Origin of the sequence: Sorangium sp. So ce448 (assembly GCF_051520915.1) — a bacterium.
Taxonomy (GTDB): Bacteria; Myxococcota_A; Polyangia; order Polyangiales; family Polyangiaceae; genus Sorangium; species Sorangium cellulosum_B.
Map to the genome: position 1 here is coordinate 12,059,425 of NZ_CP150343.1, position 57,671 is coordinate 12,117,095.

Annotated in this window: 31 protein-coding genes and 1 pseudogene (1 of these 32 running past the window's edge); 12 read left to right on the plus strand and 20 right to left on the minus strand. The window is 72.7% G+C overall.

The genetic code is table 11. The annotated features are described in order from the left end of the window. Nucleotides 1-238 precede the first annotated feature (238 nt). Nucleotides 239-2,071, plus strand: coding sequence for a PEGA domain-containing protein (locus WMF45_RS45410; protein ID WP_437713041.1), 1,833 nt, complete (start codon nucleotides 239-241; stop codon nucleotides 2,069-2,071). Nucleotides 2,072-2,201: 130 nt separating this feature from the next. Here WMF45_RS45410 and WMF45_RS45415 read toward each other — a convergent pair whose 3' ends face one another. Both WMF45_RS45415 and WMF45_RS45420 read right to left on the minus strand, forming a co-directional pair. Continuing rightward, nucleotides 2,202-4,055: an OmpA family protein gene (locus WMF45_RS45415; RefSeq protein WP_437713042.1), complete on the minus strand. Its 1,854-nt coding sequence runs from the start codon at nucleotides 4,053-4,055 to the stop codon at nucleotides 2,202-2,204. Between the two features lie 96 nt (nucleotides 4,056-4,151). Beyond that, nucleotides 4,152-7,640 (minus strand): Kelch repeat-containing protein, encoded by a 3,489-nt coding sequence (locus WMF45_RS45420; RefSeq protein WP_437713043.1) that lies wholly within the window; start codon nucleotides 7,638-7,640, stop codon nucleotides 4,152-4,154. A gap of 281 nt (nucleotides 7,641-7,921) precedes the next feature. On the opposite strand from WMF45_RS45420, the gene WMF45_RS45425 reads away from it, so the two are divergent. Then, nucleotides 7,922-8,659, plus strand: coding sequence for a hypothetical protein (locus WMF45_RS45425; protein ID WP_437713044.1), 738 nt, complete (start codon nucleotides 7,922-7,924; stop codon nucleotides 8,657-8,659). Between the two features lie 375 nt (nucleotides 8,660-9,034). Next, nucleotides 9,035-12,406, plus strand: a complete 3,372-nt coding sequence (locus tag WMF45_RS45430; RefSeq protein ID WP_437713045.1) for a thrombospondin type 3 repeat-containing protein — start codon at nucleotides 9,035-9,037, stop codon at nucleotides 12,404-12,406. 25 nt (nucleotides 12,407-12,431) lie between these two features. Here the strand turns inward: WMF45_RS45430 and WMF45_RS45435 are convergent, their stop codons facing one another. Further along, nucleotides 12,432-12,701 (minus strand): hypothetical protein, encoded by a 270-nt coding sequence (locus tag WMF45_RS45435; protein WP_437713046.1) that lies wholly within the window; start codon nucleotides 12,699-12,701, stop codon nucleotides 12,432-12,434. Between the two features lie 145 nt (nucleotides 12,702-12,846). Between WMF45_RS45435 and rpmG the strand changes: the two genes are divergently transcribed. Beyond that, the gene (rpmG, locus tag WMF45_RS45440; RefSeq protein ID WP_437713047.1) at nucleotides 12,847-13,017 is read left to right on the plus strand and encodes a 50S ribosomal protein L33; all 171 of its coding nucleotides are present in this window, start codon (nucleotides 12,847-12,849) and stop codon (nucleotides 13,015-13,017) included. Nucleotides 13,018-13,115: 98 nt separating this feature from the next. On the opposite strand, the gene zigA is transcribed toward rpmG, so the two are convergent. Then, nucleotides 13,116-14,360 (minus strand): zinc metallochaperone GTPase ZigA, encoded by a 1,245-nt coding sequence (gene zigA, locus WMF45_RS45445; RefSeq protein ID WP_437713048.1) that lies wholly within the window; start codon nucleotides 14,358-14,360, stop codon nucleotides 13,116-13,118. Nucleotides 14,361-14,688: 328 nt separating this feature from the next. Between zigA and WMF45_RS45450 the strand changes: the two genes are divergently transcribed. Continuing rightward, nucleotides 14,689-15,351, plus strand: a complete 663-nt coding sequence (locus WMF45_RS45450; RefSeq protein ID WP_437713049.1) for an MATE family efflux transporter — start codon at nucleotides 14,689-14,691, stop codon at nucleotides 15,349-15,351. Nucleotides 15,352-16,026: 675 nt separating this feature from the next. Here WMF45_RS45450 and WMF45_RS45455 read toward each other — a convergent pair. The 6 genes and pseudogenes from WMF45_RS45455 to WMF45_RS45480 form a co-directional block, all read right to left on the minus strand. Then, entirely contained in the window at nucleotides 16,027-17,571 is a 1,545-nt protein-coding gene (locus WMF45_RS45455; RefSeq protein ID WP_437713050.1) for a PGRS family protein, read from the minus strand. 53 nt (nucleotides 17,572-17,624) lie between these two features. Further along, nucleotides 17,625-18,755 carry a hypothetical protein gene (locus tag WMF45_RS45460; RefSeq protein ID WP_437713051.1) on the minus strand — a complete coding sequence of 377 codons (1,131 nt, stop codon included), beginning with the start codon at nucleotides 18,753-18,755 and terminating at the stop codon, nucleotides 17,625-17,627. Between the two features lie 5 nt (nucleotides 18,756-18,760). Continuing rightward, the gene (locus WMF45_RS45465) at nucleotides 18,761-19,498 is read right to left on the minus strand and encodes a hypothetical protein (protein WP_437713052.1); all 738 of its coding nucleotides are present in this window, start codon (nucleotides 19,496-19,498) and stop codon (nucleotides 18,761-18,763) included. 12 nt (nucleotides 19,499-19,510) lie between these two features. Next, the gene (locus tag WMF45_RS45470) at nucleotides 19,511-22,039 is read right to left on the minus strand and encodes a protein kinase domain-containing protein (protein WP_437713053.1); all 2,529 of its coding nucleotides are present in this window, start codon (nucleotides 22,037-22,039) and stop codon (nucleotides 19,511-19,513) included. Nucleotides 22,040-22,348: 309 nt separating this feature from the next. Continuing rightward, nucleotides 22,349-22,876 carry a hypothetical protein gene (locus WMF45_RS45475; RefSeq protein WP_437713054.1) on the minus strand — a complete coding sequence of 176 codons (528 nt, stop codon included), beginning with the start codon at nucleotides 22,874-22,876 and terminating at the stop codon, nucleotides 22,349-22,351. Between the two features lie 272 nt (nucleotides 22,877-23,148). Continuing rightward, nucleotides 23,149-23,614: pseudogene (locus tag WMF45_RS45480) on the minus strand (hypothetical protein); the annotation flags it as partial. Nucleotides 23,615-23,945: 331 nt separating this feature from the next. Here WMF45_RS45480 and WMF45_RS45485 point away from each other — a divergent pair. Further along, on the plus strand, nucleotides 23,946-24,557 hold the full coding sequence (locus tag WMF45_RS45485) for a hypothetical protein (protein ID WP_437713055.1): 612 nt from the start codon (nucleotides 23,946-23,948) through the stop codon (nucleotides 24,555-24,557). An 88-nt stretch (nucleotides 24,558-24,645) separates the two neighbouring features. Here the strand turns inward: WMF45_RS45485 and WMF45_RS45490 are convergent, their stop codons facing one another. After that, on the minus strand, nucleotides 24,646-25,341 hold the full coding sequence (locus WMF45_RS45490; protein ID WP_437713056.1) for a hypothetical protein: 696 nt from the start codon (nucleotides 25,339-25,341) through the stop codon (nucleotides 24,646-24,648). Between WMF45_RS45490 and WMF45_RS45495 the strand changes: the two genes are divergently transcribed. After that, nucleotides 25,340-25,513 (plus strand): hypothetical protein, encoded by a 174-nt coding sequence (locus WMF45_RS45495; RefSeq protein WP_437713057.1) that lies wholly within the window; start codon nucleotides 25,340-25,342, stop codon nucleotides 25,511-25,513. The two genes, WMF45_RS45490 and WMF45_RS45495, sit on opposite strands and share 2 nt — an antisense overlap. A gap of 67 nt (nucleotides 25,514-25,580) precedes the next feature. On the opposite strand, the gene WMF45_RS45500 is transcribed toward WMF45_RS45495, so the two are convergent. From WMF45_RS45500 to WMF45_RS45515, 4 genes are all read right to left on the minus strand, one after another. Next, nucleotides 25,581-25,835 carry a hypothetical protein gene (locus WMF45_RS45500; protein ID WP_437713058.1) on the minus strand — a complete coding sequence of 85 codons (255 nt, stop codon included), beginning with the start codon at nucleotides 25,833-25,835 and terminating at the stop codon, nucleotides 25,581-25,583. A 106-nt stretch (nucleotides 25,836-25,941) separates the two neighbouring features. After that, a complete protein-coding gene (locus WMF45_RS45505) occupies nucleotides 25,942-26,490 on the minus strand; it encodes an RNA polymerase sigma factor (protein WP_437713059.1) in 549 nt (182 codons plus the stop codon). Continuing rightward, the gene (locus WMF45_RS45510; protein WP_437713060.1) at nucleotides 26,487-26,828 is read right to left on the minus strand and encodes a transcriptional regulator; all 342 of its coding nucleotides are present in this window, start codon (nucleotides 26,826-26,828) and stop codon (nucleotides 26,487-26,489) included. The genes WMF45_RS45505 and WMF45_RS45510 overlap by 4 nt, the downstream gene beginning before the upstream one ends. 294 nt (nucleotides 26,829-27,122) lie before the next feature. Continuing rightward, nucleotides 27,123-27,755: a TetR/AcrR family transcriptional regulator gene (locus tag WMF45_RS45515; protein ID WP_437713061.1), complete on the minus strand. Its 633-nt coding sequence runs from the start codon at nucleotides 27,753-27,755 to the stop codon at nucleotides 27,123-27,125. A gap of 320 nt (nucleotides 27,756-28,075) precedes the next feature. Between WMF45_RS45515 and WMF45_RS45520 the strand changes: the two genes are divergently transcribed. Continuing rightward, nucleotides 28,076-29,002 (plus strand): efflux RND transporter periplasmic adaptor subunit, encoded by a 927-nt coding sequence (locus WMF45_RS45520; protein WP_437713062.1) that lies wholly within the window; start codon nucleotides 28,076-28,078, stop codon nucleotides 29,000-29,002. Between the two features lie 7 nt (nucleotides 29,003-29,009). After that, a complete protein-coding gene (locus tag WMF45_RS45525) occupies nucleotides 29,010-32,177 on the plus strand; it encodes an efflux RND transporter permease subunit (protein ID WP_437713063.1) in 3,168 nt (1,055 codons plus the stop codon). A gap of 171 nt (nucleotides 32,178-32,348) precedes the next feature. On the opposite strand, the gene WMF45_RS45530 is transcribed toward WMF45_RS45525, so the two are convergent. Beyond that, nucleotides 32,349-33,518, minus strand: a complete 1,170-nt coding sequence (locus WMF45_RS45530; protein ID WP_437713064.1) for a hypothetical protein — start codon at nucleotides 33,516-33,518, stop codon at nucleotides 32,349-32,351. 112 nt (nucleotides 33,519-33,630) lie between these two features. Between WMF45_RS45530 and WMF45_RS45535 the strand changes: the two genes are divergently transcribed. The 3 genes from WMF45_RS45535 (at nucleotide 33,631) to WMF45_RS45545 (ending at nucleotide 35,472) form a co-directional block, all read left to right on the plus strand. Further along, complete coding sequence (locus tag WMF45_RS45535; protein WP_437713065.1) at nucleotides 33,631-34,311, plus strand: RNA polymerase sigma factor; 681 nt, start codon at nucleotides 33,631-33,633, stop codon at nucleotides 34,309-34,311. Nucleotides 34,312-34,401: 90 nt separating this feature from the next. Next, nucleotides 34,402-34,878, plus strand: coding sequence for a nucleoside 2-deoxyribosyltransferase domain-containing protein (locus tag WMF45_RS45540; protein ID WP_437713066.1), 477 nt, complete (start codon nucleotides 34,402-34,404; stop codon nucleotides 34,876-34,878). Nucleotides 34,879-35,040: 162 nt separating this feature from the next. Further along, complete coding sequence (locus WMF45_RS45545) at nucleotides 35,041-35,472, plus strand: hypothetical protein (RefSeq protein WP_437713067.1); 432 nt, start codon at nucleotides 35,041-35,043, stop codon at nucleotides 35,470-35,472. Between the two features lie 45 nt (nucleotides 35,473-35,517). On the opposite strand, the gene WMF45_RS45550 is transcribed toward WMF45_RS45545, so the two are convergent. The 4 genes in view from WMF45_RS45550 to WMF45_RS45565 are tightly spaced (at most 10 nt apart) and all read right to left on the minus strand, a layout consistent with a single transcriptional unit that may run on beyond the window. Continuing rightward, nucleotides 35,518-36,972 (minus strand): diaminobutyrate--2-oxoglutarate transaminase, encoded by a 1,455-nt coding sequence (locus tag WMF45_RS45550; protein WP_437713068.1) that lies wholly within the window; start codon nucleotides 36,970-36,972, stop codon nucleotides 35,518-35,520. A gap of 10 nt (nucleotides 36,973-36,982) precedes the next feature. Next, nucleotides 36,983-40,969, minus strand: a complete 3,987-nt coding sequence (locus WMF45_RS45555; protein WP_437713069.1) for a non-ribosomal peptide synthetase — start codon at nucleotides 40,967-40,969, stop codon at nucleotides 36,983-36,985. After that, complete coding sequence (locus tag WMF45_RS45560) at nucleotides 40,966-50,031, minus strand: amino acid adenylation domain-containing protein (RefSeq protein WP_437713070.1); 9,066 nt, start codon at nucleotides 50,029-50,031, stop codon at nucleotides 40,966-40,968. Before WMF45_RS45560 ends, WMF45_RS45555 begins: the two co-directional genes overlap by 4 nt. Before the next feature lie 4 nt (nucleotides 50,032-50,035). Beyond that, a protein-coding gene (locus tag WMF45_RS45565; protein WP_437713071.1) for a non-ribosomal peptide synthase/polyketide synthase crosses the window boundary here: on the minus strand, nucleotides 50,036-57,671 show its 3' portion. 6,500 nt of this gene lie beyond the right edge of the window; the window shows 7,636 of its 14,136 coding nt (coding positions 6,501-14,136); its start codon lies beyond the right edge, outside the window; its stop codon occupies nucleotides 50,036-50,038.

A 57,671-nucleotide genomic window follows, 5' to 3' on the forward strand; every position in this document is an offset into this window, starting at 1 on the left:
ACGCCGCGGCGGGCCGGCGCGGCGCCATCAGGGCGATCGGCTCGCTCGACCCGACCCGCGATCCCGCGCCGCGCGGCGCCTCCGGGGCTCACACGCGACACCGGCGAATTCAAGCAGTAAGCCTCTTTGGAACAGAGCGGGACAAACGAACGTGGTAGGCGAGCTTGAGCGGCCGTCGGCCGGGCGCAGCGGGTCGAAGCAGGGTTTCGAGACACCCGATCTTCCGGCGTCGAGGGGCATGCGCCGCCGTCGCCTGTTCTCCCTGATCGCGATGGCAGCGGGGCCGTCGATCGCGCTGGCGTCGCTGCCCGCGCACGCGCAGCCCGGCGCTCCGCCCGCGCCCCCGCCGCGCGAGGCGAACCCGGCTCCGGCGGCCCCCGACGAGGCAGCGCCAGCGCAGGACCCCGCGTCGCCCCGCGCGCTCGGGCTGGGAGAAGAGGTCCCGGTGTCCGAGGCCGTCCGCCAGGAGGCGCTGCAGCACTTCAAGAAGGGGCTCGATCTCCTCCAGCAGGGAGCGCTCGCGCCTTCGCTCGCGGAGTTCATGGTCTCGCGCAAGATGTTCCCCACGCGCGCCGCGACGAGGAACACGGCGATCGTGCTGCGAGAGCTGCGGCGTTACGACGAGGCGCTCGACATGTTCGAGGCGTTCCTCCGAGACTTCAACGCGTCGGCCGCCGAGCGCACGGCCGTGCAGCGCGACATCGCCGAGCTCAGGGCGCGCGTCGGGACGATCGACGTCACCGGCGCCGAGCCCGGCGCGTCCATCGTCGTGAGCGGCGAGGACCGCGGCCAGTATCCGCCCTTCAAGCCGATCCGTGTGCCCGCAGGCGCGCACGTGATCCGCGTCTTCAAGGAGGGGTTCGAGCCGTTCGAGCGGCGCGTCGACGTCGCCGGCGGCCAGACGGTCCCGGTGCAGGCCACCCTCCGCAGGCTCCTGCGATCCGGCAGGCTGCGCGTCGTCGAGGGCACCGGCAGGACCGCCGACGTGCTGGTCGACAACGTCGTCGTCGGGCGCACGCCCTGGATCGGCACGCTGTCGGTCGGCAATCACATGGTCACGCTGCGCGGGGAGGGGAAGCTCGGCTCCCAGCCGACCGCCGCGCCGGTGCGGCCGCAGGAGCTCACCACGCTGTCGCTGCTCGCCGAGGAGCTCGACGCCTCGCTGCGCGTCAACCCCACGCCGCCAGGCGCGAGCGTGTGGATCAACTCGGTCAACGTCGGCAACGGCGTGTGGCTCGGCCGGCTGAAGAAGGGCCAGCACCACGTCGAGGTGAAGGCCGACGGGTTCGTCACCGGGGCGCGGGACGTGACGCTCGACAGCGGGGAGCGCGAGGTGGTCACGCTGCAGCTCGAGCGCGACGAGGACGCGCCGATCTGGCGCATCCCGCCGAAGATCGCGCTCGACGTGAGCGCGTCGTTCTTGCTCGCGCCGACGCTCGGGGGCGACGTCGCCGGCTGCTCCGGGGGCTGCGCGCGCTCGATCGCGCTCGGCAGCGCCGCCTTCCTCCATGGCGCCTACGAGCTCGGCTCCGGGCTCGGCTTCGGCGTCGAGGTCGGAGGCCTCATGGCGTTCCAGGGCGTCGAGGGCCGCGACGCCGAGCTCTATCCGGTGGGCGTGTCCGACCCGGACCGAGGCAGCGCGGACGACGATCTGCGGCTGAGCGGCGCGCTCTTCGGCGCGACGGTCGGGTACCACGTGGGGCAGCGCTTCCCGTTCCAGTTCCTCCTGGGCGCCGGGGTGCTGGTGGGCCAGGTCCGCGACGAGCGCAGCGGCAAGTTCACGGCGAGGGACGGCAGCACCCTCTACGCCGAGCCCGCCGCGGCCTTCTCGTCGGCCACGTACCTCTTCCTGGATCCCGAGGTGCGGATCGGGGCCCGCTTCGCCGAGCATTTCGAGATCTCGGCCGGGGCCAAGCTGCTGGTGCTCATCGCGCCCGAGCCGCCCAAGTGGGATTCGACGATCGAGATCCCCGCGTCGACCGACGGGATCGGCACCTACCGGTCCGACCCCGTGATGGGCGATCTCGTGTTCATGATCGCCCCCGGCGTGAACCTCCGTTACGACTTCTGATCTGGAGCGCGGGCGCATCCTCGTGCGCTACGGGCTCATCCGCGTCGTCCGGCTCGCTGCTGCGCGCGTTCGGGCGCCTCACGCGCTTGCCTAGCGGCTGAGCCCCTACCGCACGAGCCTGCACGCCCCTCTACGGCTTCTGCCCTTTGCGCTTGATGATCATGAACTGGACGCGCCGGTTCTTCTGGCGGCCCGTCTTGATGCGGTTGTCCGCGAGCGGCTGCTCGAAGCCGTACCCCTTGGCCACGAGCTTCTCCCGCGGCACCCCGGCGGACACGAGCCACGAGAGGACAGCGTCCGCGCGCGCCTGGGACAGGGCCAGGTTGAACTGCTCGGTCCCGTTGTCGTCCGTGTGCCCTTGCACCTCGACGAGCTCGATGTCCGGGTTCTGCTGGATGGCGTCGCGCACCTCGTAGAGGATCTCGTCGGAGATGGGGTCGACCGTCTCCGCGCGCGACTTCCCGTAAGGGATGAACCGCACCGGCTTCGAGGCGGTGATCTCCTCGGTGTTCACCCGCACGAACCGCGGGCAGCCGTTCTGCTTCGGATCCGGATCGGCGACCCCGCGCTCCCTCGGGCAGGCGTCCGCGGCGCCGCGGATGCCGTCGCCGTCCGGATCCTCGGGGCAGCCGTTCTGCTTTGGATCGCTGTTGGCAGGTCCCTTGGCCTTCGGGCAGGCGTCCGAGCCGTCGACGATGCCGTCGCCGTCCGCGTCGCCCGGACACCCCACCTTCTTGGGATCGCTGCTCGCGGCGCCGGCCACGGTCGGACAGGCGTCGATCCCGTCGGGGAAGCCGTCCTCGTCCGAGTCGTCCGGGCACCCGCTCTTCGTCGCGTCGGCGCGCCGTACGCCCGGCGTGGTCGGGCACGCGTCGTCGACGTCGAGCACCGAGTCGCCGTCGCGATCCGCCGGAGGGCAGCCGTCTTTCGCGGGATCGGGCGACGGTTCGCCCTTCACGTCGGGACAAGCGTCGAGCTTGTCGTTGATGCCGTCGTCGTCCTTGTCACCCACGGCGGCCGCGGCGGGCGCGCGCTCGGGGGGCGGCGGCTGCGGGAGCGGCGTCCAGCCGATCATGCCGACGGCGCGGACCGTCGGCCAGCCGACCGCCGTGGTCAAGCTCGGCCCGAGCCCGGCGCCGAAGGTGAGGCCGCCGAGGACGCGCAGCTTCGCGCCGAAGAGCAGCTCGGCGTTGGCGTCGGCGTCCACTCGAGTCGCCGGCGTGCTCGAGAGCAGGAGATCGTCTCCGAGCGGCGCTGCTCCGTACAGCTCGGCGCCGAGCTGAAGGAGATCGCCGCCGAGCACGAGCCCCGCCGCGCCACCGAACGTGAGCAGGGAGGGGCTGCTCGAGCCGCCGCCGACCTCCACGCCGCCGCTCGCATTCCAGAGGAATGCGAGATCGGGCGAGCCGACGCGGCCGCCGAGGCTCCCGTGCACGTTGGCGCGGGCGGCGGGATTGCCAGTGTACTGCTCCGGCGAGCCGGTGGGCACGAACACGTAGGTGCCGATCCCGAGCTGGATCGGGCCCCCGTCCTCCCCGAGCGCCCGGAGCCGCGCGCCGAGGCGGAGATCGCCGAACACGGGCGCGGTCAGCTCGGGGAACTGCGTGCCGGGGAGGCCCGGATCGTCGCCGCCCTGCGCGGCGGCGAGCGGCACGTCCACGGAGAGCAGCAGGCGATCCCAGAGCGCGAGCGAGCCGTCGAGGCGCAAGAACGACTGCGAGGAGATGATGGCGATCTCGTTCGCGGCGGCGCCCTCGCTGCTGCCGAAGCGGATCGGCCGGTGCGAGTAATCGAACATCACGTAGGCGGCCGGCGCGAGGTGGCCGGGCGCAGCGGGGGAGGGGACGCCGAAGAACACGTCCCCGGCGGGCGCCGGCTCGAACCGGTTGACGGCGAAGCCGCCGGTGGTTTGACCCCGTGAAGCGCCGGCGAGCGTCAACAGGACGGCCGCGGACGCGGCCGCTGCGACGGAGGATGACCTCATGGGGCGGCCACGATAGCGGGGGTGGGAGGTGGAGGGCAACATGCCCGTTGGGCGTTGCATGTCCGCTCGCGTCATGAAGCGAGCGCCGGGCGCATTTCAGCGACTCGCTGTGGTGCGGCGAGATCGCCGGCGCGCCGCGCCGCCGGCCACGCCGAGGCCGAGGAGCAGAGCCGCGAGCGGGGCGTCGCCTTGGCCCGGTTCGCGCGGTTGGCCGACGATGCGGCAGGAGCAGGACACCGGCTCGGGGAGCTCGAACGGCTGTACGCATTCGCCAGCGGTGTTGCACACCGAGGGAGACACGCAGTCGCTGACCGAGGCGCACCGCTTCAGGCAAGCGCTGCCATCACACGCGTAGGGGGTGCAGTCGATGTCGTCGGCGTTGCGGACGCGCACGGTGTGTTTGCCGTCGCAGCGAGGCTCCTTGAGCTCGACGCACGTGCCCGCTTCGCAGATGAAGTCGAGGATGCAGTCGGCGTCGCCGACCGCCGGATCGCAGCTCGTCTTGCACGTGTTGCCGTCGGCGCACCTGAAGCCGCCGCACGAGCGCGGATCGTCGGTCGAGCCGCCGTTGCTGTCGCACAGCTGGTGGAGCTCCACGGCCGGTCCAATCGCGCAGCCCTCGTCCGGGCAGCTGCACGTCGGGGCATTCAGCTCGGAGGTGGGACCGGGAAAGGTGCATCCGAGAGGGTTCGTGCCGTCGCAGAAGCCGGAGCAAGCCGTGCCATCGCCCTCGCACGGTGAACGTTCGAAGGTGCCGTCCTTATTGAGGTGCGGCTGTTGGGGGCTCGCCACCGAGCCGAGGGTCAAGCAGAAACCGACGTTGCCCGGTGTATCACAGGCCTGACACTGGCCCCGGCACGCCTGGTTGCAGCAGGTGCCGTCGACGCAGTGCCCGGAGAGGCATTGCTCATCGCGCTCGCACGCCGCGGTGATGTCCCGCTTCGGCTTGCACCGGCCCGCTCCCTCCGGGATCGTCGGGGTGCTGCCGCCCGAGCTGCTCGACGTGCTGGTCGCGCCACCAGCGCCGCCGGCACCAGCGACGCCGCCAGCGCCGCCCGCGCCGCTCGAAGCGCCGCCGGCACCGCCTGCGCCAGCGACGCCGCCAGCACCGCCGGCACCGCCCGCGCCCCCCACGCCGCCAGCGCCAGCTGCGCCGCCGGCACCACCGACGCTCCCCGCGCCAGCTGCACCGCCGACGCCGCCAGCACCACCTGCGCCGCCGGCACCGCCTGCGCCACCCGAGCCGCTGGCCTCATCGCCCGCGGTGTAGTCGCACCAGCCCGTCTCGGAGCACGGTTGCTCCTCATCGCAGTACGGCGAGCACGCGATCTGGTCCTTGTCACATGTCCCCGGGTTGCAGTCGTCCGTCATCTCGTCCGGCTCGGCGTGGCCGTTGCCGTCGCAGCGGTTGTGCACCTCGATCTCGTCTCCGGGGATGCACCGCTGCGGCAGCGGCGTGCCGTGTTTGGCGAAGCCGCACTCTCCATCCTCGCCGCTCCCTTTCCCCACGGCGGTGCACGAGTAGCACTGCTCGGTGCAGGCGACGTTGCAACAGACGCCCTCGGTGCAGTGGCCCGAGACGCACTCGCTGTCCAGGGTGCACGCCTCGCTGTTGCGCTTCAGGAGGATCTGCGCGGTGGCGAGCGCCTGATCGGTGGCGAGCGGGCCGGACAGCCCCCTGCCGCCGACGACGAGGACGGCCCTGCCGGCGTCGACGGAGCGGCCCGCGTTGACGAGCAGGGCGGTGTGATCACGCCGCCCTGCCATCGGCTGGGGAAGATCGAGCAAGGTGAACTGCCTCGACCCCGGGTTGAACGTCTCGGCGGCCTCGAGCGTCGCCGTCCCGTTGTACCCGCCGGCGACCACCACCTCTCCCGTCGGCAGCAGCGTCGCGGTGTGGTTCGCGCGCGCCTGCTTCATCGAGGTGCCCCTCGGCAACGCGGCGAAGCCCCGGCGCGAAGCGTCGCTCGAGCCGTCGACGTAGATGTCGATCGTGTTCGAGTAGAGGCCCCCGCGCAGCTGGTTCGTGCCACCCGTGATCAGCACGTCGCCCGAGTCCAGCGTGGTCGCTGTGTGGAACCCGCGGAGCGCGGACATCTGGCCGCTCCACCGAGGGCTCGGGACGACGGGGCCGAACGAGCGCGTCGCCACGTCGTAGATCTCGGCCGACGTGAGGGCCGCGCCGGTGAGCACGAAGCCGCCGCACAGGAGGACATCGCCGGACTTGAGCCGCGCGGCGGCGTGGGCGTGCCGCGACGAGCTGAGCTGGTTCTCGGTCGGCACCAGCGTGCTGTCGCCGAAGTCCGCGAAGGTGTAGAGGAGCGCGCTGCTCGTGGGCTGGTTGAGCGGCGGCGCGATGCCGCCGGCGAGGAGGACCGTGCGATCGGCGACGAGCGTCGCCGTGTGGTTGAACCGGGGCTGGCTCATCGACGCCGGATCGGTGGAGAACGCCCCGGTGGCTGGGTTGTAGACCTCGAGGCTGCCGAGCGGCGTCCCGCCGTCGCTGCTCGCGCCGCCCGCGATCAGCACCGGGACATCGTTGCCCGACGGCGTGATCGCGCCGAGGGCCGTGGCCGTGTGGGCGCCGCGGGCCGTCTGGAGGGAGCCCGTCCTGGCGAAGGTGCGGCTCAGGGGCTCGTAGATCTCGGCCGAGCGCAGCGCCGTCCCGTCCGTCGCGAAGCCCCCCGCGATGAGCACCCGGCTCGCCGGCGCGCCGGGCGCGATATCGATCGCGGTGTGCCGCGAGCGCGCGTCGGTCATGGCGTTGCTCGTCGACATCCAGAGGGGATCGACGAGCGCCGGATACCGCACCACGGCGGCCTGCCAGCCCACCGTCACCGTGCAGGTGGAGGCGCCGGGCGCCGTGGGCGCGCGGCCCCAGGGCGCGCGCGGGCTCGTGTCGACCGCGCACCCTTCCACCGAGAGCGTCGCCTCGTGCCGCGCGCCCTCCGCGTCGACGAGGTACGGCGGCGCGACGCGCAGGCGGGGCGCGCCGCCCCCGTCGAGGAACTCGAGCGTGTCCTCGACCAGCCGCAGCCCCGCCACCGCCGCGACATCGACGCGGTAATGGATCTCCCTGCGCGGCGGCTCGCGCTCGAAGTAGACGAAGTCCTCGGTCCCGGCCGGATTCACGCGGTGCAGGACATCGGCGGAGACGCCGCCGGCGAGGAGCGCCTGGCGATACAGCGTGATGCCATCGACCGCGGCGGCCGCGACCTCGCGCGCCCCTTCGATCGAGAAGGTCACGGCCACGCCGGAGGCCTCGTCGCGCAGGCGCACCCCCGCGGCGGCGTGGCTCGGCAGCGTGACCTGGGCTGTCCTGGAGGAGGCGCTCGTCTTGCCGAGGGCGACCCCGGCCGGCGCCTCGCCGAGCGCCCGCGGGAACATGGCGCGGAGGGCCTGGACGCGCGCGCGCGTCGGCGCGGCGGCGCGTGCGGAGGCCGCGCGCGTCGGGGCGGCGCCGTCCTCGGAGCAGGCCGGTAAGACCGCCGCGGCGAGCGGGAGGAGCGCGAGGGTCAGCGCCGGACCGCGGCGGAAGAGACGAGCGCAGCGGCTCATCCGGGGGACGAAGGATCGTTCAGGCACGCTGTTCTCTCTCCGCATCTCGAGGGCGGCGCGCCTGCGCGCCGCCGAGCCCCATGTCGGACGGCGCCCGATCGACGGTTGGCCTCGTTCACGCCGCTCGCCGCGAGGCACGATAACAGAAACGGCGCGCCCGGCGGTACCTGGCAGCGCGGGGAGCGCGCTGGGCGGGCCCGCGCAAGCGCGATTCCTGCTCAGCACCACACAATCCTTGCGGCGCGCAGCTGCGGCGGTGTACGTAGAATCATGCCGGAGCGGGCAGCCGCCCCGAGGAGCCGATCGCGATGAAGAGCGTGGGTTTTGCGCTGGCTTGCGTTGTCCTCTCGGCGGGCCTGCTAGGCCCGGCCTGCAGCAGCGAGGCACCCGGCGAGGGGCCGACGAGCTCGTCCACCGGCACGCACACGGGAGGCGCCGGCGGCACGGGCGGGCAAGGTGGCGCGGGCGCCACGGGCGGGAGCAGCAGCGCGGGCGATGCCTCCGGCGGCGGTGGCGGCACGGGGGGCACGGGCGCTGCGGGCGGGAGCAGCGTCACCAGCGGAGGCGACGCGACCGGCGGAGGTGGCGGCACGGGGGGCCAGGGCGGTACGGGGGGCCATGAGCCGCGGAAGCGCTATTGCGCGAAGGGCTGCGAGACGGCTGCGGATTGCTGTCCGGCCGGAACGCCGAACTGCCCGGGCGGCGCGTACCCCGACAACTGGACGTGCGAGGCAGGGATCTGCGTTTCCCCGCAGTGCAGCAGCGCGGCGGACTGCGCGCTCACGGGGGCGCCGGCAGACTACGAGTGCCTCCCGGTCGGCGGGCAGAGGGCGTGCGTCAAACCCTGCAAGGTCGGCAACGACTGCGGCGCTGCGGACGCGGAATGCACCGGGAGGACCACGAACGGGCGCAACTTCTGCCAGTTCCCGTTCAGCTGTAGCGGCGATGCGGAGTGCAACGGCTTCGGGATCTGCGTCGACGGCGATTGCGTGTGCGATAGCGACGACGATTGCACGGACCCGTCCGTCGACAAGTGCCCGATGTAGCTCCGCCCTCCAGGAGCTCAGCCCAGAAGCGCGGCCATGGCTGCCATGGCTAGCCGACGTCTGCGCCGCGACGCGGCGGAGCCCGCGCCGGACCGGTGCACTGCCCATTGCGCCGTCGGTCGCTGACGCGTCGGCTCCGTGACGCGCGGACATTCCCAAGCCAGACCGACCGGGAGTACAATCACGAGGCCGGGGTCTGGCCCGGAAGAACTCAGCGACGAGGGAGAGCATCGGCCCAGGTTTCCTGTGCCCGCGTGGTCTTCCGGAGGACTTGTCATGCGTCGATCGGCATCGCCCGCACCGTCCCGTCAGCGCCCTTCGGCATCGATGCCGCCCGCGCGCGTTCGCCGGCCCCGCGCCGGGCTACTGCTCCAGTTGATCGCTGCGATCATGCTCTGCGCGGGGAGCGCCCACGCGCGCCCCGGCGACGTCGACGACGACGGCAGGGCCGACGCGGTGGACAACTGCCCCAGGCGCTGGAATCAAGATCAGGCGAACACCGATGGCGACAAGTACGGCGATGTTTGTGACAATTGCCCAGAGCGCCAGAATGACGACCAGCGAGACACGGACGGGGACGCACTCGGAGATGCCTGCGATCCCGACGATGACAACGACGGCGTGTCGGACGATGGCGCGCCGGACGGTGAGCCCGACAACTGTCCACTTTACGCCAACCTGGACCAGGACAACAGCGACGAGGACACGCTCGGTGACGCCTGCGACAACTGCCCTGAAGTGGAGAACCAGGATCAGGCCGACACCGACACGGACGGCATCGGCAACAGCTGCGACAATTGCCCGGACAAGGTAAACGCTGAGCAGGACGATGCGGACGGCGACGGCATCGGCGACGCCTGTGACACGGATGCGGACAACGATTCAGTACCGAACGCTTCCGACAACTGTCCGCTCGCACCGAACCTCGACCAGGCCAACAATGACCACGACGCGCAGGGCGACGCGTGCGATCTGGACGACGACAACGATGGCGTAGCCGATGACGCCGACAACTGCCCGCTCAACGCCAACGCGGGCCAGGCGGACACGGACGGAGATGGCTTGGGCAACGCCTGTGACCCCGACGACGACGGCGATGGATTTCTGGACGCCGTCGACAACTGCCCGCTCCAGGCGAACGATCAAGCCAACCTCGACGGCGACGCCCAGGGCGACGTCTGCGACCCCGACGATGACAACGATGGCGTGGTCGATAGCAACGACAACTGCCCGGTGATCGCCAACCCGCGCCAGGAGGACGCGGATCGTGACGGCGTAGGCGACGCGTGCGAGCTCGACGACGATGACGACGGGCTGCTCGATAACGTCGACAACTGCCCTCAGGATGCGAATCCGAGCCAGGCCGATTCGGACAACGATCGCATCGGGGACGCCTGCGATCCCGATGATGATAACGACAGCGTGGCCGATGGCATCGACAATTGCCCGTTCACGTTCAATCGCGATCAGGCGGATTCCGATGGAGACGGGGTCGGGAATGTCTGCGACAACTGCCCCGAGCGCTCCAACCGCGATCAGAGCGACGCTGACGGCGACAGGTGGGGAGATCTGTGCGACAACTGTGTCGACCTGGCGAACGCGGATCAGGCAAATAACGGGGATGACGACATCGGCAATGCCTGCGACGACGATGACGACGACGACGGGGTGCTCGACGTCAGCGACAACTGCCCGATGGTGTCCAACAGCAGCCAGGCTGACAACGAGCACGACGGGATCGGCGACGCGTGCGACGCGGACGACGACAACGACGGGGTGCTCGACGTCAGCGACAACTGCCCGTTCGCGTCGAACGCCGGTCAGGTCAACAACGACGGCGACACGCAGGGCGACGCCTGCGACGAGGACGACGACAACGACGGCATCCTCGATACCGAGGACAACTGCCCGCTCGTCTCCAACACGACCCAGGCAGACACCGATCAGGACCAGAGGGGCGATGTCTGCGATGACGACGACGACGACGATGGCGTCCTCGATGCCGTCGACAATTGCCCCAAGGCGGCCAACACCGATCAGGTGAATCACGACGGCGACACGCTCGGCGACGCCTGTGATCCGGACGACGACAACGACACGGTCCTCGACGTGGCCGACAACTGCCAGTTCGTCGCCAACACCGACCAGGCCAACAACGAGCACGACGCGACCGGCGACGCGTGCGACGACGACGACGACAACGACACGGTCCTCGACGTCACCGACAACTGCCAGTTCGTCGCCAACACCGACCAGGCCAACAACGACGGCGACGCGCCCGGCGACGCGTGTGATCCGGACGACGACAACGACACGGTCCTCGACGTGGCCGACAACTGCCCGTTCGTCGCCAACACCGACCAGGCCAACAACGAGCACGACGCGCTCGGCGACGCGTGCGACGACGACGACGACAACGACATGGTCCTCGACGCCGCCGACAACTGCCCGTTCACCGTCAACACGAACCAGGCGAACTCCGACAGGAACGGCCCGAACCCCGACGCGCTCGGAGACGTCTGCGATGATGACGACGACGGCGACGGGCTGTCCGACCTCCAGGAGATCGCGCTCGAGACCGACACGCGGAGCATCGACACCGACGGGGACACCATCGCCGACTACGCCGAGGTGGCGAACCCGGACGACCCGGCGGACCCGGCGAACGATACGGATGGGGACAAGCGCATCGACGCGCGCGACACCGACAGCGACGATGACGGGGTGCTCGACGCGGACGAGGCGGGCGACGCCGACATCACCACGCCGCCCATCGACTCGGACCACGACGGCCTGCCGAACTACCGCGACCCCGACAGCGACAATGACGGCGTGGAGGACGCTGAGGACAACTGCCCGCTGGTCGCGAACGCCGATCAGCTGGACGTCGACGGAGACGACCACGGAAACGCCTGCGACGGCGACTCCGACGGCGATCTCGTGCTCGACGCCGCCGACAACTGCGTGCTGCTCGCCAACCCGCTGCAGGAAGACGCCGACGGCGACGGCCTCGGCGACGTCTGTGATCCGGACGGCGATCCCGACGCAGACGGGGTGCCCAACTCCAGCGACAATTGCTTCCTGATCGCCAATCCGATGCAGGAGGACGCCGACATGGATGCCCAGGGCGACGTCTGCGACTCCGATCCGGACAACGACGGCGTGCGCGACGGCGACAACTGCCCGCTAGACCCCAACGTCGATCAGGAGGACGCCGACGGCGACGGCGTCGGCGACGCCTGCGACAACTGCGTCGAGCAGGCGAACCCCGATCAGGAGGACGTGAACGCGAACGGCGTCGGTGACGTCTGTGACCCGGCGTTCGATCGAGACCTCGACGGCATCGCCGACCCGGACGACAACTGCCCCGACGTCGCGAATGCCGACCAGATCGATACGGACAAGGACGACGTCGGCGACGTCTGCGACAACTGCCCTGAGGCTCCCAATCCGGATCAGGCCGATAGGGACGACAATGACATCGGCGACGCCTGCGATGTGTCGCCCACCGGCAGCGGGGGCGGCGGGGGCGGCGAGGGCGGCGCGGGCGGCGCGGGCGGCGCGGGCGGCGAAGGAGGTCAGGAAGTGAATGAGGAAGGAGATTTCTCGGGCGGCTGCGACTGCCAGATGAGCGACGCCCCGAGCTCGAGGGCCGCGTGGGGGCTCGTGCTCGGCGTCGCGCTGCTCCTGCGGCGCCGGCACAAGGCCAGCGACACGCCAGCCACGCGAGCCCGCCGGGCGGCTTGAGCCTCGCGGGGATTCCTGTCCCGCTTCACACCCCCTCCAGGAGGCCCTCCACCAGGGCCTCCGGCACCCACCTGCTCCACCCCACCGCGATCACGTCGTCCCCCCGCCGCACCGCCCCCGGCACATCCGCCGACGTCACCAGGGTCGCCTTCGGCCATCCCAGCAGCTCCCGAGCGTATTCCCATCGAACCACGATGGCCTCGTGAGAGCCCTGGAGGACGTAGCTCGAATCCTCGGTCAGCTTGATCTCGACCTCACCACGGGCGCCATGCCGCAACGAAGCTTCAGGGAGCACGCTGCCATGAGGCTCGCCACTGATGCAATCAAGTTGCATCAGTGGCGAGACCGAGGTAGTGCTGTCGCGTCCATCAGGTCAGCCGATCCGCCGCCGCTGCCGCGGATCGCGGCCTGACGCCGAACGGCGACAAGGAGGGCACCTCGTGCGCGAACTCATCAAGCTCGTCTCGTCTGCGGGGACCGGTCACTGCTATTACACGACGAAGAACAAGCGGACGATGACGGAGAAGATGCAGATGAAGAAGTACGATCCGATCGCCCGCAAACACGTGGTCTTCACGGAAGGGAAGATCTCGAAGGGAGGTGGCAAGTAATCGCGACTCCAGCGCTCGCGGTCATGCAGCCAGCGTGAATGCGCTGCGCTGCATGACCGCGCCGCCGAGGCCGCGTCAGCCATCCTGCAGGGAGCGCCTCAGGACAGGAGCTGCGCCGGCCCGGCCTCGCTCTCCTGTTCATCCGGCTCACTCGCGTCCTCCCACGCCGGGAAGGGATCCTCGAACCGGCTCCAGGCGGAAGGCCCCGCGGCCATCTCGTCCGGCGTGAGCAAGCAGGCGTCGAGCCCGCGCGTGAGCTCCTCTCGGACCATGTCGACGCCGATGAAGACGATCTCCTGCCGCCGGTCGCCCCAGACCGGATGCCACGCGGCGCACGGCCGGTCGTCCTCCGGCCGCTCCTCCTCTGGCAAGGCGGCGTACCAGAGCCCGGCCGCCTCGAACGAGGCGGCGCCGCCCGCCTGCGACCAGGCGCCTGTGATGTCCATGCGCGTCGCCAGCCAGAAGAACCCCTTGGAGCGGAGCACTCCATCCCAGGCGGCCGCCCCGTGGAGGAAGGCCCAGAGCCGCTCCGGGTGCATCGGGCGCTCCGCGCGGTAGACGAAGCTCTCGATCCCGTACTCCTCGGTCTCGGGGACGTGCTCCCCGCGCAGCTCCCGCATCCAGCCGGGCGAGCGCGCCGCCTCCTCGAAATCGAAGCGCCCGGTGCCGAGGATCTCGCGAGGATCGACCCGGCCGCGACAGGCCCTGACGATCCGGGCGCCGGGGTTCAGGTGCAGCAGCATCGCCGTGAGGCGCTCGACCTCGTCATCGCTCACGAGATCCGTCTTGTTGAGCACGAGCACGTTCGCGAACTCGATCTGCTCGACGAGCAGATCCGCGACCGTGCGCTCGTCGTCGCCGTCCAGCGCCGCCTCGCGCGCGCGCAGGTCGTCGGCGCTCGTCCAGTCGGCGAGGAACCGCTGCGCGTCGACGACGGTGACGAGCGTGTCGAGCCGGGCGACCTCCGAGAGGCTCTTGCCCGTCGCCGGGTCGTCGAAGGTGAACGTCTCGGCGACCGGGAGCGGCTCCGAGATGCCCGTCGACTCGATCAGCAGGTAGTCGAAGCGCCCCTCGGCCGCCAGGCGGGCCACCTCGACAAGGAGATCCTCCCGGAGCGTGCAGCAGATGCAGCCGTTCGACATCTCGACGAGCCGCTCCTCCACGCGGCGCAGCGCCGCGCCCCCGCCCCGCACGAGCGCGGCGTCGACGTTGACCTCGCTCATGTCATTGACGATCACCGCGACGCGCAGCGAATCGCGGTTCGCGAGGAGATGGTTCAGCAGCGTGGTCTTGCCGGCGCCCAGGAAGCCGGACAGCACGGTCACAGGAAGCTTTTGCGTCACGTCGAGGTCCTCTCTCGCCAGCGCCGGCGCGCTCCAGCGCGGGCGGGTGCGCCTGCCGCACGCGCGGCGCGGGGTGAACGAGGTGCATCCGCGGCCGCGGCGCGATCGGCCGGGCCCAAGTCTGGCGTGGGCTCGATGTAATGCAATCAAGATACATTTGCAATAAAATAGCTTCTGTTGCCGGGGCGCACGCCGGACACCTCGCGCGCGGGCCGGCGCGCCGCGGACCCGTACGCCGAGGCCGACCCGATCGCCGCGCGCAGCGCAGGTCGCCGTGCCGCCTGGTCGCTCGCCTCGTCGGGCGCCGGCTCGGCGCTACGGTAGCCGCGTGGCCGCGACACGCTCCCCGGCGGCCCAGCGCGCCGCCCCCGCTGCGCGGGAATGGGCGGCGCCGGCGGGGCAGGTCTGGCGGCTCGCCTGGCCCGCGATCACGCACATGCTGTTCCTGACGCTGGTCTTCCTCGTCGGGCGCGGCATGGTCGGTCGCTGCTTCGCGACCGCGCTCGCCTCGATCTCGATGCAGATCTGCGGGACGCTCACGTGGACCGTCGTCTCCGTCTTCAGCGCCACCTCCGCCGGCACGCTCGCCGTCGTCGCGCGCAGCGTGGGCGGCGGCGATCGCGACGCGGCCGCCGCCGCGGCGCGCGCCTCGCTCCTCGTCGCGCTCGCCCTCGGGGCGGCGATCGCGCTGCCGCTGCTCCTCGCCTGCGGCCCGCTGCTCCGCGCGCTCTTCCCGCGCGCCGGCGGGGCGGTCATCGAGCAGGCGGCCGCGTACCTCGGGATCGTGCTTCCGGCGCTCCCGCTCGCGTTCGTCGAGGCCGCCGCGGCGGCGGCGCTGCATGGCGTCGGCGACACGAGGACGCCGCTCGCCGTGGCCACCCTCGCCGCGCTCCCCGTCGTGGGTGGTGCGGCGCTCCCTGCCGCGGGCGGGAGCAGCAGCGCGGCGACGAGCAGGGCGGCGATCGGTCGATGGAGCTTCATGGGCGCATGAGCTCCGGCGTGTTCAAGAAAGATGCAATGGCGAAGATGCAGAGAAGGAGAGGGCTGCCCACCCCCCGTCGGTGCTCGGCGCTGCGCGCCTGCGCGCCGCCGGCCCCTCCCAGGTCCGACGCTGCGCGCCGGACGGGAGGGGTCGCCGTCGTGTCGGGACCCCGAAGGCAGGTTTTCTCACGAGACATCTCCCGGGCCGGCTGGGACACGAGGCAGCGCTCGCGGGCACCGCAGCGGTGCACGTCGGCTCTACAGAAGAGATCGGATCGAGCGCGCCAACCTGCTCAGGAAAGTGCAGCGGGTCTCTGACGATTTCCGGCAACCCCCGGCGTCATCGGCGCGCGGGCGGTACCCACGCATGCACGCGGCGCCCATCGAGAAAGCGGGGCTGAGCCGGTCTCGGGCCATATCGTGGGTGGAGAGTTGCTCCGGCTGCCCATCGGCCACCAACCGGCAGTTGCCGGCTGACCCGCCGAGTCGCACCCCGTAGGGGCGACCTGCGGCACGCAAGGTGCGGATGGAGCCGCACTGCTCCGGCCGAGGGATGTGAAGGTCCTATGTGCGGGCCCAAGGGCGAAACTCCTCGCCACAAGGCATTGCCGATGGGCGCGGCTTATTGCCAGATTTTTTTGAAGCAGTGCGTTTTTTTCTCGGCAGGGCTGTCGCCGGCACGAGGCTACTGAGCAAACTCCTGCGTATCGGCCTTGATGCCCGCGGCGGCGCTGTCGCCGTCGCCGTTGCCGCCGGGGCCGGGCTCGCCGGTGGCGATGGTGAGGCCGTCGGTGGGGGGCGGGGAGCCACGAAAGGCGATGCCGAGGGAGTGGCCGCCGATGCCGCCGCCGCCGATGCCGCCGATGCCGCCTTTGCCACCCGGCCCGCCGGCGCAGCCAGCGTTGAGGCTTTGGATGCCATCCGGCACGGTGCCGCCCGGCCCGCCGATGCCGCCGATGCCGCCCTCTTGACCGGGCCCGCCGTTGCCGCCGCGGCCGCCGCGGCCGGTCTTGAGCGAGACGTCGTCGAAGGTGAGGGTGGCGTCGAGGCTGACGAGGGCAATGCTGGCGCCGCCGGCCCCACCCGGATTGCCGCCCTTGCCGCCGCAGCCGCCGGGTCCGCCGGAGCCGCCGCTGGCGCCGCCGGCGGAGTCGGCGGCGCACTGGTTGGCGGCGATGCCCCCCCTTGCGCCGCCGCCGCCGCCGCCGCCCTGCGCGGCAGCGCCTGGTGTACCGGGGTTGCCAGAGGCGCCGGCGTAGCCGGAGGAGGAGAGGGCGCCGAGCCCGCTGGCGCTCAGGCCGGGCTCGCCAGCGGCACCTTCGGTGCCGGCGCTGCCCGCGGTGCAGGTGGCCGTGTTTTGTCCGCTCCCGCGATTTTCTGCACCCGTCGGTGTGCCAGTGCCTCCGTCGCCGCCGCTGTCCAGTTCCCCGATACCTCCCCGTCCGCCCGTGGAGTCGTCGCTCGGGTCGTCCGGCGTGCCGCACGTATTCCGCTTGACACCACCGGGCACGACGATCTCCGCCGAGCACGCGTCCTTGCCCGGGTTGCCCTGCTCGCCGGCGAGCGCCGGCTCTTCGTACGGCTCGCCGTCGCGCCCGTCTGCCGCATCGCCTGCCTCGAGCGTGCAGCGCGCCAACTCGACAGCGATGCTCTCGGCGACCACGGCGACGGACGACATCCCGCGCGCCTCTTCGTTGCTCGGGTCAATGGCGCGCGCGGTGACGTGGACATCCTCGACGCGCACCGCGCCGTCGCCGCCGCGCATCACGAGCGGGATCTCGCCTTCAGCCGCGGTGATCTCGGTCTTCTTGGTCTCGCCGATCCAGCCCCATCCGCCAGCGCAGTCGAGCCCTCCGAAGATCGCGACGCCGCCGGGCACCTCGCTCGCTCCCTGCAGCTCCTCGGCGCAGGCGTACACCCTTCGCGTGGCGCCCTCTTGCTTTGCCCGCGCGACGGCCTCTCTGAGCGTCTTGACCGGCGCTCCCTTGGTCCCCGCGCCCGCATCATCCCCGCTGGCCGCGACGAACACCCCGCACTGGTCTTCCACCGCCCTGCCGCTCTCGTTCGGCACGCACTCTTCCGGCGTGCCCCCACCTCCGCCGCTGCCGGCGACCGGCTCGCACCGAAACCGGTGCGGGCAGTCCGGTGACAGCGTGCCGCACCCTGCGCCGGCCGCGACCGCGAGGCCAGCCAGCACGACAACGACACCGCTCCAGTCCATGCGTCGCATCACCCTCTTCCTTTGGCCACCGCAAGTCGTCGCTCGGTCCGCCACGTGCTCACTCAAAACGCACCTCCGATCGTGAGCCCGGCGCTCTGCGCCGTGATCGCCGGGGCGATGCGCACGCCACGTGAAGCTTCTGTCCGCGGCGTCCCGACCGGCCACAGCACGTACGCGAGCGCGGTGCCGCCCAGCGCGGCGCCCGCGGTCACCAAGGCGGCGATCGCCAGGTTTCTCGTCGTCCCCTCGGCGATGTTCGCGTCGTCGAGCGCGTCGCAGCGCGCCTTGAACGCGGGGTCGTTGCATGCGTTCGCGTCGCCGTTCATCGCGATCGATCGGGTCGCATCGTTCACCTCTTCGCTCTTGCCGTTCGACACGACCGTCAGCACCACGCCCGCCGCGATCGCCACACCGCCGAGGGCGAGGCCGCCGAGCACCACGCCGTCGCGCACCCGCGTATCCGGTCGCGCCGCCGGCGCGACCGGCGGCGGCACCGGCGCGACCGGCGTCGGCGTCGCGGCCGTCGGCGTCGGCGCCGTCGTCGCGGCCGTCGTCGTCGCCTGCGGCATCCGCGGGTGCAGCGCGAGGTTCCGCTGGGAGCCGGCCTCGAACCGCACGGTGCTCTGCGCGACGGCGCCGGTGCCCGTCCGCGCTTCGAGCGAGTGCTCGCCCGGCTCCAGGAACAGCGGCGCGGGGAGGGGCGCCTGCCCTACGGCCTTGCCGTCGACGAGCACGGTGGCGCCGGGCTCGACGTCGATGTTGACGACCGCGATCTTCGCCAGCGCCTCGTCGAACAGGCGGCGGTGCTCGGCGCTGAGCTCCGCCCGCGTCCCGTCGGCGGCGGGCTGGGTGAGGGCCGACAGGTGTTCGGCGGCGTCGCGGTACAGGCCGAGCTTCACCTCGCAGGCGGCCAGGTTGCCCGCGATCTGCCGGTACGGCTTGATGCTCCACGCGGCGAGGTGCGCAGCGCGGCACTCCTCGTACTTCCGCTGGTTCCACGCCGCGACGCCCTTCGCGAACAGCTCGCGGGCCATCGCTGAGATGGCGTCTTCCTTCGGCGGCGCGGGCGGCGCGGTCTTCGGTGGCGCGGGCAGCGCCGGGCTCCCCGCCGCGGGCGGTGCGGCGCTCGCTGCTGTGGGCGGGAGCAGCAGCGCGGCGACGAGCAGGGCGGCGATCGGTCGATAAATCTTCATAGGCTCTAGAACTCGGGCTTGTCTCCGAAGGGCGGAGGGGGTTGTGGCGGGAGCTTCGGTGGCGGGGCGGACCGGGACGCCGCGGAGGAGCGCGGCGCCGGGGGACGCTGGGTGTTCGGCAGCGCTCGAGGCGAGGCGCCCCGCGGCGCCGTCGCCGGTACCGTCGGTGCCGCGGGTACCGAGGCCGGCGTGCTCGGGGCGGTCAGCGCGCTTGGGGCGACCGGGGCCGAGGCCGGCGTGCTCGGAGCAGACGCCGAGGCCGGCGTGCTCGGGGAAGCCGCCGTGGCGGACGCGCTCGGGGCCGGCGCCGAGCTCGCCGCGCCCGGGAGCGCGCTCGGCGGCGCCGGCGGGGCGAGCGCGCCGCCGCGATCGTCCTCCTGGGCGCTCTTCTTCCCCGCCAGGAAGGCGAGCGCCGTCGGAACAAGGACGCAGAGCGCTGCGGCCAGCGCGATTAGCGCGTACCGGAGCCATCGTCGCGCCCGAGGCCGCGCCGTCGCCGCGCCCCCCGCGGCGCCGGGCACGGCCGTCCCCGGCGCCGTCGCCGGCACCGCCGCGGGCGTGGCCTTCGCCGCCCCTCGTGCGCCGCGCTTCCCCTGCTGCTGCGCCGCCTCCTGCTGCGTCAGCACGTCCTGGAGGCGCGGGTTCTCGATGGCGCGGCGCAGGTTCTCGTCCGAGGCGTCCTGATCCGCGACCCGGCGCAGGGTCTCGTCGTTCGGCAGGTAATTCTTGACGTCGTGGCTCATGCGGCACCTCGATCAGAACGGTCGTGCGGGCGCCTTGCGCGCGGGTGGCGGCGGGGCGGCGCGCCGGCGGTCGGGTGCCGGCATGCCATAGATGTCGTCGTCCTCCTCCAGCACCGTGAAGGGCGGCCGGGCGCCCTGCGCGCCAGGCGTCGCCCGCGGCTGCGGCGCCGCGGCGGCCGGGCGCGGTTGCGGCGCCGCGAGGGCGGCTCGTGGCTGCGCGGGCGCAGGCGATGTCGGGGGCGCGGCCGCGACGTGGGGGGCGTTCGGCGCGGCAGGGGGAGGGGGCGCCGCCGCCTCCTGCGCCGAGGCCGCCGACCGCGCGCTGCCGGCTGCCGCGGGCGGCGACGCCCCGCCAGCCGCGGGCCCCGCGGCCGGCGGCGGCGCGGGCTCCTCCAGCGGCTCGACGCTCGAGGGCGGCGCCGGTGCGCCGGCGCTCGACGCCTCCTCCGGCGGGCCCACGGTCACGATCCGCCTCTCCGCAGGCTCGATCGCGACGGGCGCCGGGGCCGCGACGTCGCGAGGTGAGCGCCGGACGAGCACGAGCCCGGCCGAGAGCGCCAGCGCCAGCGAGCACGCGACGGCGGCGGTCCACCCCAGCCGCGCCCTCCGGCGCCGGTCGATGGGCGCACCCAGCCCGATCGATTCGGACGGGATGCCCTGCGTCAGGGCGGCCCCTGCCCAGGGTGATCCTCCGCTCGACGCCGGGCCGAGCTCGACCGACTGGGCCGGCATGCTCGGCTGAGCCGGCATGCTCGGCTGGGCCGGCATGCTCCCCGGCAGGCCGGCCTCGACCCACGGCGGTGCTCCGCTCGGCTCGGCGGGCCGCAGCGGCGCGGTCGAGGGCGCGGGGCCCTCAAACGAGCGCGCCCGCGCGTTCGGATCGGCCGCGGCGGTGGCCGCGTGCGGCGCGCTCGCTCGCGCGCCGGCGCTCCCTCCCAGCGGGGCGGTCGAAAACCCCGCCCGCCCCGTCGCCTCCGGCGCGTACGCGCCCGGCCCCGGAGCGCCCGTGGGCATCATCCCGCGAGCGTCGAGTAGCGGCGCGGTCGTGGGCGCCACGGTCGCCGGCTGCTCCCACGGCAGGGTGCCGTGAGGCGTCGGCGCGACGCCGGCCGCGGGCACCCATGCGCCCGCCGCCGCGACCGCCGCCGGTTGCTCGGGCGTGGGCGCCGCCGCCGCGACCGCCGCCGGCCGCTCGGGCGTGGGCGCCGCCGCCGCGCCCGCCGCCGGCCGCTCGGGCGTGGGCGCCGCCACGGCCGCCGTCGGCCCCGCCACGGCGGTCGCCACGCCCGCCCCCGCCTGCCCCGGCGTGCCGGGCATCCGGGCCGTCCAGCCGCGGCCCCGCAGCTCGGGCGGCGCGGCGCCCGCCGGCCGGAACGGCAGCGCCGCCTCCGGCGCCCGGAACGCGGCGGCAAGCGGCGCCGTCCCGAACTGCGGCACGTGAGGCGCTCCGTCCGGCCCCGGCCACGCGGCGTGCTCGTCGGTGCTCTCCGGACCGCCGCCCGCGCCCCGCGCCGCGCCGGCGTCGAGCTCCGCCCAGCTCACCTGGCGGTTCCGGGGCTGGGGCGCGACCGGCGGGTCGCGCCGGTGCTCCGTCGCGAGCGGGATGCGTCCTTCGTCGCGGGGGTGCTCCTCCCGGTAACGGCGGACCGCCCGCGCCAGCGCGCGCTGGACCTCGGCCGCCCGGGGCCGCTCGCGCGGGAGCTTCGACAGCATCCGGCCGACGAGATCGCTGATCTCCCGGGCGTCGAAGCCCGGCACCGCCTCCACGAGCGGCGTCGGCACGGCGTGGACCTGGTGGAGCATCACCTCGGCCGCGGTCGGCACCTCGTGCGACGTCGCCGCGAACGTGTGCCGGCCGGCGATCATCTCGTAGAGGATCATCCCGATCGCATACACGTCCGACGCCTTGGTCGCGCCGTCCCCGAGCATCTGCTCCGGCGCCATGTAGTGCACCGTCCCGATGTTCGGGAACGGATCGCTCGACGCGTGCCGCCCCGGCTGCCGCCGGATCCGCTTGGCGATCCCGAAGTCCACGACCTTGACCAGCCCGGCGCGCGTGACGAGGGCGTTCTCGGGCTTGAGATCGCGGTGCACGATGCCCGCCCGGTGGGCCACGCGCACGGCGTCCGCGATCTGCGCGGCGATCGAGAGCGCGCTCGGGAGGTCCAGCGCGCCGGCGCGGAAGATCAGCTCCCGGAGCGAGATGCCCTCGATGAGCTCCATGACGATGTACATCACCCCGCCGTGCGTGATGCCCGCGTCGTAGACCTTGACGATGGCCGGGTGGTCGAGCTCCGCCAGGACGCGCGCCTCCTTGCGCTGGCCCTGGGCGAAGCCGCCGCCCTGCATGTACTTGCGCCGCACGACCTTGAGCGCGACGCGCCGCCCCAGGTACTCGTCCTCCGCGACGTAGACCTGCCCCATGCCGCCCTCGCCGAGGAGCCGCACGATGCGGTATTTCTCGCAGCGATCGCCGGTGGCGTAGGTCCGGTCCTCGGCCGGCGGCGGCGCGTCCGAGCGGGTGCCCTCCCGTAGGCTCATGGCGAGCTGCCTTCTACGCAGCGCGCTCGCGGCGGGTCAATGGCGCCCGCGGCGCGGGGGCGCGCGCGGTACGGCTCTGGGAGGGCGTTCAGCGCTGTGGGCACGGAGCTCTGCCAGGGGCGCCGCGGCTTTGGGAGCCCCTGCAGAGAGTCGGGTGCAGGGGCCGGATGTGCTCAGGAAATCGGCGGCCGGCAATCGAATCGGGGGCGGCCTCCGAGAAGGGGGCCCGGAGAGGGGTGCGGCGGGGGCAGCGGGGCGCGCCGCGGCGGCCGCTGCCCAGCGCTGCTGGCGCGGCTCGCCTCGGCGGCGCTACTCGACGGCGGCGGCCGGCTCCGCGGGCGCCGCCTTCCTCTTGGCGCCGCCCTGGCGGAACGTGCCGAGGAAGTCGAGCAGGAGCTTCCAGCGCCCCGGCAGATCACGGTCGTCCTCCTTCAGGGCGTTGACCCGCCGGGCGAGCTTCTCGAGCATCTTCATCGCGCGATCGTCGACCTGGAGCCGCTGCTCGAACAGGCTCCGGTAGACGGCGTGCGCGACGGCCTCACGCGCGGCGAGGTACTTCTGCTCGGCCTGCGCCTCGAGGAGCGCCTCGGGGGTGACGTCCGGCACGTTGAGCGCGCCCGCGTCCTCCTCAAGCAGCGCGGCGACGTCGTCCAGGATGCCGGCGTAGCCGGGCAGCGCCTTGCGCAGCCGCGCGCTCTGCTCGGGCTTGAGCGGGGGCGAGAGCGTGACGCCCAGGATGTCGGCGAGCTCGCGCGTGCTCGGCGGCTTCAGGGGCTTGTCGCTGCTCGGCTTCTTGGTGCGCTCCGCGCTCTTCTTCGTGGTCGTTCGGGGGGCCATGGAGTCCTCCTGGCTGGTTCAATGTCGATGCTGGCTCGGCCAGCGCGGAATGATGGGCAGGCCATCATTCCATGCTGGAAGGTCGAGCATGGATGCCTGCGCGCTCAACCCCGGAGCATGATTCTGGCGACCTCCGACACGACGGCGGCATCATCATCATCGCCGCGGCGGCGCCCGGGAGCGCGCTGGTGGCGTGGCCGGGGGCTAAGGCCGTAGCGGGACCGAGCGCTGACACTCGGCGGACCATCAGCCAGCCTGAGCGTCAACAGCACGGAGAGGAGCGCGTCGAGCAGCTCCGGGAACTCCCAGATGTGGCTCGTCACGCCGACCGCCATCGCGGGTGTGACGCGGGTCGTCTTCACGATCAGGCACAGGTTGTAGTGCGTCAGCCCGAGCGAGACGGCCGCGCGGTGGTGCTCTACGTCCTTGCTGAAGGCATAGCACAATCGGCGCATCCGCCCGATGTGGTGCCGCAAGGTGCCGTTGTTCCGCTCGACGTGCGCGGTCGTCGCGGCGCCGATGTTCGGAGCGCCGAACACCACGCGCATCGCTCTCGATGAGCGAGAGCGAGAGGTCGCGCGCCATGGTGTTGTGCAGGCTCTGCGCGGCCATGCCGACGCGGAGCGCGAACCGGCGGATCGTCTTCCGCTCGACGCCCGTCATGCGCTCGGCCGCGCGCTCGCTGTTGCCGTCCACCAAGGCCGCGAGCACGGCAAGTTGCCGCTCGCGTGGGAGCACGTTCGCTACGGGACCCTTTGCCTTTCCCCGGCGTAGGGCCCACGATCCGGTCTGCCAGGACGCTGGACGGGGCAACCTGCTCGGCTTCTGCCGCCCTGCTCCTAGTTTGCCGCTGGGAGCGGGGCGTTTTCGTCTAAGGTCCTCTGATTGAAGCTGTTTTCCCGGCGAAAACCGCTCGGATCGGTGCGCGGCAGATGCCGACAGGACGGGGTATGTCACAGCCGAGGTGGCGCCGCAGCGGCGGCGACCTTGGGCGCCGGTGACCCGAAGGCCCGACGGGCATGCCGTGCCGCGATCATACATCCGGCGTTAGGCGTGGTACTATTGCCATATGAGGACAACGCTTGAGCAGAGGGAAGGCTGGCGCTACGCGATCCTGCGCACGCTGTACGAAGCCAGCGGCGGAGACCAGCACAGGTATTTCAGCCTAGTCGAGATCGGGGAACACGTAGGCGTCCCGCCTGAGGAACGGGAACTCGCCTGGCAGTATCTCATTGGTGAGGGCCTCATCAGATCGGCCGGGATGGGGCCGGATCTGCTCGTCTTCATCACGCACCGTGGACGTGTGGAGATTGAGACTTCGATGAAGAACCCGAAGGACTCCACCGACCACTTCCGGGCGTCGGTCATCCAACACGTTACCAACAACTTCAGCGGCCCGGTCGGTGCTGTGCAGACCGGATCGAACAACGTGGCCAACGTGACGCAGAATGTGTCCACGGACGTGCAGGTACTGCTCCAACAATTGCGCGCCCACGTCGATGGGCTTCCCGACGAGAAGCGGGGGGAGGCGATCGAGTTGGTCGACGGTCTCGATGAGCAAGCGAAGGCGCCGAAGAAGAGCAAGGCGATCATCCGGGCCCTGCTCGCCGGGCTTGGCGCCATTGTGACGGGCGCCGGAGGGGACGTGCTTGCAGAACTCGGGAAGAAGTTGCTGGGGTAGGACGGCCGGAGCCACCGACCACGCAATGGGCGGGCGGACGGTTCAGCTCTGGCTCTTCGATAAATAGTACTGCTGGCGCCACTCGCGATCAGCCGCCGAGCAAATTGCCGGCCTGACCGGCCAGGATTGGACCAAGTTTGGTTCCAATCTCGGCGGCGATCTTCATCACGATTTCCTTGCTGGCTCCACCAAACAACGCGACGATGCCCGCGAGAGCCGCCTTTATCATGGCCGCCGACCGCTTGGGCGACTTCGCCTGATCCTCTACACCATCGGCAAGCTCGTTCGCCTCCGCCTGCTTATCCGCTGGAAGGCTGGAAATGTGCTCTCGGAGTTGCTGGAGCAGACCCGACACGTCGCCGCTGAGATTCTGAACAACGTTAGCGGTATTGTGATCGCCGGTCTGGATCGCGCCGACTGGACCGCTGAAATTATTGGTTACATTGTTGATTACCGACGGCTCGAAGTAGTCGCTCCCCTCGTCTGGATGCGCTTCCGTGTCTTCGATTTCTCGCACGCCGTCTGGATGCAGCTCCCAAAACTGAGCGGCGATGCGCTCGACGAATCCATTGTCTATCAGTCCCTGGAGCGCCGAGTCGAAATCCCTTTCAGTTAGCCCAAGCTTACCCTTGAACCTATCAAGGTCCTCTAGTGAGAATCCCCTGGCCCCATCCGACTCTTCTGAGTCGATGTACATCTCTCGCAGGAGAGCGTACTGCTGCTCCTTCTTCTTTAGAATCCTGTCTCTCATTGGTCGCCGTGTATTGTTGGAGGCGTTGTACATGAACAACACGCTCGATGCCGAAGATGAACTGCGCTCTGGCCGACGCGCGTTGGCGCGCTCAATGAAGATCGGCTCCGCTGCCGAGATCGCGGAAGCGGTGCGAGACGTGGCGGAGGCGCGGAAGTCGCTGGCGCAGCGTATACGTAGGCTTGGTGATCTTCTAGGGCACTAGGCGTGCGCTGAACCTGTGCGCTCCTATTTCTTCCCGGCGACGAACTCATGCGCGCTCGTGCATCAGATTATTGAGCGTCATCCGCGTAGGTGATCTCGATGTCCAAGTCATCAAACATCGCGCGCGCCCAATCCTCTGTATTTCGCGCCAGTTTTTCGTATTCATCTCTTGGAAGTGGTCCGGTGATGCCATCGGCAAGGCTGGCCCACCTTGCGAGTGAAACAAAGAACGTGAACTGCTGATCGACAATCGCGTGAATGATCTGAGCCTCACGTTTGCTCAGTTCAGCGCCCTTGATCCCGATGCCAACAGAAATCCCCATGTCATGAGCAATACAGCCTGACCTGGGCACTCGGCAAGGCGATGCGCCTACGCGAGACGCGTGTTCAGTTGTGGGCTGTGGCGAGATGATGGCGGGGAGAGGCGGGCTACCGGCGGCGTCTGAGCTTCCGAGCGAGGCGGGCGCGCGCGAGCCGGAGACGACTGCTCGCCGTGCCGAGCGGGATGCGGAGGATGTCGGCGATCTCGGTGCCGCCGTGCCCGAGCGCGGCGAGAACGAGCACCTCGCGAGCCCAGAGCGGCAGCCCGACGATCGCCATGAGCGCCTCGGCCGCGTCGATGCGCTCGCCGACGTGCCCGGGGTCTACGCGCTCCTCCCCCGTGGCGGCCCATGGGTCGTCGACCGGCACCTCTCGCCGTCGGAAGGCGCGCTCGTGGTAGTGGGTGCAGTGGAACCTGCACACTCCGAAGAGCCAGCGCCGCAGGGTGTCCAGAGGCTCGCGCGTGCGGTCGGGTCTGTAGCGACCCGCTTGGGAGCTCATCCATGCCCCGAGCACGACGTCCTGGCACACGTCGTCGAGATCGACGGCGCGCACGCCGAGGCCACGCAGGACGCTGCTGATGAGCGGATCCTGCGCGGCGATCTCGACGATGTTCAGGACGCCAGCGGGGCCGACATGCGGGCCCCGCCAGGTCATGGGGCACCCCGGCCGCAGTGCGGGCAGCGATCGGCCGCTACGGGTCGGCCCAGGAGGCGCTCGATGGTGAGGCCAGCGGCTCGCGCGGCGCGGACAGCGGACCCGTATGACCCGGCGCTCTCGCCCGTGGCGATGGCGCGGAGCGTTCGGGCCTTCATGCCGGCCACCTCGGCCAAGCAGGACCACGAGCCGTACAGCGCCCGAAGGTTGCGGAGCGCGGCGCGCAGCCGCATCCGCTCGGTGTCGGTCAGGGAACGGGTGACGAACGTGCAGCGGCGGCGCGCGGGCGCACCTTCGCCTTCTTGCTCGCCCGAAGGCGAACGGACTACGGTCAGCATGTCGGACCTCGTGTGTGCGGGGTTCGGCCACGCGGCCCGGGGTGCTACCAACACCCGCGGGCCGCACTTCCTTGAGGCCGAACCCTACCCGCTCACGCAGGGTCCGAAGTCAAATGACCCCACTTTCGGTCAAATGACCCCACTACCCCACATGAAGACGGGAAGATCATTCAGGTTCTCTTCCCGCCTTCATGTTCAAATGACTGCACTACCGCCGAGCGCGCGCGTCGAACGGCCGCGTCGAGGGCGGTGCGTCGGCAGGAGGGATCGCGCTCGGCGGGGCAGACGAACGGCTCAGGCCTGCTTCCGCCTGTCCGGGCGCAGCACGCCCTGGAGGATCACGTCGACGACGTGAGCGAGCTGGGCCTCGTCCACGATCGTGCGATCCGCGAGCATCCGGTGCCGGAGGTAGGCCGCGAGCAGCTCGCACGGGAGCAGCGGATCCGCGCTCGGCGCGAGCTCGCCGCGCGCGACCGCGGCCTCGATGATGGCCCGCAGCCCGGCCTCCTGGACCGCGCGCAGCGAGCGGGCGATGGTCATGAGCTCCGAGTCGGGCCCCTCGGACAGGCACACGTGAAAGAGGCTCTGCCCCACCGGTGACGTCTGGATCTCGATGATCGCGCGCCCGAGCGCGACGAGATCCCCGCGGAGCGAGCCCGTGTTCGGCGGGATGATCTTCTCGTCCGTGACCGACAGGAGCGCGGCCCGCACGAGATCCTCCTTCGTCGGCCAGCGCCGGTAGACGGTGGTCTTGTTGACCCCCGCGCGCGTGGCCACGTCCTCGATCCGGAGCGCGCGGTACCCCGCGCTGGCGAGCTCCTCCAGCGTGGCGGCGAGGATGCCCCGCACGACAGGCTCGCCGCGCACGAGCGCGCGCGTCTTCGCGGAGCCTCGCTTCGCCGTGCGCTTCGCCGTCGTCGCCTGCATCAACAGCCATTGAAGTTCCGCCGCGCGGCACGCGCCAGCCCAATTTCACGGCATGGCCGGCTATCGCACCCTTTCGTTGCGATCATCGCAACCAGCGGTTGCGGTCGGCTCCGGCCGTGTTATACCCATCGCAACTGTCGGTTGCGATCGCCTGGGCGCCAGCGCGCCGGGGCGGTGGGGCCGGAGGCTGGGCGACGGGGAACGAGCGGACGGCGCAGCGCACCGGCGCGTGCGCCGGCGCGCGCGGCGCCGAGCTCCGCCGAGGGCCGTGCTCCGCCCGCATCAGGCCGCTCCGCGACCGACGCTGCCCCGAGGGACCCTTGAGCCACACAACGACGAAAGGCCGCGCCCGAAGCCTCCTCCTGCTCCTCGCGCTCGCCGCCAACGCGGCCGGCCGCGTGGTGGAGACGTTCGTCGAGCGCGGCGCCGAGGTGAAGAAGGGCGACCTGCTCGCGCGCCTCGACGTCCGCGCCGCCGCGCTCTCCGCCGCGGAGGCGCAGGCGAACGCCGCGCTGACGCGCGCCCAGGAAGAGACGGCGAAGCGCGAGTGCGAGCGCTACGGGGCGCTGCTCGAGAGCGGCGCGATCTCCCGGGTCGAGCACGACCGGATCGCCGACCAGTGCCGGAGCGCCCCGCTCTCGGTCGCGGCCGCCTCCGCCCGCGCCCGCGCCGCCGCGCAGGGCGTCGGCGACGGCCAGATCCGCGCGCCGTTCGACGGGGTGGTCGCCGAGCGCTTCGTCGACGTCGGCGAGTACGTCCGCCAGGACTCCCGGGTCGTCGCGCTCGTCTCGAAGGGCGCGCCGCGCCTCCGGTTCACCGTGCCCGAGGCGAGCCTCGCGGCCGTCAAGGCAGGCGGCGCGCTGACCTTCACCGTGCCGGCGTACCCGGGGCGGTCGTTCGCGGGCACGGTGCGCTGGGTCGGCGCCGCGGTCCGCGAGACAACGCGCGATCTCGTCGCCGAGGCCGAGGTGCAGGACCCCGACGGCGCGCTGCGGCCGGGCATGTTCGCGTCCGTCGCGCTCGCCACGGCCGATACGCCGAGCCCAGTGGTGCCGAGGTCCGCCCTCGTCCCGCGGGAGGGGCGCGCGCACCTGTTCGCCGTCGTCGACCACAGGCTCGAGGAGCGCGTCGTGCAGACCGGCGTGGAGAAGGGCGACGCCGTGGCCGTCCTCCGCGGCGTCCGCGCAGGGGAAGCGATCGTCATCAACCCGTCCGAGGCGCTCCAGAACGGCCAAGCCGTGGAGTGAGGTCGTCATGCAGTGGCTCGCTCGCGTCTGCGTCAAGAGGCCCGTCTTCGCGTCGGTCCTCATGCTCGTCATCGTGGTCCTCGGCGTCGCCGGCTACACCCGGCTCGGCCTCGACCAGTTCCCCGACATCGACGTCCCGTTCGTCGTCGTCACGACGCGCCTCGACGGCGCCGCGCCCGAGGAGGTCGAGGCCGAGATCTCGGACCGGATCGAGGGCGCGGTGAACACCATCAGCGGCATCGAGGAGCTGCGCTCGACGTCGACCCAGGGCGTGAGCCAGGTCGTGGTCGGCTTCGCGCTGGAGAAGGACGCCGACGTCGCGGCCCAGGAGGTGCGCGACAAGATCAGCGTCGTCCTGCCCAGCCTGCCCAAGGGCATCGATCCGCCGATCGTGAGCAGGATCGACCTTGGCGCGGCCCCGGTGCTGCTCGTCAGCGTGGCGTCGGATCAGCCGATCCGCGAGCTCAGCGAGATCGTCGACAAGCGGGTGCGCCGGCAGATCGAGGGCATCTCCGGCGTCGGTCAGGTCAGCCTGATCGGCGCGCAGAGCCGGCAGATCAACGTCTGGCTCGACCCGATCGCCCTGCGCGCGCAGGGGATCACCGCGGCCGAGGTGCAGCGGGCGATCGCGGCGCAGAACCTGATGACGCCGGGCGGCAGCGTCGAGACGGGCCCCGAGGACCTCACGCTCCGCGTGATGGGGCGCGTCGAGTCGCCCGAGGCCCTCGGCCGCATCGTCCTCCGGGAGCAGGACGGCCACGCCGTGCGCCTCTCGGATGTGGCCCGCGTCGAGGACGGCCGCGCGGAGGAGACGACCTGGGCCCAGCTCGACGAGCGGCGCACCGTCCTGCTGTCGGTGGTCAAGCAGTCGGGCCAGAACACCGTCGCCGTCGTCGACGCCGTGAAGGCGCGCCTCGACGAGGTGCAGCGCTCGCTGCCCGAGGGGACGAAGATCGAGGTCGTGCGCGACGGCTCGCGCGTGATCCGCACGGGCATCGCCGCCGTGAAGGAGCACCTCGTCCTCGGCGCCCTCCTCGCCGCGGCGGTGGTGCTCCTCTTCCTCGGCAACGCCCGCAGCACGCTCATCGCGGCGCTCGCGATCCCGATCTCGGTCGTCGGCACGTTCGCGGTGATGTGGATCGCCGGGTTCACGCTGAATTTCCTCACGCTGCTCGCGCTGGCGCTCGCCGTGGGCATCGTCATCGACGACGCCATCGTCGTGCTCGAGAACATCGTCCGCACCATCGACGAGAAGGGCATGAAGCCGTTCCCGGCCGCCGTGCTCGCGACGAAGGAGATCGGCCTCGCGGTGCTCGCCACCACGCTGTCGCTCATGGCGGTCTTCATCCCGGTCGCGTTCATGCCCGGGATCGTGGGGCGCTTCCTCAAGAGCTTCGGCCTCACGATGGCGTTCGCGATCGGGGTCTCGCTGATCGTCAGCTTCTCCCTCACGCCCTCGCTCGCCGCGCGGTGGCTCTCGGGGCACGCGCGGCACGGCGCGCCCGCGAAGCCGTCGGTCCTCGAGCGCGCCGTCGATGTCTTCTACCGGCCGATCGAGCGCGCCTACATGGTCGCGCTCTCGTGGGTGATGAAGCGCCGCTGGGTGATCGTCGTCGCCTCGGCGGTCGCGCTCGGCTCGTGCGCGCCCATCGCGAAGACGCTGCCCGCCGGCTTCCTCCCGGAGGACGACCAGGCGCAGTTCGAGATCAACATGCGCGCGCCCGAGGGGACGAGCCTCACCTCGACCCGCCTCATCGCCGAGCGGATCGCCGGCGACGTGCGCCGGCTCCCGGGCGTCACCCGGACGCTCCTGACCGTGGGGGAGGGCGAGCAGCAGGCCGCGAACGTCGCCAAGGTCTACGTGATGCTCGTCGACCCGGAGCAGCGGGCGCTCGGGCAGCTCGCGATCATGCAGCGGGTGCGCGAGGAGATCCTCGCGAAGCTGCCGAAGGAGCTGCGCGTCACGGCCGGCGAGGTGCAGGCGGTCTCGTCCGGCGGCCAGTCGTCGGCGCGGATCCAGGTGGCGATCCAGGGGCCGGATCTCGACCGGCTGGGGGAGTACGCGGCGCGCATCACCGAGGAGCTGCGGAAGGTCCCCGGCGCCGTGGACGTCGACAACAGCCTCGTCGTGGGCAAGCCCGAGCTCCGCGCGACCATCGATCGCGATCGCGCCGCGGATCTCGGCGTCCAGGTGGCCGACGTGGCCGGCGCGCTCCAGCTCTTCGTCGGCGGGCTCAAGGTGTCGACGTACTCGGAGGCAGGCGAGCAGTACGACGTCCGCGTGCGCGCGGACGCGAAGCACCGCGCGGACGCCGAGAGCCTCGCGTTCCTCACGGTGCCCTCGTCCAAGCACGGCGCCGTCCCGCTCCACGGCGTGGTCACGATGGAGCCCGACAGCGGCCCCTCGTCGATCGGCCGCCTCGGCCGGCGCCGGCAGATCACGATCAGCGCGAACGCCGCCCCCGGCGTCGGCGACTCGGCGGTGCAGGCGGCGCTCGACAGGATCGTCGCCGAGCAGCGGATGCCGGCGGGCTACTCCGCGCAGCCGGTGGGCAGCTCCAAGAACACGGCGAGCACGGCGGCGAGCTTCGTCGTCGTCATCGGGCTCGCGTTCGTGTTCATGTACCTCATCCTCGCGGCGCAGTTCGAGTCGTGGCTCCACCCGATCACGATCCTGCTCTCGCTGCCGCTCACGGTGCCGTTCGCGCTGCTGTCGCTCAAGCTCTTCGGCCAGTCGCTGAACCTCTTCTCGGGGCTCGGGCTGCTCGTCCTCTTCGGCGTGGTGAAGAAGAACGCGATCCTCCAGATCGATCACACGAACCACCTGCGCGCGGAGGGGATGCCGCGGCTCCAGGCGATCTTGCAGGCGAACAAGGACCGGCTCCGCCCGATCCTCATGACGACGATCGCCTTCGTGGCCGGCATGATCCCGCTCGTGCTCTCGCACGGGGTCGGCTCTGGCCAGAACCGGACGACGGGGGCCATCGTGCTCGGCGGCCAGTCGCTCTCCCTGGTCCTCACGCTGCTCGCGGTGCCGGTGGCCTACTCGCTCTTCGACGACGCGGCCGAGTGGATCCGCCGCCGCCGGCGCAGGGCGGCGGAGGACAAGGGCGAGGCCGAGCTGGACGCGCTGCTCGGCGGGCCGGAAGCGAGCGCGCCGGCGGGCGGCGAGTGATGGGCTAGAGCGACAAACGGGTTGAAACTGCCTGAAAAGCGCAGAATTTCGAACCGCCAAGTCGCCAAGGACGCCAAGAACGGAGAATTGTCTTGGCGTCCTTGGTGTCTCGGCGGTTCATTTCTCGCTCGATCGACGTGATCGGTGTCCTGGGGGCGCCGCGCGGCCGCCTCAGAGGATCGGATCGATGCGGTAGACCCGGCTCGTCAGCGTGTCGACGAGGTAGAGCTTGCCGTCCGGCCCGAAGGTGATCCCCGCGAGCGAGCCCGCGGGCAGGCCCGTGTCCAGGGTGCGGACCACCTGCCCCGCGGTGTCGAAGGCGTAGATCCGGCTCGTCGCGTGATCCGTGACGTAGACGAGGCCCTCGTGGACCTCGAGCCCGCTCGGGGCCTCGAGCGTCCCCGGGGGGACGAACTCGATGAGGGTGGCGCCGTCCATGTGCCTGCGCACCTTGACCGGCTCTTGCCCGTCGAAGCTCGCGCCGGGCACGCCGCTCGTCGGATCCAGCTTGAGCAGCCGCTTGTGGCCTGTGTCGGCGACGTAGAGGCGCTCTTCCTTGGCGCTGTAGAAGATATGGCTCGACGTGGCCTCGACCCCGAGCACCTCGCCGGCGGCATAGCGGTAGATCTCGCCGTCGGAGTGATCGTCGTGGCCGGGGCCGTGATCGTGGGCGAAGTCGTACCGGTCGAGCGCCTTGTCGTTGCCGTTGAAGACCCAGTAGACGTTGGCCTGCTCGTGCGCGATGCCCTTGCAGAAGGAGCTCGAGTGGAGCATGTCGAGGTGCGACCCGAGGCCGTCGGGCGTCTCCGTGGCGAAGATCGAGAGGTCCGAGGAGAAGAGCGACGGGCCCATGAAGTAGTTGCCGCCGTTGTCGTTGTCGCCGCAGACCCCGAACGTGCCTGGGTGGCCGAAGGCGATCGCGGGCGGCTGGTCCATGAAGTGCGCCGCGGCGGGGTCGCGGAGGCGGATCCACGAGCCGTCGGGCGCGCCGGGCTTCGTGATGATGATCATGCTGTCGTCCTTGCGGTTGACGACCCAGAGCTCCTCGGGCCGCTCCGGGTTGAAGGCGAGGTCGGTCGGCTCGCGCTGCCGGTTCGGCTCGAAGACGGACACGAGCGCGACCGAGGACGGACTGCCATCCTTCACGCCGATCGCCGATCCCGGCGGCAGCTCGACGCACGCGCCGAGCGCCTGGTCGCACAGCGGCGTGTCGGGCGTGGCGGCGCACTCCGGCGATGCACTGCAGCGCGGCGCGGACGCCAGCAAGGCATCGGCGTCTGCCCCTGAGCAGGCCGGCAGGAGCCCCACGCTGGCCAGGACGAGCACCCTCTGAAGCGTCATTCAAGCCTCCCGGTGAAGAGGAGGACATTCTGACCCGACCGGTCACGCCGGCCATCGCTTTGTGCCGTGGCGCGGTGGCGCAGGGCGGCCCGTGTGGATAGCCTGGTGCGTCATGAGCGAGAGCGAGCCAGAGCGAAGGCCCGAGCGCGCCGAGCGCGCCGAGCCGCCGAGCGAAGGCGCCGAGGACGCGCGGTCTTCGGCGGTCGCGACCCTCGTCGAGAGCCACCGGGAGTTCCTGCGCTTCCTGGAACGGAAGGTGGGCAATCGCGCGATCGCCGAGGACATCCTGCAGGACGCCTTCGTGCGGGGCATAGGGCGCATCGACAGCTTGCGCGACGAGGAGTCGGCCACGGCGTGGTTCTATCGGACCCTCCGGAACGCCGTGGTCGACCATTTCCGGCGAAAGGGCGCGTCGGAGCGGGCGATGGCCGCGCTGGCCGCCGAGCTCGACGAGGCGGCCCAGCCCGAGGTGGAGCACCGCGCCGTCTGCCAGTGCGTCCGGGCGCTGGCCGGCACGCTGAAGCCCGAGTACGCCGCCGCGATCCAGCGCGTGGAGGTCGACGGCCTCTCGGTGCAGGCGTTCGCCGAGGAGGCGTCGATCACCGCGAACAACGCGGCGGTGCGCCTCTTCCGCGCCCGCGAGGCCCTCCGCAAGCAGGTGGTCGCGTCGTGCGGGAGCTGCGCGGAGCACGGGTGCCTCGACTGCACGTGCAGCCCGGTGCCTGCGCCGCAGGCGAAGGGCGAGCCCGAGCCGAAGCGAGGCTGCGGGCACGGGCACGGCGGAGCGGGCTGATCGGTTACGGGTTACGGGTTACGGGGCGGGGGAGGGGAGCGGCCCCATGGCGATCGTCGTCCACGTGTTCTCCTCCGCGAGGTGTTCCCCATGATCGAGGTGCTGGCGCCGCGGCCGTTCGACGGATTGACGGGTCCGAAGCTGTTCCTCGCCGGATCCATCGACAACGGCCAGGCCGAGCTGTGGCAGGCGCGCGTCGCGGAGGAGCTCGCGGATCTCCAGGTGATGATCCTAAACCCGAGGCGGGAGCGGTGGGAGCCGGGCTGGGCGCAGAGCCTCGAGAACCCGAGCTTCGTGGAGCAGGTGCAATGGGAGCTCCGCGGGCTCGAGGAGGCGGACGTCATCTTGATGTACTTCGCGCCGGGCTCGAAGGCGCCGATCAGCTTGCTGGAGCTCGGCCTGTTCGGCCGCTCCGGGAAGATGCATGTCGTCTGTCCAGAGGGGTTCTGGCGCAAGGGCAACGTCGATGTCGTGTGCGAGCGGTACGCGATCCCGCGCTATGCGAGCTTGACCGAGGGGTTGCGCGCGGTGCGCGGTGCGCTCAGCGGCGGCGATTCAACGCGGTAGCCGCTGCGTGAACACCAACCATCGTCGGTAGCGTCTCGGAGCCGTCGAGGGCCCGATTCCTCTCGTGTACGCCCGAGCCCTCCCGTGGAGCCCACGTGCCCTGGCCGTCGGCGCACACGCAGGGCACTCGGCGTGACGAATCCGAGGAGCTGCCCGGAATTCATGCTGCACGACGCGCTCGGCCATCCGGTCCCGACCTTCACGGAGGCGCACGTCGAGTCCTCCGATTTCTTGGCAGCGGCGGATGAGCTCGATGAGGAGCGCCGAGCCGTCTACGGGGACCTGGTGCTATCCTCGCTGAACGCAGCGGCGAGGCGGAAGTTGGAGGCGATGATGAAGAGCGGTTACCAGTTTCAGAGCGAATTCGCGCGCAGCTACGTGGCGAAGGGGCGAGAGGAAGGGATGCGGGAGGGCACCCTGAAGACCAAGGCGCACGACGTGCTCGCCATCCTTGAGGCCCGCGGGCTCGAGGTCCCCGTCGAGCTGCGGGAGCGTGTCCTCGCGAGCACCGACATCGACGAGCTGGACCGCTGGATCCGCCGCGCCGCCGTGATCAGCGACGCCAGGGAGCTCCTCGCCACGACCGGCTCCTGAACACGGCGCCTCCGTGCCCCCAAGATCCCTCCCTTCGCACGGCAACTACAGAGAAGCCGCCGCCAGCGCCTGACCGAAGATCCTCGCCGCCTCGTCGATCTGCGCCGCCGTGATGATGAGCGGCGGCAGGAAGCGCACAACGCTGCCGTGGCGGCCGCCGAGCTCCACGATCATCCCCCGCCGCAGGCACTCGCGCTGCACGCGCCCCGCGAGGTCGCGGTGGGCAGGGCGCGCCCCGAGCGCGCCGGGCGCGGCCGACGCGTCCACGAGCTCCACGCCGACCATCAGGCCGCGCCCGCGCACGTCGCCGATGCACGCGTGCTCCCTGGCGAGCGCGGTGAGCTGAGCCGTGAGCCGCGCGCCGAGCTCCGCGGCCGCCGCGTCGAGGCGCTCCGCGCGCAGCACCGACAGCGTGACCGAGCCCGCGGCCATCGCGAGCTGGTTGCCGCGGAACGTGCCGGCGTGGGCGCCCGGACGCCAGGTGTCGAAGCGCTCGTGATAGACCACCACCGAGAGCGGCAGTCCGCCGCCGAGCGCCTTCGACAGGACAAGCACGTCCGGCTCGATGCCGGCGTGCTCGAACGCGAACATGCGCCCCGTGCGGCCAAAGCCCGTCTGCACCTCGTCGAGGATCAGCGGGACATCATGGCGCGTCGCCAGCTCCCGCAGCCCCTTCAGCCAGGCGACCGGCGCCGGGATCATGCCCCCCTCGCCCTGCACCGCCTCGACGATGATCGCAGCGGGCTTGGGCACGCCGCCCTCGGGATCGGAAAGCAGGTTGTCGATGTACGCGAGCGAGGTCGCGATACCGGCGCTGCCGCCGAGCCCGAACGGGCAGCGGTACTCGTACGGATACGGCAGGAACTGCACGCCGGTCAGGCTGGAGCCGAGCGCCGCCTTGGGCCCGAGATTGCCCATCAGGGTGAGCGCGCCCTGCGTCATGCCGTGGTACGCGCCCTGGAAGGCCAGCACCGTGCCGCGCCCCGTCGCGAGCTTGACCAGCTTCAGCGCGGCTTCCACGGCGTCCGCCCCCGTGGGGCCGCAGAACTGGATGCGCGCATGGCGGGCAAAGGCCGCCGGCAGCACGCCGAGCACGTCCTGCGTGAAGCGATCTTTGACAGGCGTGGTGAGGTCCAGCGTGTGGAGCGGTAGACCGGAGTGCAGCGTCCGCACCAGGACGTCGGTGACCGCCGGGTGGTTGTGCCCCAGCGCCAGGGTGCCAGCCCCGGCCAGACAATCGAGGAACACACGCCCCTCGACGTCTTCCACATACACGCCCTGCGCGCGAGAGAGCGCCAGCGGCAGCCGCCGCGGGTACGAGCGGGCGTTCGACTCGCGCTGCCGCTGCCGCTCGAGCAAGGGGTGATCCCCGAGCTCGTACAGCGCGCGCCGCCGGTGGCGCTCGCCGAGCTCCGCGGCGAGGCCCGCGTGAAGGGGGGATCTGGAGGCCGCCGGCACCTGGTCCGACACAGGCAAACTGGAAGCTGCGGATAGTGTCATGGGGTAATCCCTAATGAGAGGGGTTGTTCCGCTCCGGGCGCTCCAGGGCGCGCTCATCGAGGTCCAGGACCTCCAGGGCCGCGCGCACGTGCGCATGCACGTCGGGCCCCTGCACGGCGGCGAGGTGATCGCCGGGAAGAATCGCCGAGCGCGCTGCGCCCGCCGTGAACTGCTGCCAGTCCATGGGCGGGCCGCCGTGGAGCTCGATCGTCTCGGTGCTCCACCACGCGTGGATCGGCGCGGCGACGGATCGCGGCGGCAGATCCTTCGCGAGCAGGGCCGCGCTTCGGAGCAGCGCGTACCGGTGGTGATAGGCGGCGGGCGGGATGTCGCTCGACGCGAAGCCGCGGGCCTGCGCCCAGCGCACGGCCTCCGCCACGCGCTCGCCGTCGCTCAGCCCCGCGAGCCGCTCCCGAAGCGCGTCGCGCTCCGCCGGCGCGAGCGCGAGCAGCTCCGCGCTCCGGCCCTGATCGATGTACGCCGCCAGCTCCTCGACGACATCCGGCTCGCCCGCCGCGTAGAGCTGCGTGCGCGGCTGCGAGTCCAGCATGCCGAGGAAGGCGACCCGCTCGCCCTGCTCCTCCAGCGTCCGGGCGACGGCGAGCGCCAGCACGCCGCCCACGGACCACCCGAGGAGGCGGTACGGCCCGCGCGGCTGCCGCTCGCGGATCTCGCGCGACAGCCGCTCGACGATCCGAGGGAGCGAGGGCGCGGCGGCCTCACCCGCGAGCGACGGACCCAGATCGAGCCCGAGCACCGGCTGCTCCTCGCTCATGGCCGCGGCGAGGCCGCGGTACACCGTGACGTGCAGGCCCGTGGGATCCACGCAGAAGAGCGGCGGGCGCGACCCGCCGGCGCGGAGCTCGACGACGCTCGACGCAGGACCCCCGGCGTCGAGGAGCCGGGCCAGCCCCGCCACGGTCGGCGCCTCGAAGATCGCCATCAACGACAGCGCGCCGCCGAGCGCCTGCTGGATCCGGTGCATCAGCGGGATCGCCATCAGCGAGTGCCCGCCGAGGTCGAAGAAGTCGTCCTCGACGCCGACCTGCGGGCGCCCCAGGACGTCGGCCCAGATCGCCGCGAGCGCCTCCTCGACCGGCGTCCGCGGCGCGACGTACTCGCGCCGCCGGCGCGCGGCAGGGCTGGGCAGCGCCTTGCGATCCACCTTGCCGTTCGCGGTGAGCGGCAGCGCGTGCAGCACCACGACGTCGCTCGGGTGCATGTACTCGGGCAGCCGGTCCTTGAGGAACCCGCGCAGCGCCGCCTCGTCGACAGCGCCCCCCCGGGGGACGACGTAGGCGACGATGCTCGGCCCGACCGCGCCGTCCTGGCGCGCGGCGACGACGACGGCCTGCCCGACCGCGGGGTGCTCGCGGACCCGCGCCTCGATCTCCCCGAGCTCCACGCGGAAGCCGCGGATCTTCACCTGGTGATCGCGCCGGCCCATGAACTCGATGGCGCCGTCGGGCCGGTACCGCGCCCGATCGCCCGTCCGGTAGAGCCGCGCGCCCGCGCCGAAGGGGTGCGGCACGAACCGCTCCGCGGTCAGATCCGGCTGGCCGAGGTAGCCGCGCGCGAGGCCGGCCCCGCCCAGGTACAGCTCGCCCACCGTGCCCGCAGGCGCCGGCTCCAGGCGCTCGTCGAGGACGTACGCCTCCGCGCTGGCGAGCGGGCGGCCGATCGGCACGGAGGCGCACCCGCGCCTGTCGCGCAGCGCGCGCAGCGGCAAGACCAGCGCGCCCACCGTCGTCTCGGTCGGCCCGTAGTGGTTCGCCACGGCGCAGCCGCTCGAGAGCGCCGCGATCCGCTCGACGAGCGCGAGCGGCAGCGCCTCGCCGCCCAGCACCAGGAGCCGCCGCGGCAGCACCGCCGACCCCTCGCCCGTGTCGAGCAGCGCGCTCAGGTGCGAGGGCACGATCTTGAGCACGTCGATCGGCCAGCGCCGGTAGTACTCCGAGAAGAGCCGGCCGTCGGTCGCCGTCTCGTAGGCGATCACGTGGAGGCAGCCGCCCGAGGCGAGCGCGCCGAAGATGCTCGTGTTGCCGAGATCGGCGCTCAGCGTCGAGACGGTCGCGAAGTGCAGCCCGGCCTCGATGATCCCGAGCGCATCGCACACCGAGCGGGTGTAGCTGGCGATCCCGCGGTGCGTGACGCCGACGCCCTTGGGCTCACCGGTCGAGCCCGACGTGAAGACGACGGACGCGAGATCGTCGGGCAGCACCGGCACGGCCAGGTCGCCTCCGGGCTCACCGTCGAGCAGCGCCGCGTCGTCCAGGGAGAGGACGGCGCAATGGGTGTCCGACAGGTCCGACAGGTCCGGCAGCCGGGCGCGGACGGCCGCGTTCGTGAGCAGGACGGAGAAGCCCGCGCGCTGGATCTGCTGGGCGAGCCGCTGCACCGGGGCGTGCGGGTCGAGCGGCACGTAGGCGCCGCCGGCCTTCAGGATGCCGAGCAGGCCCGCGATCATGTCCACGGATCGCTCGCCGCAGAGGCCGACAGGGCTGCCGCCGCCGACGCCGCGGCGGCGGAGGTGGTGGGCGAGCCGGTTGGCCTGCTGGTTGAGCTCGCGGTAGGTCAGCCGCCGGTCGCCCGCGACAACGGCCAGCGCATCGGGCTGCCGCGCCGCGTGCTCCTCGAACGCCTCGTGCAGGCACCGCGGGGGCGCGGCGTCGTGCGCCGCCCCCCGGCCCTCGGAGAGCCGCCGCGCCCGCTCCGCGGGGCCGAGCAGGCCGAGGCGCGCGGTGGGCTCCGACCAGGCCTCGGCCGCGCTGCCGAGCAGCGCCCGGTACTGCTCGGCCATCGCGAGGACGCCCTCCGCCCCGCAGCGGCGCGCGTCGTGCCAGAGCGAGAGGCGCATGCGGCCCCGCCCGCGCTGGGCCGAGAGCGCGAGCTTGAGCCCGCCCGCGCCCGTGCACCGGCGCTCGACGTGCCACGCGACGCCGCCCGCCACCCTGGGCTCGGGGAGCGAGGAGAACTCGAAGCCGACCGTGCTCCCGGGCCCCCCGCCGTCCGGCAGATCGGGGTTCCAGTGCTCCTCCTCCTCGGTCGCCTCCTCGACGCCGGCCTGCGCCCGGCGCACCAGCTCGGCGAACCGCTGCGCCTCGTCCACGCGGCACGGGACCGGGAGCCACTTGGCCACCGGGCCCATGACCTCCTGCACGTCCTCGATCCGCCGCATGGCCGAGGCCACCGCGACGACGAGCTCCCGCGAGCCCGTGAGGCGCGCGAGGTGAACCTGGAAGGCCGCGAGCAGGACCGACGAGAGCGAGGCCCCCTCGCCTCGGGCCAGCGACTCGAGCCGGCCGAGCAGCGCCGCGTCGACCTCGATCTCGACCACCTCGCCGGAGGCGCTGCCCTCCTCGGCCGCGCCCTCGAACGGGAGGACGACGGGCGCCCCCGAGGGGGCCGGCGCGCTCTCCGCCGAGTCGACGAGCTCGTTCTGCCACTCGGCGAACTGGGCGTACTGCACGGGCTCCGCCCCGGCCTCCCGCCGATCGCCGGCGTAGGCCTCGGCCAGCTCGCGGAACAGGAGGTCCAGCGTCCACGCGTCGGCAGAGAGCGCGGGCGCCGCGACGAGCAGGTCGTGCAGCCGCTCGGCGCGGCGCACGAGCCACACGTGGAGCAGCGGCCCGCGCTCGAGATCGAGCTCGAGCCGCGCGGCCTCGCGCCAGAGCGCCTCGACGTGCGCCTCCTGCTCGCCGGCCGCGCGGCCGCCCAGATCCACCCGGCGCCACGCGGGCGCCGCCCCGCCGACGGCCTGCAGCGGGAACTTGAGGCGCGGATCCCGGCGGAACGTCGTCCTCGGCATCTCGTGGCGCGCGACGACCTGGCCGAGGGCGCCCGCCAGCCGCGCGGCGTCGAGGTCTCCCTCCAGCCGGATCCACGCGCGCGTGCGCACCGTGGTTCCGTTCCGGTGGAGCGCCCACAGGCGCCGCTGCTGCGGTGACAGGCGCACGCCCTGCACGCTCGGCCCGAGCTCGGTGGCCTGCATCGTCATGACGCCACCGCGCCATCCGACGCCCGCGACGCCTGCATCGCCCGCTCGGCTGTGATCATCTCGCCCATGGCCACCACGATCTTCCGCGGGCCCGAGAACGGATCGCGGCCGTGGGCCACGAGCATGTTGTCGAGCAGGATGATGTCGCCCTCCTGCCACGGGAACCGCACGGCGCAGCGCTCGTACGCCTCGCCGAGCGCGCGCGTCGTCTCGACCTCGATCGGCGCGCCGTCGCCGTAGGTCACGTTGCGGGGCAGCCACTGCTCGCCGACCATGGCCAGGAGCGACTCGCGCACCGGCGCCTCCAGGTACGCCGGGTGGTGCAGCTGGATCTGGTTGAAGAACACCTGCTCTCCCGTCTTCGGGTGCGAGAGCACGGCCGGCCCGCGCTGGCTGATCCGCAGCCGGCCGCCCGCGAGCCACTCGCACCGCATGCCGCCGGCGCGGCAGCGCTCCTCCACGACAGCGGGATCGGCGGTATGGAAGAAGTCTTGCCAATCCACGTCGAAGCCCGGCGTGAAGTTCCGCACGTAGAGCAGCCCCGACCGCCGGAAGCGCTCGCGGACGTCGGGCGCGAGGGCCTCGTGGAGCCTCCGGCAGTCCACGATCGGCGTCGCGCCGCCCTCCGGCGCGGCCTGCACGCAGAAGAACCACTGCTTGAGCGGCCAGCGCGGCAGGTGCGAGCTCTCGTTGTGGAACAGGATGGCCTTGTCGGCCGGGTAGGGCGTCGAGCTGTAGATGTGCTGCCCGGTCTTCTCCCGCGGAAGATCGCCGTACTCGCCGAACAGCTCGCCGCAGACGGCCTGCGCGACCTGCTCGAACTCCGGGGCCGACTTGATCGGGAAGCCGCGGAACAGCACGGCCCCGTGCCGGAGCAGCTGCGCCTCGACGAACGCCCGCTCCTCGCGGGCCCAGGCCGCGAGATCCACGTCGGCCACCGCCGGCTTCACGACCAGCGGCAGCGGCCCGTCGCCCAGCGTGCTTGTCGCGACCAGCGCGCTCGGGCCCACGTCCACCTTGCGGGGGGTGATGCGCTTGAGGCTCCGGAGCCGGCCCTCGTCGCGCGCGCGTCCTTCCATGGTGCGTTCCTTCCTCTCGGCTGCCGCGAGCGCCGTCACGCGGCGGTCGGGGTCGTCCACGATGGCCCGCAGCACGGCCATGAAGTGGGCCGCCATCGCCTCGATGGTGGGCGGCTCGAACAGATCGGCGCGGTACTTCCACGTGCACGCGAGCCCCTCGCCCGTCTCGTCGACGAACACGCCGAGGTCGAACCGCGACACCTCGCGGTCGAGATCCATGGCGCTGAAGCGCACGCCGGGCAGCGAGATCTCGGACGCCGGCACGTTCTGCAGGACGAACAGCGTCTGCACGAGCGGGTGGCGGCCGGGCTCGCGGGCCGGCCGCACGGCGTCGACCACCTGCTCGAACGGCAGATCCTGGTGCGCGTACGCGTCGAGCGTGACCTCCCGGACCCGCTGAAGGAGCTCCCGGAACGTGGGCAGGCCGCCGAGATCCGTGCGCAGGACGAGCAGGTTCACGAAGAACCCGATGAGCCCCTCGGTCTCCGCGCGGTTGCGGCCCGCGACGTCGGTCCCGACGAGGACGTCGCTCTGGCCCGTGCGCCCGAGGAGCACGACCTTGAACGCCGCGAGCAGCGTCATGAAGAGCGTGGCGCCCTCGCGCCGGCCGAGCGCGCGCAGCGCCTCGGAGAGCGCGCGGTCCACCGCGATCGTGCGGCGCCCGCCGCGGTAGGTCGACGCGGCGGACCGAGGGTGATCCGGGCGCAGATCGAGCGCCGGCGGGGGCCCGGCGAGCCGCTCGCGCCAGGCGCCGAGCAGCGCCTCGCGGACCGGTCCCTGGATCCACTGCCGCTGCCAGACGGCGAAATCCGCGTACTGGACCGGCAGCGGCCGCAGCGCCGGCGGCCGCCCGGCCCTCGCCGCGGCGTACAGCTCGGCCAGGTCCGCGACCAGCACGTTCATGGTCCAGCCGTCCGCCACGATGTGGTGGACGACGACGACCAGCACGAGCTCGTCGTGGCGCAGCTGGATCGCGGTCAGCCGCAGGAGCGGCCCACGACCGAGATCGAAGGGCCGCTCCGCGCGGTCCGTCGCCAGGCGCTGGACCGCCGCGCCGCGCTCCGCGGCGGGCGTCGCCGACAGGTCCACCACCTCGAACCCCGGCGCGCCCTCGGGGGCGATCACCTGCACCGGCTCGCCCGAGACCACGCCGAACGTGGTCCGCAGCGACTCGTGGCGCCGGACGAGCGCCGCGAGGCTCTCCCGGAGCACCGCGAGGTCGAGCTCCCCCTCGACGCGCACGGCCGCGGTCATGTTGTACCCGGCGCTGTCGGGCTCGAGCTGGGTCAAAAACCACAGGCGCTGCTGCGCGAACGACAGCGGCAGCGGCCCCTGCCGCGGCGCCGGGGCGAGCGGCGGCGCCCCGGCCGCGGGCGCGCCGCCGGCCGGATCGCGCCGTCGATCGACGTCGCGGGCGAGCTCGGCCACCGTGGGGTGGTCGAACACGCTCCGGAGCGGCAGCTCGACGCCGAGCGCCTTGCGCACGCGCGACACCACCTGCGTGGCCAGCAGCGAGTGCCCGCCGAGCTCGAAGAAGCCCGCGTGGACAGGCACCTGTTCGAGCCCCAGCACCTCCGCCCAGATGCCCGCGAGGGCCTCCTCGGTCGGCGTCGTCGGGGCGCCGCCCGCCGCGCCGGCGGCGTCGACCGCATCGGCCGCGGGCGCCTCCGGCGCCGGCAGCGCCTTGCGATCGACCTTGCCGTTCGGGGTGAGCGGCAGCGCGGGCAGGGCGACGAAGACGGGCGGCACCATGTAGTCGGGCAGCGTCTCCTTCAGGAAAGCGCGCAGGCGCTCGGGCGCCGGGGGCGCGCCGCCCTCGCCGACGACGTAGGCCACGAGCCGCTTGCCCGAGGCGCGCTCCTCCCGGACCGCGACGACGGCCTCGCGGACGTCGGGGTGCCGCGCGAGGCGCGCCTCGATCTCTCCGAGCTCGATGCGGAAGCCGCGGATCTTCACCTGGTGATCCCGCCGCCCCGAGAACTCGAGGCTGCCGTCCGCGAGGCGCCGGCCGAGATCGCCGGTGCGGTACATGCGCGCGCCGGGCGTGTCGCCGAACGGATCGGGCACGAACGCCTCGGCGGTGCGGGCCGGGTCGTTCAGGTAGCCGCGCCCCACGCCGATGCCCGAGACGCAGATCTCGCCGGTCACGCCGACGGGCGCGAGATCGTCGCCCGCCACGACGTGGAGCCTCACGTTGGGCACCGGGCGGCCGATGGGCACGTGGACGACCTCGGGCCCCGGCGCCGCCGTCATCGTGTGCAGCGCCACGTCGTCGGCGCACTCGGCCGGCCCGTAGGCGTTCATCAGGGGGACGCGGGGGTGCCGCGCGAACCACCGGCGGCAGAGGTCGGGCGTCAGCGCCTCGCCCGTGGGCAGCATCCACCGGAGGCGCCAGAGGCGCGGCGCGTCCTCGTCCGCCGAGACGAGCTCCGCGAGCAGCGACGGGACCAGCTCGAGGACCGTGATCCCCTGCGCCTCGGCCTCCTCGAGCAGGCGCCGCGGATCGCCCACGATCTCCTCGGGGACGATGTGGACGCGGCCGCCGCAGAGCAGCGCCGAGAGGAGCTGCCAGACCGAGATGTCGAAGCACTGGGACGCGGTCTGGCCGATCACGTCCGACGGGCCGAGCTCCAGCGCGGGGATCTTCCCCCACACGTTGTTGAGCATGCCCGCGTGCTCGACCATCGCCCCCTTCGGCACGCCGGTCGACCCGCTCGTGGTGATCACGTAGGCGAGGTGGCCGGGGCCGGCGAGCCGCGGGAGGTCGCCTTCGGGCGCGGGCCCGCGCTGCGCGGCGAGGCGCTCGCGCGTCACGAACCGCGGCCGCGCCGGCTCCGGCAGGTGCGCGAGCGCCTTGGCGAGCCGCGGGACCCACGCGTCCGAGGTCACGACCACCGGCGCGCGGCTGGCCTCGACGACGCCCGCGATGCGCTGCTCCGGCTGGTGGGGATCGAGCGGGAGGTACGCGCCGCCGGCCTTGAGCACGCCGAGCAGCGCGACGACCAGCTCGATGTCGCGCGACTCCAGCACGGCGACGATCGTGTCCGGACCGACGCCCTGGGCCCGCAGCGCGTGGGCCACGTGGTTCGCGGCGCGGTTCAGCGCCGCGTAGGTGAGCCGGCGCCCGCGGCACGTGACGGCGTCCGCGTCGGGCGTCCTCCGCGCCTGGGCCTCGAAGAGCGCCACGTAGCTCGGCGCGGCGGGCGCCGCGCCCTTCGTGTCGTTCCACTCCAGCAGCAGCTTCCGGCGCTCGCGCTCGTCGAGGAGCGAGAGGTCGCCCAGCCGCGCCTCCGGGCGCCGGGCCATCTCCGACAGGAGCTGGACCAGGTGGCCCAGCATCTTCCGGACGGCGTCGCGCTCGAACCAGCGCGTGTCGTACGAGAGCCGGATGCCCAGCGACTCGCCCGGATACGCCACGACCGTCATCGGGTAGTTCGTGTGGACCCGGTCCTGCTCGGCGGAGAGGCGAACATCGCCCACCAGCTCCTCGAGGTCGGGATCCTTCGGCGCGTTCTCGAAGACGAGGAGGCTGTTGAACAGCGCCTGTCCCTTGGGGAGCTCGCTCCACCGCTGGATGTGCACGAGCGGCGGATACTCGAACTCGCGGATACGGTAGTTGTGGGCCAGGAGGCCCTTGAGCCACGCGAGGAGCGGCTGCTCCGGCGGCACGCGCACCCTGAGCGGCAGGCTGTTGATGAAGAGGCCCACGATCGTCTCCACGCCGGGCAGATCGGTCGGGCGGCCCGCCACGGTCACGCCGAAGACCACGTCGCGCTGGCCGCTGTAGCGGCTCAGGAGGAGCGCCCAGGCCCCTTGCACGAGGGTGTTGGGCGTCAGCCCGTGCTGGTGCGCGAGGCCGAGGAGCGCCTCGGTGAGGGCCGAGGGAAGCTCGACGAGCTCGTCGCTCACCCCGGCGCCCGCGGCCGGCGCCGCGCCGTCGGGGGCGGCCCTCTCCACGCCGAGGGGCGTCGGCTCCGCGAAGCCGCGGAGCTCCCCGCGCCAGAACCGCTCGGCCGCCGCGAGATCCTGCCGCGCGAGCCAGGCGATGTAGTCCCGGTAGGGGCGCGGCTCTGGCAGCTCCAGCGAGCGGCCCGCGCTCAGGGCCGCGTAGTACGACAGGCACTCTTTCATCATCACGGAGAAGCACCAGTCGTCCGTGAGGATGTGGTGGAAGCTCCGCACGATGCGATAGGCGTCGTCCGCCATGCGGATCAGCCGGATCCGCATCAGCGGCGCGCGGGTCATGTCGAGCCCGGCGGCGAGCTCGGCCTGGAGCGCCTCGGTCAGGCGCTGCTCTTGCTCGGCCGCGGTCTGATCGCGCCAGTCGAGGACGTGGATGACCTCGGAGAGGTCGATCTGCCGGTGGACGATCTGGAGCGGTCGCTCGAGATCCTTCCACGCGAAGGACGTCCGCAGCATGGGGTGCCGCGCCACCACCTGCCGCCAGGCCTCGACGAGGAGCCCGGCGTCGAGCGGCCCGTGCCACATGTAGTGTTGCTGCATCAGGTAGATGCCAGAGCCCGGGTTCAGGAGGGTGTGGAAGAGCATGCCCTCCTGCATCGGCGAGAGCGGGTAGACGTCGTCGAGCCCCGCCGGATCCGGCAGGTGGCGCGCGATCTCGTCCTGCGTGAGGCCGCTCAGCGGGAACAGGGAAGTCGCCGGGGGCAGCGCCGCCCCGGGCTGCTCTCCCTGCGGCGCTCCGGCCGGGTCCGGGCCCGATACGGAGGCGACCGAGGCCGCGGGGGCGGAGCCCGCGGCCCCGGCCGCCGCGGTGGGGATCGCGACCGCCGCGGCGGCGGCCACCGTGGGGTGGTCGAACAGGTCCTTGGGGCTCAGCTTGACGCCGCGCTGGTTGGCGCGCGCGATGACCTGGAGGCTCCGGATGGAGTCGCCGCCGAGGGAGAAGAAGTTGTCGTGGATGCCCACCCGCTCCACGCGCAGGATGTCGGCCCAGATCTGCGCCAGGATGGCCTCGACCTCGTTCCGGGGCGCGACGAAGCCGCCGGCCTCCTGCGCGCCCGCCCGCTCGGGCTCGGGCAGCGCCGCGCGGTCGATCTTGCCGTTCGCGGTGAGCGGAAGCGCCGGCAGCGCCACGATCACGGCAGGCACCATGTAGTCGGGCAGCTGCTCCGCGAGCCGCGCGCGGAGCGCCGCCGCGTCGAGCGCCGCCGCCTCGCGGGCGACGACGTAGGCCACGAGGCGCTGGGTCCCGTCGCTGTCCCGCGCCACGACGACCGCCTCGCGCACCTCGGGCTGCTCGCGCAGGCGCGCCTCGATCTCGCCCAGCTCGACGCGGTGGCCGCGCAGCTTGATCTGGTGATCGGTGCGCCCGAGGAACTCGATCGCGCCGTCCGCCCCGAGGCGCACCCGATCCCCTGTGCGGTACAGCCGACCCCCAGGGACTCCCCCGAACGGATCCGGAACGAAGCGCTCCGCCGTCAGCTCGGGGCGAGCGTGGTAGCCGCGCGTGACGCCGGCGCCGCCCAGATAGAGCTCCCCGGGCACGCCGACAGGTACCGGTTCGAAATTTACACCAAGGACATATGCTTGCGTGTTGGGGAGCGGACGGCCGATGGGCACGGTCGCTCCTGAGCGGCCGGCCGCCGGGTCGATCTGCCATGTGAGCGAGCCAACGGTCGTCTCGGTGGGGCCGTAGTGGTTCACCACGGTGCAGCCCGGCGCGAGCGTCCGGATCCGCTCGACGAGCTCCCAGCTCGAGGCCTCGCCGCCGACCACGAGGCAGCGCGCCGGCAGCACGCGCTCGGGGCGCGCCGCCTCGAGGAGCGCGCCGAGGTGGCTGGGGACGATCTTGAGCGCGTCGACCCCGTGGCGGCTCATGTACTCGGCGGTCGCGTCGGGATCGAAGATCCGCGCCTCGGACAGGACGTGCAGGGCGCGGCCCGAGCAGAGCGCGCCGAAGAGCGACGTGTGCCCGAGGTCCGCGGCCACGGTCGAGACGAGCGCCATGCCGCCGCCCTCGGCGAGGGGCAGCCGCGCGAGCACGCCGCGCACGTAGTTCACGAGGTGGCGGTGCTCGACGGCGACGCCTTTGGGGCGCCCGGTCGAGCCCGAGGTGTAGATGAGGTAGGCGAGGTTCCCGGGCCGGGCCGTCTGTCCAGGCGGCGCGTCGGGTTCGGCCGCGAGGGCGCCCGCGTCGCGGTCCAGGAAGAGCAGCGCGGGCCCCGGCCCGTCGAACGCGCCGGCCCACCGCTCCTGCGTGACCACGGCGCGCGCGCCGCTGTCCTCGACGACGGCGCGGAGGCGATCGCGCGGGAACTTCGGGTCCACGGGCACGTAGGCGGCGCCCGCCTTGAGCGCGCCGAGCAGCGCGAGGACCATCTCCGCCGAGCGCTCGATGCACAGGACGACCCGGTCCTCGGGCCCCACACCGAGCGCCCGCAGCCGGCGCGCCAGCTGGTTCGCCTTCCGGTCGAGCTCCCCGTAGGTCAGCGCCGTCTCCTCGCAGACGACCGCGAGGGCGTCGGGCCGCGCGGCCGCGTGCGCCTCGAAGAGCTCGTGGACGCAGGCCGCGGGCGGGGAGGCCGTGGCCGTCGCGTTCAGGTCGGTGAGCAGGCGCCGCCGCTCGGCGGGGCCCACGAGGGGCAGCTCGGCCAGGCGGGCGCGCGGCCGCGCCGCCATCGCCTCGAGCAGCGCGCGGCACTGGCCGAGCAGGCTGGCCGCGGCCTCGTGCGTGAGGCGGCGGCGCTCGTAGCACAGGATCAGCCCGAGCTCGCGCGACGGATCGACGATGAGCGACACCGGGTAGTTGTTGCGCCCGGCGGTGAGCAGGGCGCCGGCCTCACGCCCGCCGCCGGGCTGGGGCGCGGCGCGGACGTGCACGTCGCGCACGTCGCGCAGCGCGTCGCCGACGCCCCCCTCGGGGTAGCTGTCGAACACCACAAGCGTCTCGAAGAGGGAGCGACCGCCCGGCACCTCGCTCCAGCGCTGGACGAGCGACAGCGGGGTCCACTCGCGCTGGCGCAGCTCGCTGTTCCGGTCCTGCAGCCGCGCGAGCCAGGCGGCGAGCGGCTCGTGCTCGTCCACGCGGACCCGCACCGGCAGGGTGTTGATCAGCACGCCGACGATCGCCTCGGAGCCGGGGAGCTCCGGGGGGCGGCCCGACACCGTGGAGCCGAAGACAACGTCGGGCTCGCCGCTGTGCCGGGACAGGAGGAGCGCCCACGCGCCCTGCACGAGGGTGTTCACCGTGACGCGCAGGCCGCGCGCGCAGGCCGCCAGCGCCTCCGTGTCGGCCCGCGAGAAGCGCAGCTCCTGCTCGGCGAAGGGGAACGCGTCGTCGCCCGCGGCGGCCGCCGCGGGCGCGGGCGCGGCCTCCAGGGGGAGCGGCGTCGGCGCCCGGAACCCGGCCAGCGCGCCGCGGAAGAACCGCTCGGCCGCCGCTTCGTCCTGGGCCTGCACCCACGCGAGGTACTCCCGGTACGGGCGCGCCCGCGGCAGCTCGGGGGTCGTGCCCCGCACGAGCGCCCGGTAGACGACAAGCGCCTCTCTCAGCAGGAGGGCGAAGCTCCACCCGTCCAGCAGGAGGTGATGATGGCTGTTGATGAAATAAAAGGCCTCCTCCTCGACCTGGACCAGCGTGAGCCGCATGAGCGGGGCCTTCAGCAGATCGAAGCCGGCGCGCCGGTCGGCGGCCAGGAGCTCGGCCAGCGCCTCCTCGCGCTCGCGCGCGGAGCGCCCGCGGAGGTCGTGGTGCGCCACCGGGATCGCCGCCCGCGGGCGGACGACCTGCACCGGCCTGGCGACGCCCTCCCAGACGAAGCCGGTGCGCAGGATCGGGTGTCGCTCCGCGAGCGCCTGCCAGGCGCGCTCGAAGGTCGCGACGTCGAGCCGCCCCTCCAGCAGGAACGACGTCTGGATGAAGTACGGGTCGGCGGACCGGTCCGAGACCGCGTGAAAGAGCAATCCCTGCTGGAGCGGGGAGAGATAGTGAATCGACTCAACGTCTTTCTTGTTGTTCGCCATGGTCTCAGTCCAGTCGTTCGAGGATGGAGTCCAGCTCGTCCGCCGCGAGCGCGACATCGGTGAAGTCGGCCGGCGTGTAGCCGCCGGCGTCGGGTGACAGGCAGTGCGCGATCAGCTCTCTCAGCGCGTCACGCCACAGCGCGCCGACCGCCGCGATCGTCTCCTGCCGGTAGCGTGCGGCGCTGTAGCGGAAGGTCGCCTCGAGCCGGCCGCCGTACACCGACGCGTCGATCTCGATCTCGTACGCCAGCGGGCTGCGCGGGTCGTGGTCGGGGCCGGACGGCTCCGCTGCCACGGAGACGCGCGCGCCGGCGCCGACCACCTGGTCCCACTGCCCCAGGTAGTTGAAGCAGACGCTGGGCGCCGGCAGGCCGCGCAGCCGGTCCGCGATCGCCCCCGTCCCGAGCTCCCGCACCGCGCCGCAGGGGAGGCCGCGCCGCGGGATGCGGCGGAGCTGCTCCTTCACCGCCTTCAGCACGGCGCCCGGCGCCGCGTCCGGCGCGACCTCGAGCAGCACAGGGGTGACGCTCGTGAACCAGCCGACGGTGCGCGACAGGTCGAGGTCCTCGCCGTCGAGCTCCTCGCGCCCGTGGCCCTCGACGTCGATCGCCGCCGCGCCGCCGCCGGTCCATCGCGTGAGGGCCAGCGAGAGCGCCGCCAGCAAGACCTCCTCGATCCGCGTCCGGTACACCTCCGGGACGTCCTCGAGGAGCGCACGCGTCTCCACGTCGCCGAGCCCGATCGCGAGCCTGGCCATGGCCGCCTCGGTCCGCTCGCCCGAGGGATCGTCGGCGACCGGCGAGGCCGCGCGATCCCACGGCAGATCGAGCCAGAACGCCGCCTCGCGCTGGAGCGCCGGGCCCTGCGCGGCGGCCTCCAGGCGCTCGGCCCACCGCTTGTACGAGCTCGTCTTGGCGGGCAGCCGGATCGGCTCGCCTCGCCGCGCCTGCGCGCAGGCGGTCTCCAGATCCTCGAGGAGGATCCGCCACGAGACGCCGTCGACGACGAGGTGATGCGCGATCAGCAGCAGCCGCCCCGCGCGGCGGGGCCCAAGGTCGAGCCCGATCACGCGGAAGAGCGGGCCGTCGGTCAGGCTCAGGCTGGCCTGCCACCGGGCGGCGCGCTCCGCGATGGCCGCCGGCAGCTCCGCGTCGGGCACCGCGGAGAGGTCCTCGCGCAGCGCGATCGGCGCGGGAGCTCCCGGCGCATGCACCTGCCGCCGCCCCGCCCCGTCCTGCGGGAAGCGCAGGCGGAGGGCGTCGTGGTGGTCGAGCAGCGCCGGCGCCGCCGCCTCCACGGCCGCCCAGTCGAGCGGCTCCGGCAGCGCGAGCAGCACGGACTGGTTCCAGTGGTGGGGGTTGGGCAGCGGCTGCGCGAAGAACCAGCGCTGGATCGGCGTGAGCGGCGCCTCGCCGGTCACGCGCCCCTGCTCCGCCGCCGCGCCCGCGGCCGCGCGCCCCGCGACGGGGGCCAGCGCCGCGATGGTCTGGTGCAGGAAGATCTGCCGCGGGGTGATGTGCAGCCCCGCCTCGCGGGCGCGCGCGACGACCTGCAGGCTCAGGATGGAGTCGCCGCCCACCTCGAAGAAGTTGTCGTGGATGCCGACCGTGTCGTGCCCGAGCACGGCGGCCCAGATCTGCGCGAGCTGCTCCTCCACGGCCTCGCGGGGCGCGGCGCGCTCGGCCTCGGCGCGCACCGGCGCCGGGAGCGCGGCGCGGTTCACCTTGCCGTTCGTTGTGCGGGGGAGCGCCGGCAAGAAGACGAAGGCCGACGGCACCATGTAGTCGGGCAACCGCGCCTGCAGGAAGGCGCGCAGCTCGTCCGCCGCCGGGGCCGGATCGGAGGGGACCACGTAGGCGACGAGCCGCTTCACGCCCGGCTCGTCCTCGCGGGCCAGCACGGCGACCTCCCTCGCCGCGGCGTGCTCCGCGAGCCGCGCCTCGATCTCGCCGAGCTCGATGCGGAAGCCGCGCAGCTTGACCTGGTGGTCGACGCGCCCGGCGAACTCGAGCTGGCCGTCGGCCCGCCAGCGGGCGAGGTCGCCGGTGCGGTAGAGCCGATCGCCGGGGCGGCCCGAGAGCGGATCGGGGACGAAGCGCTCCGCGGTCAGGTCGGGGCGCGCCCAGTAGCCGCGCGCGAGCCCCTGGCCTCCCAGGTACAGCTCGCCCACGACGCCCACGGGCGAAGGCTGCCCGGCCGCGTCCAGCACGTAGGCGCGCGCGCCGGCGATCGGCCGGCCGATCGGGACGGCCGTGCCCTCGGCGGCGCCGGCGGCCGTCAGGTCGAAGGCGGTCGCCACGACCGTGGCCTCCGTCGGGCCGTACGTGTTCCACAGGCGCACGCGGCCTGCGACCGCCGCGCTCCAGCCGCTGACGCGCTCGGGCAAGGCCGCCTCGCCGCCGATGATGACAAGCCGCAGGCCGGGCGGCAGCGCCAGGCCGGCGGCGACCTCCGCGGCCACGCGGTGCCAGTACATCGTGGGCAGGTCGAGCACCGTGATGCCCCACGCGCCGCACGCCTCCAGGAAGCGCTCCGCGGACTCCAGCATCGCCTCGGTGCGCAGCACAAGGGCGGCGCCCCGCGTGAGGCAGGGGAAGATCTCCTCGGCGCTCGCGTCGAAGCTCAGCGACGCGAACTGCAGGACGCGGTCGGAGGGCCCGACCTCGTAGAGCGCCGCCGCTGTGTCGACGAACCCGGCGAGCGCGCGGTGGGGGATGACAACGCCCTTGGGCACGCCGGTGGAGCCGGACGTGTACAGGATGTACGCGGCCTGCTCGGGCGCCGGCTCGCCCGGAGGCGGCGTCGCGGGCTCGCCGTCCAGGCATGCCCAGCCGGGCTCGAGGTGGACGAGCTCCAGGCCGGCGGGGAGGCCGTCGGCCGCGTCCCGCCCGCCGATGACGACGCGGATGCCTGCGTCGGCGACCATCACGGCGACGCGCTCGCACGGGGTGTTGGGGTCGATCGGGACGTAGGCGCCGCCGGCCTTGAGCACCCCGAGGACGGCGGCGATCATCTCGGTCGAGCGCGGCAGGCACACGCCCACGCGGACCTCCGGCCCGACGCCGCGGCGCCGCAGGAGGTGCGCGAGCTGGTTGGCGCGCCGATCGAGCTCCCCGTACGCGAGGGCCTGCTGCTCGTGGACGACGGCCACGGCCCCGGGCGCGCGCGCCGCCTGCTCCTCGAACCGCCGGTGCACTGGGCGCGGCGCCCGGTCCGGCGCCGCGGCGCTGCCCCACTCGAGCACGCGCTCCTGCTCCGCCGGCGTGAGCATCGGCAGCTCGGACAGGCGCGCCGCCGGGCGCGCCGCCGCCGCCGTGAGCAGCCGCTCGAGGTGCAGGGCCATCCGCTCGATCGTCGACCGGTCGAACAGGTCCGTGCTGTACTCGAACGAGCCGCTCAGCTCGCCCGACGCCAGCGTCATGTCGAGCGAGAGATCGAACTGAGAGCTCCCGGGATCCACCTCGAGGGGCCGGACCTCGAGGCCGGCGATCGGCGCCGCCTGCGCCGGCGGCTGGTGGAGCGTGAACATGACCTGGAACAGCGGGCTGCGGCCGAGATCCCGGGCCGGGCGCAGCGCCTTCACGAGGTGCTCGAACGGCAGGTCCTGGTGCGCCTGGGCTCCCAGCACCTCCTCGCGGACGCGCGGGAGCAGGTCCGTGAGCCGCGGGTCGCCGGCCAGGTCGGCGCGCAGCACGAGCGTGTTGACGAAGAAGCCGATCAGGTCCTGGACCTCGAGGCGGGCGCGGTTGGCCACCGGCGTCCCGATCCACAGGTCGGTGCGGCCGCTGTACTTCGCCAGCAGCGCCTGGAACACGGCCAGGAGCAGCACGAACGGCGTGACGCCTTGCTGCCGTGCGAGCGCGACGACCTGGGCCGAGAGCTCGGCGGGGAGCGCGAAGGCGTACCTGGCGCCCCGGTAGGACTGCGCCGCGGGCCGCGGCCGGTCGGTGGGGAGCGACAGCGCGGCCGGCTCGCTCCCGAGCCGCTGCAGGAAGTAGGCGAGCTGCTTGTCGAGCGCGGGCCCGTCGAGCCAGTCGCGCTGCCAGCGCGTGTAGTCGCCGTACTGGACAGGGAGCGCCGGGAGCTCCGCGGCCCGGCCCTCCGCGTCGGCGGCGTAGAGCTCCATCACCTCGTCGACAAGGAGGCTCAAGGACCACCCGTCCGACACGATGTGGTGGAGGACGACCAGAAGGGCGTGCTCGCGCTCGTCGAGTCGGAGCAGCGTGATCCGGAACAGCGGCCCCTCGGTCAGGTCGAAGGCGCGGCTGGCCTCCGCCGCGAGCGCGCGGCGCGCCGCTGCCTCGCGATCCTCGGCGGGCACGGCGCGGAGATCCGCGATCGAGAGGGCGACCGGCTGCTCCGGCCGGACGATCATCGCCGGCTGGCCGTCGATCTCCGCGAAGGTCGTGCGCATCGACGCGTGGCGGCGGACCACCGCCTCGAACCCGCGCTTCAGCCGGTCCACGTCGAGCGGGCCGACGAGGCGCACGGCCGCCGGGATGTTGTACGAGGCCGCGGTCGGCTCGAGCTGGGCGAGGAACCACAGGCGCTGCTGGGCGAACGAGAGCGGCGGCGCGCCGTCATCCGGCTGCGCCGTGATCGGCGGCAGCGCCACGCCCTGCTGCCGCCGCACGGCCTCGTCGACGGCGCGGGCGAGCGCGGCGACGGTCGGATGATCGAAGAGCGCCCTGAGCGGCAGCTCCACCTGGAAGGCGGCGCGGACGCGGGAGATCACGCGCGTCGCGAGGAGCGAGTGCCCTCCGATCTCGAAGAAGCTCTCGTCCACGCCGACGGCCTGCTGGCCGAGCACGTCGGCCCAGATCCCCGCGACGGTCTCCTCCGTCGCCGTGCGGGGCCGATCGCCCGCCGCGCGCGCGGCGACCCCCGGCGCGGGCCCGGCCTTCCGGCGCCGCTCGCCGTCCGGCGACAGCGCCGGATCGCCGGCCTGCCGCGCCGCGCGCCACGCCGCGGCGAGCCGCTCCTGTTCCCCGTCCCCGAGGGCCGCGACCTCCAGGAGCCGCGCCTCGGGGCGGCCCGCCATGCGCTCGAGCAGGCCGCACATGTCCGCGGCCATGCGCGTGATGGTCCCCCCGTCGAGGCGCCGCGTGTCGAACGAGAGCGACAGCGCGAGCTCGTCGCCGGGGACGACGGCGACGGTGAGCGGGTAGTTCGTCCAGGCCTCCGCCGTGCTCACCTCGATCCCGAGGGCGCGCCGGTGCTCGTCGACGGCCTCGTCGATCGGGTAGTTCTGGAACACGAGCAGCGACTCGAAGAGCGGCGCGCCGCGCGCCACGTCGCTCCATTGCTGCACCTGCACGAGCGGGCTGTGCTCGTGCTGGCGCAGCTCGAGGTTGAGCTCCTGGATCCCGCGGAGCCACGCGGCGAGCCCCGCCTCCGGGTCGACGCGGAGGCGCAGGGGGAGCGAGTTGATGAACACGCCCATGATGGAGCCGGCCCCGGGCAGGTCGGCGGGGCGGCCGGCCACGGTGACGCCGAAGAGCACGTCCGGCGCGCCGCTCTCGCGGGCCAGGAGCAGCGCCCACGCGGCCTGCACCGCCGTGTTGAGCGTCACCCCCTGCGCCTGCGCGAGGCCCTGGAGCGCCCTCGTCGCGCCGGCAGTGAGCCGCGCGCGGTGCTCGCGGAACCCGGGCGCCGCGGCGTCGGCCCGCTCGACATGGCCCGCCGGCAGCGGGGTCGGCGCCGTCAGCCCCCTCAGGTGAGCCCGGAAGAAGGCCTCGGCGGCCGCCATGTCCTGCCGCTCGAGCCACGCGACATAGCGCTTGTAGGGCGGCGCTTCCTCCCGCACGCGGAGCGCGCCGCGGCGCGCCTCGTCGTAGCAGGTCAGCCACTCCTCGAGGATCAGCCCCTGACACCAGCCGTCGAGCAGCGCGTGGTGGACGCTCCAGACGATCTGGTCGACGCGCTCCGAGAGGCGCAGCACCGAGACGCGCATGAGCGGCGGCTCCTCGAAGCGCAGGCCCCGCCGGCGATCGTCCCGGAGGAAGCGCTCGAGCGCCGCCGCCTGCTCGGCCTCCGGGACCTCGCGCCAGTCGAGGACCTCGAGGGGCAGGCGCGCGGCGCGCCGCACGACCTGGTGCGGCTCCTCGACGCCGGTGATGAAGCCCGTCCGCAGGATGGCGTGGCGCGCGCCGAGGACCTCGAAGGCCCGCGAGAAGGCCTCGACGTCCAGGCCCTGCGTGAACCGGCAGACGATCTGGTTGAAGTACGGGCTGTCCTCCGGCGTGAGGAGCGAGTGGAAGAGCATGCCCTGCTGCACCGGGGACGCGGGGACCACGTCCTCGATGCCGTCGTCGGCCTGCAGCAGGGCGTCGAGCTGCGCCCGCTCCAGCCGGGCGAGGCTGAACGGCGCGATCTCGACGGGCGGGGCGGGCGGCAGGGGCGCGACCTGCGCCGCGGCGAGATCGCCCGCGAGCGCGGCGATCGTGCGGCGCGTGAAGATCTGCTTGGGCGTCAGCCGCAGCCCGCGCTGGGCGGCGCGCGCGATGATCTGCAGCGTGACGATGGAGTCCCCGCCGAGCTCGAAGAAGTCGTCCTCGACCCCGACCTGCTCGCGGCGCAGCACCTCGGCCCAGATCTCCGCGAGGAAGCGCTCCGGCTCGGTCCGCGGCGCGACGTGGGGGCGATGGGCCGGCGCCTCGAGCTGCTCGGGGGCGGGCAGGGCGCGCCGGTCGACCTTGCCGTTGGGCGACAGCGGCAGCCGCTCGAGCACGAGGATCGGCGCGGGCACCATGTAGGCCGGGAGGGCCTCGGCGAGCCAGCTGCGGAGCGACTTCGGATCGAGCGCCGCGCCGTCGCGGCCGGCGACGTAGGCGACGAGGCGCTTTCCGCCGTGGGCCTCGTCGCGGGCGAGGACGACGGCCTCGCCGACGCCGGGGTGCTGGAGCAGGCGCGCCTCGATCTCGCCGAGCTCGATGCGCAGGCCGCGGATCTTGACCTGGTGATCGAGGCGGCCGAGGAACTCGATGGCTCCGTCGGGCCTGTGGCGCGCGAGATCGCCTGTCCTGTACAGCCGCCCTCCGGGGGCGGAGCCGAACGGATCGGGCACGAAGCGCTCCGCTGTCAGGTCGGGCCGCCGGTGATAACCGCGGGCGAGGCCGACGCCGCCGATGTGGAGCTCGCCGGCGACGCCGGCGGGCACGGGCTGGCCATGGCGGTCGAGCAGGTAAATCTGCGTGTTGGCGATGGGGTACCCGATGGGCACCGAGGCGGAGGTGTCCTCTCGCTGGCAGGCCCAGAAGGTGACGTCGATGGACGCCTCGGTGGGCCCGTAGAGGTTGTGGATCTCGGCGTCCGGCAGCCGCTCGAAGCACCGCCGCGCGAGCTCCGCCGGCAGCGCCTCGCCGCTGCAGATGACCCGGCGCAGCGACCGGCACGAGGCCACGTCGGGCGTCTCCAGGAAGGCCTGGAGCATGGGCGGGACGAAGTGCAGCGTGGTGACGCCGCTGCGCGTGATCAGCTCGACGAGCCGCTCGCCGTCGCGGTGATCGCCGGGCTTCGCGACGACGAGGCCGGCGCCGATCATCAAGGGCCAGAAGAACTCCCAGACCGAGACATCGAAGCTGAAGGGCGTCTTCTGCAACACCCGATCTTGCGGGGTGAGGCCGTAGCGCTCCTGCATC

Coding starts and splice junctions, on each gene's coding strand:
- WMF45_RS45555 (WP_437713069.1), bottom strand. CDS start 40,969: ATGACGATGCAGGCCACCGAGCTCGGGCCGAGCGTGCAGGGCGTGCGC.
- WMF45_RS45530 (WP_437713064.1), bottom strand. CDS start 33,518: ATGACGCTTCAGAGGGTGCTCGTCCTGGCCAGCGTGGGGCTCCTGCCG.
- WMF45_RS45485 (WP_437713055.1), top strand. CDS start 23,946: ATGAGGACAACGCTTGAGCAGAGGGAAGGCTGGCGCTACGCGATCCTG.
- WMF45_RS45460 (WP_437713051.1), bottom strand. CDS start 18,755: ATGAAGATTTATCGACCGATCGCCGCCCTGCTCGTCGCCGCGCTGCTG.
- WMF45_RS45505 (WP_437713059.1), bottom strand. CDS start 26,490: ATGACCTGGCGGGGCCCGCATGTCGGCCCCGCTGGCGTCCTGAACATC.
- WMF45_RS45495 (WP_437713057.1), top strand. CDS start 25,340: ATGAACAACACGCTCGATGCCGAAGATGAACTGCGCTCTGGCCGACGC.
- WMF45_RS45425 (WP_437713044.1), top strand. CDS start 7,922: ATGAAGAGCGTGGGTTTTGCGCTGGCTTGCGTTGTCCTCTCGGCGGGC.
- WMF45_RS45490 (WP_437713056.1), bottom strand. CDS start 25,341: ATGTACAACGCCTCCAACAATACACGGCGACCAATGAGAGACAGGATT.
- WMF45_RS45525 (WP_437713063.1), top strand. CDS start 29,010: ATGCAGTGGCTCGCTCGCGTCTGCGTCAAGAGGCCCGTCTTCGCGTCG.
- WMF45_RS45550 (WP_437713068.1), bottom strand. CDS start 36,972: ATGACACTATCCGCAGCTTCCAGTTTGCCTGTGTCGGACCAGGTGCCG.
- WMF45_RS45515 (WP_437713061.1), bottom strand. CDS start 27,755: ATGCAGGCGACGACGGCGAAGCGCACGGCGAAGCGAGGCTCCGCGAAG.
- WMF45_RS45560 (WP_437713070.1), bottom strand. CDS start 50,031: ATGGCGAACAACAAGAAAGACGTTGAGTCGATTCACTATCTCTCCCCG.
- WMF45_RS45415 (WP_437713042.1), bottom strand. CDS start 4,055: ATGAGGTCATCCTCCGTCGCAGCGGCCGCGTCCGCGGCCGTCCTGTTG.
- WMF45_RS45470 (WP_437713053.1), bottom strand. CDS start 22,039: ATGAGCCTACGGGAGGGCACCCGCTCGGACGCGCCGCCGCCGGCCGAG.
- WMF45_RS45535 (WP_437713065.1), top strand. CDS start 33,631: ATGAGCGAGAGCGAGCCAGAGCGAAGGCCCGAGCGCGCCGAGCGCGCC.
- WMF45_RS45475 (WP_437713054.1), bottom strand. CDS start 22,876: ATGGCCCCCCGAACGACCACGAAGAAGAGCGCGGAGCGCACCAAGAAG.
- WMF45_RS45455 (WP_437713050.1), bottom strand. CDS start 17,571: ATGCGACGCATGGACTGGAGCGGTGTCGTTGTCGTGCTGGCTGGCCTC.
- WMF45_RS45540 (WP_437713066.1), top strand. CDS start 34,402: ATGATCGAGGTGCTGGCGCCGCGGCCGTTCGACGGATTGACGGGTCCG.
- WMF45_RS45465 (WP_437713052.1), bottom strand. CDS start 19,498: ATGAGCCACGACGTCAAGAATTACCTGCCGAACGACGAGACCCTGCGC.
- WMF45_RS45510 (WP_437713060.1), bottom strand. CDS start 26,828: ATGCTGACCGTAGTCCGTTCGCCTTCGGGCGAGCAAGAAGGCGAAGGT.
- WMF45_RS45545 (WP_437713067.1), top strand. CDS start 35,041: ATGCTGCACGACGCGCTCGGCCATCCGGTCCCGACCTTCACGGAGGCG.
- WMF45_RS45500 (WP_437713058.1), bottom strand. CDS start 25,835: ATGGGGATTTCTGTTGGCATCGGGATCAAGGGCGCTGAACTGAGCAAA.
- WMF45_RS45410 (WP_437713041.1), top strand. CDS start 239: ATGCGCCGCCGTCGCCTGTTCTCCCTGATCGCGATGGCAGCGGGGCCG.